This is a genomic window from Salinisphaera sp. SWV1 (assembly GCF_052044155.1).
Lineage (GTDB): Bacteria > Pseudomonadota > Gammaproteobacteria > Nevskiales > Salinisphaeraceae > Salinisphaera.
This window is the reverse complement of the sequence record NZ_JBQDYE010000018.1, coordinates 1-56503: the sequence shown is the minus strand read 5'-3', so window position 1 is coordinate 56503 and position 56503 is coordinate 1. Positions and strand designations below refer to the sequence as shown.

Sequence of the window (56503 nt, the reverse complement as noted above, 5' to 3'; positions counted from 1 at the left end):
CGGCGGTGGGCGTGCATCAGAACCTCACCTTTGGCGTGCATCCAGACCCGATTTCGGGCCAGCACTGTTGGCACCAGGCGGTGCGCGTGCGCCCGGCCGAGCCCGGCGACGTGCCGGGCCAGATCCATGTCGATCTGGAGAAATCCGACGCCGTCTATCGCGAGTGGCTGGCCATGACGCGCCCGGCGGACAAGGTCTCGCCCGACGGCACACGTCGCCCGGGCTGGCTGCTGCGCCCCCTCAAGCCGACCGCCGACGCCTGTCAGCTGCCGGAGCGCACGGCGTGAGCACGAGCGCTTCGGCCGACCTGCTGCGACTGCTGGCCGCTGTGGCCGAGTCGCCGTCGTCACCCCATGACGACTATGCCCGTGCGCTGGGCTTGCCGCCGTTGCCCCATGCCGACGACTGGCGCATCGCGCATACCGGGGCTTTTATCGAGCAATGTCCGCCGTTCGCTTCGACGATTCTGGGCGAGGGCGGCCAGATCGGTGGCGCGGCGGCCGCCCGGGTCGCCGATTTCCGGCGTCTGCTGGGGGCCGCGGTCGACGAGGCGGCGCCGGATGTGTTGTCGACGCTGCTGGCCGACTACGCCGAGCTGGTCGAGCGTGCGACGACCGATGCGCGGGCCGGGCATGCGCGCACCGCGCTGCTCTGGGAGCATCTGCTGTCCTGGACGATGCCGTATCTCGACGCGCTCGGCCGCAGCGCGCCGGCACCTTACGACGGCTGGGCCGGGCTGGCGCGCGAGGTACTGCTTGCAGAGGCCGATGCGGTCGCGCCGCCGACGGTTTTGCCGCTGTCGCTTCGTGCAGCCCCGGCGCCACCCGATCTGGCTGGTGCCGAGTCGGTGGACGCGGCCGTGCGCGCACTGCTGGTGCCCGCCGCCAGCGGCATCGTGCTCTCCAAGGCCGATCTCACCCGTGCCGTGATCGCGCTCGAAGCCGGCCTGATCCAGAACAGCCGCGCCTTCGCCTTGCGCCAGCTCGTGACCCAGGACGCGCCGGCCGCGCTCGATTGGTTGAGCGTCGAAGCGTATCGCCAGGCCGGCGCGCGGGCCGACGAAATCGAAGCGCTCGGCGTGGTGGGCAAATTCTGGTCGGCCCGCGCGCAGTCCACGGCCGCGGCCCTGGCCGATTTGGCCGGCGCGGCGCGTCAAGCGTTCGCCCGGCGTGCATGAGCGCGGGCGTCGCACGCGCCGTGCCCGCCGTGCCCTGTTTTTTGATCCCGACAACCCCGATACTGACGACCGATGAGCGAGCCAAACGAACAATCTTCTAATGCCTGCCCCGAGGAGCACGAGCCGGACTATCGCTTCACCCTGGCCAACGAACGCACGTTTCTGGCCTGGATTCGTACCGCGCTGGCGCTGTTGGCGGGTTCGGTCGCGATCGTGCAACTGGTCCCCGACCTCGGCATACCCGAAGGCCGCCAGGCAATCGCGGCGTTGCTCGCCATCGTCAGCATGGCGGTGGTGGCCGGCAGCGCGCTGCGCTGGCGGGCTTCGCAGCGCGCCATGCGCATCGATGCGCCGCTGCCCTCCACGCTGATGCCCTGGCTGCTGGCGCTGGGCGTGATCGTGGTCGGTTTGATCATCATGCTGTTGGTGCTCATCTACGGCGTGAAAACCGGTGCCTGAGCGTCTGATACCCGGCCGGCCGGGGCTCCAGGCCGAGCGTACCGATCTCGCCTGGGCGCGCACTTCGCTGGCCTTCGCGGTCAACGGTGTATTGCTGTTGTTCCGGCATGACATGTCGGCGCCGTTGTGGTTGCACCTGACCGCGGCGGCTCTGGCGGTCGGCCTGCTCATGTTCGCGCTGTTTACCTCGCGGCAACGGCGCAAGACCCTGGAGCGCCGGCCGCTGCCGGAGCCGCTGGCCGACTGGGTGTCGCTCGGGCTGCTTGCCTGCGGCACGATACTGCTGGCCGTGATTACGCTGGTATTGGTGCTGGCACCGGTGTGGTCGCGTTGGTAGCCGCTCGCTGCGGCAAGTCGCCGCGCGCACGCCGGCGATGTGGGCGCACTGGCCCCCTGGATTGTTACGCTGGCGTCGGTGATCACGCCCTGCCACTGGGTCTCGGCAACGGCTTGAGCGCGGCCGTCGTTGCGCTGGCCGGACGGCTGCTCCTTGGGCGCCGTTTCGGCGGGTGACCGCGGACCGAGTGTTATCATGCGAGGATCGTGCCGGCCGAAACGGGTATCGACGTGCCGCATGATTCGGTTTTAATGAGGGATTCAAATGAAACGGTTTCAATCGTGGGCCGCGCGGCTGAGCGCAGCGGCCATCGTACTGGTGGCGGCCACCGGCATCGTCGCCACTGCCCAGGCGGAAACGGTCAAGTTCGGTGCCGCGCCGTGGCCGGGGGTGACCGTGAAGACCACGGTCGCCCGCCAGCTTCTGGAAGCGATGGGCTACAAGACCAACCTCACCAACGCCAGCTGGACCATCGATCTTCAGGGGGTGGCGCGCGGCGACGTGGATGCCGATCTGGGCATCTGGATGCCCACCCAGAAGTCGACCGTCGAGCCGATGGTGAAGTCCGGCAAGATCAACCTCCTGGTCAAGAATGTGCCGGACGCGAAATATGATCTGGTGGTACCGAGCTACGTCTGGAACGCCGGCGTGCACAGCATCGCCGACCTGAACAAGCATGCCGCCAAGTTCCACCATCGCATCTACGGCATCGAGGCCGGCAACGACGGCAATGAAATCGTCAAGGCCGCGATCAAGAACAACACCTACAACCTGGGCAGCTGGAATCTGCGTCCGTCGTCCACCGCGGTCATGCTGACCGAGGCCGGCCGCAAGATCCGGAAGAAACAGTGGATCGTGTTCCTCGGCTGGAAGCCGCACTGGATGAACATCAAATACGACCTCCACTATCTCAAGGATCCAAAGAAAATCTGGGGCGGCGGTTCGTCGGTCTACACCGCCATCAATCCGGCGTTCGAAAAGAGCAACCCGAATGTCACCCGCTTCCTCAAGCAAATGGTGGTGCCGTCCAAAATCCAGAGTCAGTGGATTTACGAGTATGGCTACAAGCACCAGTCGGCGAAGAAAGTGGCCGACAACTGGATCAAGGGCCATATGGATACGGTCGCCCAGTGGCTGGACGGCGTGAAGACCGCCGACGGCTCGGGCGACGCGCTGGCCGCGGTGAAGAAGAAACTGGGCAGTTGATCGACTGCTAAAGCGCCAGCTTCGCGCTGGCCGGGCCGGAGTCCGCGTGGCGGGCTCCGGCTTTTTTATTGTGTGCGTTGGCGCGCCGAAAACACCGCCGGGCCGGCGATCAGGATGATCAGCACGCGCAGCATGTTGTGTACGGTCACGAAGGCCGGTTCGATGCCGAGTGCCAGGGCGATCAGCGAGATGCCCGACATGCCGCCCGGTGAGAAGGCCAGGAACAGGGCCTCCAGGTCCAGTCCGGTCAGGGCATGCAGGCTGAAGGCGAAGCCGGCGGATATGACGAGCATGGCCAGGGTCGAGGCCAGCGACAACAGCAGTCCCCGCCGGACCTCGGCGAAGCTGGCGCCCGCGAATTGTGCGCCGATGGAACTGCCGAGCACGACTTCGGCGATCAGGATCGGGGCATTGGGTACATGGACGGTGGCCAGGCCGCTGACCTGAACCACGCCCATCGCCATCAACGGCCCGAGCATGATCGCACCCGGCAGCCGCAGCACTTTAGAGGCCGCGGCGCCGATGGCGCCGACCCCGACCAGGATCAACCAGTGGCTGGCCGGCACATCGGCCAGCGCGACATAACGGTTCGCGTGCCCCGGGCCGACGTGGCCCGCCAGCAGATGGAAGCCGAACACCAGCACGAACACCACCAGCACGATCCGAACGGCATGCATGAGGGCGATCACGCGTTCGGCGCCGCCGTAGTCGGCCCCGATCACGGTCATGGCCATGAAGCCGCCCGGCGCGGCCGAGAAATAGGCCGTGGGCGCGTCGTAGCCGCCGACGCGGCGAAAGAACAAATACTGGGCGGTGGTCACCAGCCCGACGTAGAGTGCCACCGCGCACAGCGAGATCGGCCAGCGCGCGAGATTGCCGAGAATGGACGGCTGTAGCGTGGCGCCGATCATCAGCCCGATCACCACCAGCACGACGTTGCGCAGCCACTTGGGGATACGCGCGGTGACGCCGCTCATCACCGTGATCGCGGTGCCGGTGATCGCGCCCAGCAGCCAGGGCATGGGCAGATGGGCGAGCGCGAACACGCCGCCACCGGCGGTGGCGGCTGCCAGGGCCGCGGCCAGGGGTCGCAGCGCAGCGGCCGCGCGCCGGAGATCGGTCATGCGGCGCCTACCGGCTGAACGAGGGCAGCCAGAGCGCGATCTGCGGGAAGACAATCACCAGGGCCAGACCGACCAGCCCCATCAGCGCGTAGGGCAGTGAGCCACGCAGCACGTCGGTGATGGTGTAGTCGTCCGATAGCGACTGGACCACGAACAGGTTCATGCCGACGGGCGGCGTCACCGCGCCGATCTCCATGTTGATCACCAGGATCACGCCGAACCAGATCAGATCGATGTCCAGCGCTTTGAGCGCCGGCAGCAGGATCGGCACGGTGACCAGGATCGCCGCCGAGGCATCCATGAACATGCCGAGCAGCAGATACAACGCATTGATGGCGATCAGAAATTGCCACTGGGCGAGCTGCAGGCTGTCGAGCCAGCTTGCCACGTCCTGCGGCACGCGCAGCAGCGATAAGGTATTGCCGAACACCGAGGCGCCGGCAATCAGCATCAGAATCATCGCGCTGGTCTTGACGCTGTCCAGCGTGGCCAGCCCCAGCAGGCGGGCGCCCAGCGTGCGTTTCACGACGAGGGTCAGGATCAGTGCATAGGCGACGCCGATGGCCGCGGCCTCGGTGGGCGTGGCCAGGCCGGCGTAAATACTGCCCAGCACCACCACGATCATGGCCAGGCTGCCGATCATGCCGAGCGACATCGGCGGCAGGTCGTCCCCGGTATCGGCGGTGGCCGTGCGGGCCGGCGCGCCGGCCGCAGCGCGCGCGCCGCCCGCGGTACGGACCACCGTATAGGCCGCGAACAGCAGTGCCAGCATCAGGCCGGGCAGAATGCCGGCCAGGAACAGTTTGCCGACCGAGGCGCCGGTGACCAGCGAATAGAGAATCAGCGAGATGCTCGGCGGAATCAGGATGCCGAGGCTGCCCGCGACGGCCACCGCGCCGGCGGCCATGCGCTTGTCATAGCCGCGCTGGATCATCTCCGGAATGCTGATCGAGCCGATGGTGGCGGCGGTGGCGGTCGACGAGCCGGAAATGGCCGCGAAAATGGCGCTCGCCAGGATCGCGGCGATGACCAGTCCGCCTGGCAGACGCCGGGTCATGCGTTGGGCGAAGTCGAACAGGTCCCGCCCGGCCTCGCCCTTGAGCATGATCTGGCCCATGAGGATGTACAGCGGGATGGCGATGATCACGAACGAGTTCACGTCCGAGTACGAAATCTGGGCCAGGGCGTTGATGCCGGGATCGACGCCGATCGTGAGCATGTAGCCGAGTACGCCGCTGATCAGGAGTGCGATCGCGATCGGCACGCCCAGAATCAGCAGAGCGAACAGGGCCACGAGCATCAGGATGAAATGCATAGTCGGCTACCGAAAAAACACGCGAGGTGGGAAGAGGGTCGGAAGGGCGGCGGGGCGTCCTGTCAGTCGGCGGGCTGGGTCGCTGCGGGTGCGGTGCCGGCCAAAAGCGCGAGCAGCTTGTGAACCTCGGCGGCCAGCCAGCCGGCGCCGCCCACCGGCAACGCCAGTTTGGCAACCCAGACCGGCCACTGGGCGGTGTCCAGCGTCTTCTCGTTGAACATCCAGCTGCTGTGCGCCTGCGTGTAGCCCGAGTAGATAAACACCGCGAGAAAGCCGGCGACCAGCACGAATCGCACCAGGACCAGCACCATCGCCCCGCGCCCCAACAGATGTTCCAGCGAGATGCCGGAGGTGACGTGGGCACCGCGATAGCCGGTGTAGGCGGCGCCGAGGAAGGCGAGCCAGATCAGGGCGAAGGTGTCGAGATCGTAGGTCCAGGAATTGTCGATCGACACGGATCGCAGGGTAATGCCAAGCAGTACCGAGGTGGTCAGCATCAGGGTGATGACCGCGGCGACCGCCCCGGCGGTCTGCCCGAGCCACCCGAATACCCGGGCGGCGCCGGCCAGCACAGGCCGGCGCGCGCTGTCGGATCGCGAGAGAGGGTGACGCTCGCTGGTCATGGCCTGATCCGGTTACTGACTGACGGGGGCGTCGACGTCGTGCAGAATCTTCTTGCCCTCGGCGCCCGCATCCTTGAGATAGTTCTTGCGTGCCTGGGCTTCGGTGGCCTGCTGCCAGGTCTTGAGCTGGGCGTCGGTCGGACGATAGACATCATTGCCGTTCTTCTTCATCCGCGCGATGTCGTCCTTGAACTCTTTTTCGATCGCGGCGACCGCATCGTTTTCGGTGCTGGCCACGGCCTTCTTGATCGTTGCGCGCTGGCCCGGCTTCAGACTCATCCACCACTGGCGGTTGACCTGCACCGGGTAGACCAGCGGCGCATAGTGAATGGCCGTGACGTACTTGCCGACTTCATACCACTTGCGCGACACGATCGAGGACAAGCCGGATACGCCGCCGTCCAGCGTGCCGCGTTGCATGGCGGTATAGACCTCGCTGGAGTCCATCGCAACGGGGGTGGCGCCTTCGGATTTCAGGAACTGGGCCGAGAGCTTGCCCTCGGAGCGCAGCTTCAGGCCCTTGAGGTCGGAGGGCACCTTGATCGGGTGCTTGTTGTTGATATAGCTCAGCGCATAGCCGTAGAAACTCCAACCGATCACCTGGGTACCGAAACGGTTGAGTTGCTTGTTCACATCCTGCCCGAGCGGGCCGTGCAGTTTCTTCAGCAGGTTGGAGGCATCGTCGACCAGGAACGGGATGGTATCCCACTGCAGGGATGGTGCCTGGTTGGACCACCAGTGCATGCCGCTGATAACCATGTTGGCGGTGTTGTTCGCTACGCCCTGGCCGATGTTGGATTCCTTGAGCAGCGAGCCGGAGGGGAAGGTCTGCACGGCGATCTTGCCGTGGCTCATCGACTCGATCTTGTTCGCAATCTCCTGGCCCTGGTCGGCCACGGCCGTATTGGGCGGCATGTACCAGGCCATGCGGATAGTCAGGTCCGCAGCACTGGCGCTCTGGGCGCCCAGGAAGGCGAACGTCGCGACCAGCGCGCCGCCCACCCACTTGAAACCAACGCTTTGATTCTTTTGGGAATATCTCATACTCGTCTCACCCTGTTTCATGACCCCAAAGCGGCCGGCCCGCCGCATTCGTACATCAATGTATACACAGGAATGCGTACGGTGATAGACGACTAATGTTGTAGATCGCGGGCTACCGCGACCACACCGGCGCCTATTCGAAGGCCGCGCCGGTTTCGTCGGCGTTGAACATCTTAGCGCGCATCAGCTTCAGGCGTGCACGCTGGGCGTTGCGGATATGGGCCCGCGCGGCCGTTTCGGCGGCTGTTTCATCGCGGGCTTTCAAGGCCGCGATAATCGCTTCGTGTTCGTCGTGGGCGCTGTCGTAGCGCCCGACTACCCGCAGCGAGGTACCCCCGAGCAGTGCCATGGCATCGCGCAGGTCGAGCAGGGCATGTTCGAGAAACCGGTTATGGGCCGCGCGATAGAGCGAGGCATGAAACACCCGGTTCAGCTCGGCCAGCCGGTGCGGATCGTCCGCGAACGGCGGTTCGGAAGAGACCAGCTCGGCCAGTTCCTCGACTTCGGCGGCCGAGGCATGGCGGGCCGCGAAGCCGGCCGCCGAGCCTTCCAGAATTTCGCGCAGGTCGTACAGCTCCATGGTCTGCTGGTGATCCAGCGACGAAATCACCGCACCCTGATGCGGCACGATCGAGATCAGCCCCTTGCTCTCCAGCCGCCGGATGGCCTCGCGGGCGGGGGTACGACTGATGCCGAAGCGCTCGGCGATCTCGACCTCGCGCACGCGCGTGCCGGGTGCCAGCGAGCCGGACCGGATCGCTTCCTTGAGCTGCCGGTAGGCGGCTTCGCCGCGGGATACGTTATTGGCCATTTCTCCTCGTTGATCTCGCGCTCGCCGATGCGTTTTTCAGCGAGCTTATCGTATTGGATGGACCCGATCAGCCGCGCGCCGCGGCCCGCTGCTCGTGAGCGTGGCGCACCAGCGCGGCCACGCGGTGCAGGCCGTGCACGAACTTGCCGTAGGGCAGGCTGACGAACAGTGCGGCGACAATGCCCAGATGAAGGGTCAACGCCAGGCCCATCAAGGGTGTGGCACGCAGAATCAGCACGGCCAGTCCGGAGGCGCTGGTCGCCAGCAGCATGACGATGAACACCAGCCCGATGTCGGCCGGGCGCGATTTGCCCCGGGCCGATGCCGGCCGGCCGGTCAACAGCCCGATCGGGCCGGCGATCAGCCCGATACCGCCGAGCACGCCGAGGATGACCACCGGGTGCCAGACCGGGTAGGGCGCCTCATAGCCCAGGTAGTGACAGACCGTGGCCAGGCTGGTCGAGGCCAGGCACAGCACGAAGCCGTAAGCCGTGGCGTGGTGGCACCAGCGCCGATGATCGCTCGGCCGGCCCGACACGCCGGTACAACCCGGACCGCCGCCGTGCAGATAACGTAGCGTGGCCGTGTCGTGGATCGCCTGTCGGATCGAGCCCGCTGCCAGCGGTTCGCCGCCGTGGGTGGCCCGCCAGAAGCGGCGCACGCTCAGCGCCATGGCGAGAATCGCATAGCCGAGCAACGTGCCGAAGATCGCCACCAGTATGCCGTGCGGGATCAGGCGGTAGAAGGCGCCGTTGCCGGTATGGGTGGCGAACATCGCGCCCGCGGTATGCCAGCCGATCACGCCGGCGATGAATGCCGCCACGAAGGTCACGGCGGCGAGCCCGATCCAGAACGCATTGCGTGTGAACAGACCGGAGAACGCCGCGGGCCAGACATAACGCGGGTAGGAATTCTCGCGTAGATCGGCCATGGCCTGCGGCACGTTGATGCCGAACTCGTGCGGCGGTGCGTACTGGCAGGCGTCATAACAGGCGCCGCAGTTGTGGCAGAGATTCGACAGATAATCGACATCGGTTCCGTCGAAGGCACGCCGCAGTTCCATCGCCGGGAAGACCGCGCACAGCCCTTCGCAATAACGACAGGCGTTGCAGATCGACATCTGGCGCGCAACCTCGTCCTGATCCATGCGGGTCAGTTCGGCCAGATTGAAATCGGAAACATTGACGTCAGACATGGCTCGCGGCTCCTTCGCCGGCCAGACGGCCGAATACGCTGCCGATGGTCATGCCGATGCCGGCCAGATACCCCTGGCCGAGCACATTGCCGGCCATGATTTCGCCGGCGGCATAGAGGTTGTCAGCCGGCCGGCCGTCGGCCATCTGCATGCGCGCGCCGCGATCGACCTTCACGCCGAGATAGGTGAAGGTGATACCGCAACGCAGGGTGTAGGCATAGTAAGGCGGGGTATCGATCGGCCGCGCCCAGTGCGATTTCGGCGGCTCGATGCCTTCGGTATGACATGCGTCGTAGGCTGTGTGGTCGAAATGCCCGACCCGGCAGGCGGCGTTGAATTCATCGATCGACGCCCGGGTTGCCGCCGGGTCGAGGCCGATCCTTGCGGCCAGTTCCTCGATCGTGTCGGCTTTTGCCGGCGTGAACACCGACGGCATGAACAACTTGATCGACTTGGCATCGATGAACACATGCCCGACCTGTTCGGGCTGGCCCGCCACCAGCCGGCCCCAGATCGCATAGCGCTTGGGCCAGAAATCCTCGCCTTCGTCGTAGAAACGTTGTGCCTCGGCATTGAGCACGATGCCGAAGGGCACGCAGTCCAGACGGGTGACGATGCCGCCGTCGAACTTCGGCGCCCGTCCGTCGATGGCCACGGCGTGCCCCTGGGTGGCGTCGCCGACCTGAGCCACGCCGTTCTCGAGTAGCAGCCGCAGCAGTTCGCCACGGTTGTAGGGCGTGCCGCGGATCAGGAAATTGGCGGCGGCCGGCCCCCAGGCTTCGGTCAGCCATTCGAGGTTGGCTTCGAAGCCGCCGGAGGCGGCAACGAAAGCATTCGCCCGGATGGTCTCGCGTCCGCCTTCGTGTTCGACCGTAGCCGATTCGAAACGGCTGCCGGTGATCGCCATGTCCACGACGGTTGTTTCATAGCGCACGACGACGCCCAGCTTCCCGGCCGTGCGATAAAGGGCATTCAACAGGGTCTTGCCGCCCCCCAGAAAGAAGGCGTTGGTACGGCCGAGCGACAGCGTACCGCCCAGCGAGGGCTGATAGCGCACACCTTGTGCGTAGAGAAAATCCCAGAGCTCAACGGATTTCTCGAGCGTCAGGCGGGCGAGTTCGCGATCGGTGTGGCCGGCGGTCACCCGTAGCAGATCCTCCCAGAACTCATCCACCGGATAGGGCCCGGTGAGGATCTCGTTGCCGGCCTCGTGGGCCACGCGCATATTGCGGGTATGCCGGGTGTTGCCACCACGATAGGGCATCGGTGCACGCTCGACCACGAGCACCGAGGCGCCGGCGCGGGCGGCCGTGATCGCCGCGCACAGCGCGGCGTTGCCGCCGCCGGCGATCAGAACATCATAGGCCGCATGATCGCTGCTCATCGAATCGGGCACCCGCCGTGATTACGTCTTTGTCATAATTTATACGGTTGTATACATAAAAATACAAATGAAATATGCGCGCCGCGACCGTGCCGGGGCGGTGATCGCGGCCAGCGGTGAACAGCCGAGTGGGACAGGCCCTAGATACAGCCCGGAATCAGGCCGTGGGCTTCCTTGACCAGGATGGCGACCAGCTCGCCGGCCGGCAGGGGACGGGCGAGGCCGGCGGCCTGGCCGGCCCATAACGACATGAACTCGGGCCGGTGCTGGGCCGCCGCGGCCCCCCGGATGTCCTGGGTCCAGGCATTCTGTTCGGGGTAATCCGGCAATGGGTCGACGTGGTGCATGAAGGCTTCGGTGAAGCGATTGCGCAGCCCGCGGGCCGGCTTGCCGGAAAACGCGGCCGTGAGCGTGGTCGCGGTATCGGCGGCGCCGGGCAGGGCGTTCTTGTGCTCGGGTTTGGCGCCCGATTCGTCGGTGGCGAGAAAGGCGGTGCCCATCTGCACCCCGGCCGCACCCAGGCAATGCGCGGCGGCGATGCCGCGTCCGTCCATGATGCCGCCCGAGGCGATCACCGGAAGGCGCACCGCATCCACGATCTGCGGCACGAGCGCGAGCGTGCCCACTGCCGAGCGCTCGAAATCATCGAGAAAGCTGCCGCGATGGCCGCCGGCCTCGAACCCCTGCGCGACGACCGCATCCACGCCAGTGGCTTCGAGATGACGGGCTTCGGCGACCGTGGTGGCGGTGCCGGCCACCCGGCAGCCGGCCGTCTGCAACTGGTCGACCTGGGCGCCCGTCAACGCGCCGAAGGTGGTGCTGACCAGCGCCGGTGCCGCGGCCAGCACGGCCTCGAACTGTGCTTCGAAATCGGGGGCGATGTCGGCGATATCCGACGGCGCTTCGATGTCGAGTTCGCGTCGGAATTCGGCCATATGCGCATTGGCCGCTGCCACCCGTGCCGCATCGCGCGTGCACGGACCCGGCACGAACAGGTTCACGCCGAACGGGCGTTCACTGGCGGCGCGCACCGCGGCGATCATGCGTGCCAGCGCCTCCGGCGCAAGATAGCCGGCGCCGATCGAGCCGAGGGCGCCGGCGTTCGATACCGCGGCGACCAGTGCCGGCGTGGTCGGCCCCCCGGCCATTGGCGCCTGGATCAGGGGGTGGCGAATATTCAGCAGTTCGGCCAGGGCGTGGTTCATGGGGCGTATCCGGTATGGGCGCCCCTTAAGCTGTACCCGTTCAGCCGGCGCCGGGCAATAGCGCCAGCAGCACCACCCCGAAAATGATGCGGTAAATGGCGAACGCGGTAAATCGATGGCTCTGGATATAGGTCAGCAGCCATTTCACCGCCACAAACGCCACAATGGTGGAGACCACGAATCCGATGGCGACCGCGGTCCAGTTCACGTTGCCGACCTGGCCGTGGTGGATACTGTGGAACAACTCATAGCCGCTGGCCGCGAACATGGTCGGGATGCCGACCAGAAACGCGAACTCGGTGGCCGCACTACGGTTGTTGGTGCCGGCCAGCAGGGCAATGAAGATGGTCGCGCCCGAGCGTGAGGTGCCCGGGAACAGGCCGGCGACCATCTGCGCGATGCCGACCAGAATGGCCACGGTCCAGGTGATCTTCGACGACTCGGGCCGCCGGGCGGCGATCTGCTCGGCCGCAATCATCCAGAAGCCGCCGATGATCAGCGCCCAGGCCACGCCATACAGGTGTTTCGGCAGCTGGAAGCCGGCCTTGACCGCGATCAGGCCCAGCACCGCGGTGATCAGAAAGGCCACCGTCAGCTTGGCGAGATAATCGCGCTGCACCGGGTCGCGCCAGTTGGTGAACAAGGCGACGATACGCTGCCGGTAGATCAGACAGACGGCGAGGATGGCGCCGGCCTGAATCACGATGTTGAACAGATCCGAGCGTTGTCCGAGCCAGCGTTCGGCAATCAGCAGATGGCCGGTGCTGGAAATGGGCAGGAACTCGGTGATGCCCTCGATGATGCCGAGCAGCGTGACATTGAACAGGTCGGCCAAGACTTCGCCCTCAAAAAACGCCTAGTTTACCTGAGCGCTCGATCCGGCCGTGCGACCGGGCGTTTATGCCGTGAGCCTGATATCGTCGGCCGCCGTCGTGCCGAGAAAATGCCGGGCATAGCGCGGTGACAGCCGGGCGACATCCAGATGCATGAACACGTCGGCCACGCCGAAGTCGGGGTCATGGCACGGCGGGCCGCCGACGCGCGCGCCGAGCCGGAGATAGGCCTTGATCAGCGGCGGCATCCGCACGGCACGGACCAGCCGGTTGGAGGCGGCCGGCAGCGGGCGCCGCGGCGCCACGCGGTGCGGCGCAGGCACCGGCTGGCGCGCCAGGATGTCGCGGCAGATGGCATGCGCCCGGTCCAGGCCGTCGCGCAGGTCGATGCTGGCACAGCCGATGAGATGATCGTAGTCGTCGGCCCGAATCAGGTCTGCCAGCCCGTTCCACAGCATGGCGATGGCCGCGCCGCCGCGGTGCGCGGAATCGACGCAGGTACGCCCGATCTCGAGAAACCGCCCCGGGCGCGCCAGGAGACGGTCGATATCGAACTCGGTGGCGGAATAGAAGCGCCCGGCGGCGATGGCGGCTTCGTGGGTGAGGATGCGCGTGCTGGCCACGGCGCGGTGGGTGGTGGCCTCGCGCACGATCAGGTGCAGGCAATATTCATCCATGGCATCGGTTTCCAGCCCGGCGGGGCCCGGTTCGATGCGGGCGCCCATTTCCTCCACGAATACGCGGTGACGCAGGGCCAGACTGTCGCGGACGTCCTCTTCGGTCTGGGCGAAACTGTAATAGAAGCCGCGCGGAGCGCGTTCGATACGGGTCGCGATGGACATGCGATGGCCTCCAGAGACCGGATTAACGGCCCCGATTCTCGACCGGGCATGTGATGACTCGATGACCTTGAGATGACCGCGCCGTGAAAGGCCGGACGTCATCGCCGGGTCACGAAGCGCTGCTAAATCTGGGCGAAATCCCGGATATTTCTTCCATGTCGGAACTCACGCTTCTCTGGCGGTTGTGGCTGGCGAAACCGCGCCAGATCGCTACCCTGGCGCCGAGCGGTGCCGCCGTGGCGGCCGCTTTCGTCGACGCCGTCGCGGCGGCCCCCGATGAAGGCACGATTGTCGAACTGGGGGCCGGGACCGGCCCGGTGACATCGGCGATGTTGGCGGCGGGCGTGGATCGACAGCGATTGTGCATCGTCGAGGCGAATGCCGAACTCGCCGCGCATCTGCGCCGGCGTTTCGGTCGCGATCTTGTCGCCCGGGCGGATGCGCGGGCGCTCGACCCGTTGTTCGAGACGCGCCGTATCGACCGCATCGCGGCGGTCATCTCGACGCTGCCCATCCTGCACTTCGGGCGCACCGCCCAGCGTGCCGTGCTGGACGACTGTTTCGCCCGCGCCGCGCCCGGGGCCACTTTCACCCAGATCACCTATCTGCCCGGCTCCCCGGTGCGCCAGCGCCATCTGCGCGCCTGGAATTATCGCGCCGAACGCTATCGCCGCGTTGCCCAGAACTGGCCGCCGGCCACGCTCTGGCAGTATCGGGCCCGGGAAACAAGGCCCTCGGGAGATCGCTATCGAGATGTCTGCCTCGGGCGATTAGACTCGGAATGATCGTCCGCCCGAGGTCCGCCATTTCATGTCCGCACCGGTCGACGTCCGCCGCCGCCGCTATCTCGTTCTCGCCCTGAACCTGGTCACGCTGGCCGCGGCCTTCGCGGCCATGCTGTCCTTGTTGGCCGCCGATGGCCTGACGCTGTCCGAAGGCCTGATCGGTTTCGGTTTCCTGCTGAGCATGCCGTACACGGTACTCGGTTTCTGGAATGCCGTGATCGGGCTGGCCCTGCGCCATCTCCGCCCCGAGCAGGTGCGTGCCATGCCCGGGGTGGCCGCTTTGACCGACGCCGATGCCGAGTTGCCGGCGCTCGCTTGCAGTACGGTGCTGGTGATGACGTTGCGCAACGAGGCCACCGCGCCGGTATTCGAACGCCTGGCGTGCATGCGCGACTCGCTGGCCGCGACCGGCGGCATCGATCGATTCACGTTCGCCGTGCTCAGTGATTCCGACGAGCCCGATATCGTCGCCGCCGAGCGTGCCGCCTTTGCCGCCTTCCGCGACCATTCCGCGCCCGGCGAACCCGCGCCGATCTACCGCCGGCGGATGCACAACCGCGGCTACAAGGCGGGCAATATCGCGGATTTCCTGGCGCAACGCGGGGCGGCCTTCGACTATTTCATCCCGCTCGATGCCGACAGCCTGATGTCGGGCGAGGTCATCGTGCGCCTGGTGGGGGTCATGCAGGCGCGGCCGGAGATCGGCATTCTGCAGAGCCTCGTGGTGGGCATGCCCAGCCACAGTGGTTTCACGCGTGTATTCCAGTTCGGTATGCGCCATGCGATGCGGGCTTTCACCACGGGCGCGGCCTGGTGGACCGCCGACTGTGGGGCTTATTGGGGGCACAACGCAGTGATCCGCGTGGCGCCGTTTCGGTCGCATTGCCGGCTGCCCCGGCTGTCGGGACGCCCGCCGTGGGGCGGCGCAGTGCTCAGCCACGATCAACTCGAGGCGACCTTCATGCGCCGGGCCGGCTACGAGGTGCGCGTGGTGCCGGTCGAGAGCGACAGCTACGAGATCAATCCGCCCACGCTGCTGGATTTCATTCGCCGCGAACTGCGCTGGTGCCAGGGCAACATGCAGTACCTGCGGCTACTCGGCACGCCCGGGCTGCGGCCGGTGAGCCGCTTCCAGCTGCTGCAGGCCATCGGGATGTATATCGCGCCGGCGGCCTGGATCGGCATGATCGCGGCAAGCTGTATCGGCGGCGTGCTCGGCGATCTCAGCCTGGGCGACGTGCGGCTCGGGTTCGGCCTGTTCGTGGGCGTGTTCGTGCTGGCGATCACGCCCAAGATCGCCGGGGTACTCGATGTGCTGTTGTCCGCCCACGACACGGCCCGCTACGGCGGCAGCGTCGTGTTTGCGGCCTCCGTGCTGGTTGAACTGCTGTCATCGGTCCTGATTGCGCCGGTGGTGGCGCTGTCAATCACGCTGTTTCTGATCGGGCTGATGTTCGGCCGCAGCGTGGCCTGGGGCGGACAGAATCGGGATCGCCTGGATATCGCCTGGCGTGACGCCTGGCCGCCGTTGGCGCCACATACGCTGGCCGGGGTCGGGATGGCCGCGGCGCTCTGGGGCGCCGCCGGATTCGGCGCCACGTTATGGGCCGCGCCGATCATCCTCGGCCCGGCCCTCGCGGTGCCGTTGACCGTCTGGAGCGGACGCCGGGCGGTCGGGGCGGGCATGCAGCGCCGCCGGCTGTGTCTCGTTCCCGAGGAAAGAGAACGGCCAGCAGTGCTGGCCACGCGGCCTGCCGATGCGGGGTGACGCGCCGGGTCGCCGGCCGTGGCCGTCAGTGACGCCACTTGGCCCACATCTGCATGAAGGATTCGCGAATGATGTGCGCCGACTCCGGATCGCCCTTGACCATCGACGACATAAAGTGCCTGGCCTGCTCGAAACTGATATGCGGCGGCAGCGGGGCGACCTCCGGGTCGGTATAGGCGTTGATCACCACCGGCCGGTCGGCGGCCAGCGCTTCGCGCCAGACGCCTTCGATCTGGTCGGGCGAGTCGATGCGCAGGCCTTTCAGGCCCAGCAGCTCGGCGTACTGGTCGTAGGCGAAGTCCGGCAGGTCCTGCGAGGTCTCGAACTTGGGATCGCCTTCCATGACCCGCTGTTCCCAGGTCACCTGGTTGAGATCGCGGTTGTTGAGCACCAGCACGATGGCCGTCGGATTCGGCCACTCGGTCCAGTACTTGGCGATCGTGGTCAGCGCCTGGTTGCCGCTCATCTGCATCGCGCCGTCGCCGACCATGGCGATGCCGGGACGGTCCGGATAGGCGAACTTGGCCGCCGCGAGATAGGGCACGCCGTTGCCCATCGACGCCAGCCCGCCGGACACCGATCCGATCATGCCGCGCCGGATCTTGAGATAACGCGCATACCAGTTGGTCGCCGAGCCGACGTCGCAGGTCAGCATGATGTCGCTGGGCATCCGGTTCGACAACTCGGCGAAGATCGCCTGCGGATTGACCGGATCGGCGCTCATCTGCGCCCGTTCGGCCATGGTGCCCCACCAGGCGCGGGTCTTCTCGATGAGCTTGTTCTGCCATTTGCGATCGGTCTTGCGACTGACGCGCTCGGTCAGCGCAGCGGCCGTGGCCTTGGCCTCGCCGTGCAGGTTGACTTCGGTCGGGTAGCGCAGGCCGAGCGCTTCGGCGTCGATATCGATCTGCACCGCGCGCGCCTGATCGTCGGCCGGCAGGAATTCGGCGTAGGGAAAGCGTGTGCCGATCATCAGCAGGGTATCGCAGCCGGCCATCATGTCGGCGCTCGGCTCGGTGCCCAGCAGGCCGATGGCACCGGTAACGCAGTCGACGTCGTCCGGGATCATCGTTTTTGCCAGGATGGCCTTGGCGACGCCCGCGCCGAGCTTGTCCGCCAGGGCCAGTACCTCGTCGACTGCGTCCTTGGTGCCGGCGCCGGCCAGAATCGCCACGCGTTCGCCTTCGTCGAGAATCCTGGCCGCGGCCTCCAGATCGGCTTCGGCGGGGCACGTCACCGGCGGGTTGTAGCCAATGCCGGAAAATGTCGCCCCGTGCGTGGCCGGTGGCTGTGCCATCGGCGCGTCCTGGATATCGGCCGGTACGATCAGCGCGGTGACCGCGCGCCGGCCGATGGCGATGCGCATGGCCTGATCCACCAGGTGTCGCGTCTGGCGTGGATCGCTAACCATGTGGACATAATCACTGGCCACATCCTTGTACAGCGAGATCAGATCGATCTCCTGCTGGTAATCGGTGCCGAGGCTCATGCGCGACTGCTGGCCGACGATCGCCACCGCCGGCACGTGATCCTTCCTGGCGTCGTACAGCCCATTGAGCAGATGGATCGCGCCCGGGCCCGAGGTCGAGATGCACACGCCCGGCGTGCCGGTGAACTTGGCGTGGGCGCTGGCCATGAATGCGGCCAGCTCCTCGTGCCGGGGCTGGATCAGACGCGGTCCGCTTTCGGCGCGGCGCAGACCGGCCATGACCCCGTTGATGCCGTCGCCCGAGTAACCGTAGCAACGGGTCACGCCCCATTCGCGCAGGCGCGCAACGATGAAATCTCCGACGGTTCGAGACATGGCAGGTATCCATATCGAATGGCCATGCCACCGTAGGTACAACAGGCCGGCCACCCAATCCGTGACAATCCCTAGGTGTTCGGTCCCGTTCGCCGATACTGACGTCAATTGGCGACATGCGGGCAAATACGGGGTTCGACCCGGCTCGCCGGCTGCTAGCCTTGAGGCACCACACGCAGGCGGTAATGTGATGGAACCGCTGGTTCATGTCGTCGACGATGACGACGCGGTATGTGATTCGCTTCGTTGTTTGCTCCACTCGATCCAGATTGTGAGTGCCGGGTACTCCACGGGGCGGGCGTTCGTCGCGCGCGAGCGCGACATGCGTCCGGGGTGTGTCCTGCTCGATCTGCGCATACCCGACATGAGCGGGCTGGATATTCAGCGCGCGCTGGCCGACGAGGCCCCGCATCTGCCAGTGATCTTCATGACCGGCTACGGCGACGTCGAGGCCTCGGTATCGGCCATGCGCGAAGGGGCGGCCAATTTCCTCACCAAGCCGGTGAACGGCGAGCTGTTATTGGCCGAAGTGCGCGAGGCGATCGAACGTAGCCGCGAGATCCTGGCCGAGCATCAACACTGCGAGAGCGTGTGCGCCCGGATGGCGTTGCTTACCCCGCGCGAGGCCGACGTGCTGCACGAAGTGGTCGCGGGCTGGTCGAACAAGCATATCGCACGACGCCTCGGCATCAGTCCGAAAACGGTCGAATTGCATCGTGCCAACGTGATGAACAAGATGCGCGCCGGCTCGCTGGCCGAACTGGTCCGCCTGCACCTGACCGCCACCGGCGAGTCGCCGAGTGCAGCCCGCAACCGCGGGCCCGAGCGGCGCCGGTAGTTGTCGGGCGCGCTGTCGCCCGGATCGTTCTTGGGGCGTTCCGGCACGGGGCGAGCACCCTCGGTTGTATCGGCTTCGTCCCAAGGCCGGCCACCATGGCGTTCGGCCAGTGCCCGGCTGACCGACCGCCCCATCCCCATGCCGTCGGGTTTGCCGCTGTCAAAGTCATTGAAAATGGTTGCCAGACGGTCGGACGTGATCGTCCCCGGTGCCGCGGGCGTATTCAAGGGCGGCTTGCCCGGGCGTCCGGCGGGCGGGGCGGCCGGGCCCATGTCCCGGGTCCTTGGTGCCATGCCTTGCCGGGGATTAGGGCCTGCCCTCGAACGCCCACCGGGTTCGTGATTCGCCTGGCGTCGGTGATCTATGTGCTTTCCCGGATCAATTCGCCCCCGCACCTGAGCCACCATGGGCGTTGAAAAAAACCGCGATCAGCGAGGGTATGGATCATGAGCGTGACTTCGACGCGCGTGGTGATTGCCGGCGGTGGCGCCGGCGGCCTCGAACTGGCCATCCGGCTGGCTCGTCAGGGTGGCATCCGGGTATTTCTGGTTGATCAGTCGGACACACATATCTGGAAGCCGCGGTTGCACGAGATGGCGGCGGGTGCCCGACGGAGCATGGTCGACGAGATGGAATATGCCGGTCTTGCGGAGCGCTGGGGTTTCGTGTTCGTGCAGGGCAGCCTGTGCGATGTCGACCCGGAGGCGCGCCGCATCGAACTCGGCGCCATGGACGATGCTCGCGAGCGCAAGGTGGTCGGCGCGCGCGAACTCGCGTACGACGTGCTCGTGCTCGCGCTGGGCGGGGTAACCCCCGATCTGGGTGTCGAGGGCGTGACCGAACATGCCTTCATGCTGGATCGCGCGGAAGACGCCGAGGCGGTATTCAATCGCTTGTCGCTGGCTGCGCTGGCAGCGACCGTTCACGCTCGTGATCCGGTGATGGATGTGCTCATCGTCGGCACCGGGCTGACCGGCGTCGAGCTTGCGGCTTATCTGGCGACCGACGCCCAGCCGGCCGCGGTGGCGCCGCGCGATGCCCGGCCCGGCCTGCGTGTCACGCTGGTCGAGGCCATGGATGAGTTCATGCCGTCGATGGGTGACGCCGAGCGTGCGGCGGTTCGCGAGCGTCTGCAAAAAGCCGGCGTCACGATTCGGACCGGTTGCCAGATCAGCCGGGTAGCGCCCGACCATGTCGAAACCAATGACGGAAGGCGTTTTGACTCGCAACTCACGGTTTGGGCAACGGGGCGTGTCGGCCCGCCCGTGGTCGACGAAATTGCTACGCTGTGCGCCAACGACAAACGTCAGTGGCGGGTGCGCAAGACGCTGCAGAGCTTAACCTCCCGCGATGTCTTCGTGCTTGGCGACTGTGCCGCGGTCGAGGGCTCCGAGGCGCCGCCCACCGCCCAGGCCGCGAGCGAGCAGGCCACGCATCTGGCGCGCGAGTTGCCGCGCTATTGCGCCGGCGAGATGCCGCGTGCGTTCGAGTATCGGCACAAGGGCACGTTGATGTCGCTGGGTGCCGCGGGCGCGGTTGGCCGTCTGCGCAGCGGGTTCGGCCGGGATCTGCAGATCCGGGGCCGGCTGGCGGCGGCGGCTTACCGCGGGCTCGAACGCCAGCACGGAATGGTCGTGCTGGGTGCGGCACGTGGCACCGGACGCCTGCTCGCCGACCTGTTTTCGCTCGATCACGGGCCGCGGGTCAAGGTGCACTGAGCGCGGCACGCCCTGCATCGTCGCCGGCGCTGTCGACGTAACCTCCAACAGAACCTCTCCGGGCTATTGCCATGCTGGATACCGTTCGACAATTTCGGGTCGCGGTGATCGACGACGACGCGGGTTTCGCCATGTCGATGGCCGCGTTGCTCGGCAGCGATGGCTTCGATGTTCGGCTGTTCGACTCGGCCGAGGCATTCATCGATGCCGACGAGACCTCCCGTTTCTGTTGCCTCATGATCGATTGGTTGCTGCCCGGCATGAGCGGCGCGACGCTGTGTCAGCGGCTGGCTGCCTCGGGCCCGCACCCGGCGCTTATTCTCATGAGTGGCACGCAGTTCGCCGACCGTGGCATGCCGCCGAATCTGCCGCCGAATACCGAGTTTGTTCAGAAACCCTTCGATCCGGATTGGTTGCTGGCCGAGCTATGGCATATCTGCGGTCGGGCGCAATAGCCGGTTTGCGTGCTCTGCGCCCGGGCCCGCCGGCAAGCGGGTAGGCATCAGTCGCGAAACAGGCGGTCGAGCTCCCAGGGCAACTCGTCGCGCAGTTGCTTCAAGCGATCCGCGTCGAGCATATGCGCGAGCGTGATGGCGACCGCGTAGGTCAACGAATCCGCCTGTTCCGGCGGCAGCTCGGTCCGGGCGCGGATCTTGTCGAGAAACACCGCAATCTTCATCGGCTCGCCTGTGGTGTCTGGGCGCTGGGCGCCCGAACGCAGGGCGGCACCCGCGTCGTTCGGCAAGCCGGAGGCGATGCGTGCGCCGGTGTCCTCGCTCAGGTGTTCGCCGAGTGCATCGAGCGTGATCAGGGTGCATTGGGCGACGTGCGCCGCGTCCAGTTGCGGGCAGCTGTTGTGCACCGTCGCCGTCAGGTTTTCGGTCTGCATGCGTGAAAGCTCGATCAAGACACGAGGCGCATCAGCATCGGGCAGCCCGGCGCTCGCGAAAATTCGGGTGTTCCCCTATCGATCCTGCCACGTCAGGGTTTGCCCGGACAGACGCGATGGTCTGGCGCCGACCACACTCGGGGCAACGGTTCACCGCGAGCGATGTGTCTCGCTCGCCTGCAATCAGAGGCAGCACCATGTCCCGATTCGATTCCGCCAAACTCGATCTCTTGCCACGTTCGCGCCGCTCGTTGCCCACCGGGACCGAGGCCGCGCTGGGCTTTGCCGCGGGGCTGGCGGTGGCCGGTGGTTTCTGGCTCGGTCGGCGCCTGGGCCGCGCCGTGCCCACCGGCGGCGGGCATCCGCCCAGGCACCAGGCCCTCGATACCGCCGCCGCGCTGGCCCAGCGCAAGATTCCGCTGGAGTCGATGAACACGTATCTCAACGGTTTCCACATGTATGCGGATGACATGGGCCGCCAGGTGGAGGCCAGCCATTTCTGCATGCACTTGGCGCCGGATCTGCATCAGTGCGTGATCTTCGATGCCAACGCGAAGGACGCGAAATTGATCGGCATCGAATACATCATCAGTGTCGAACGTTACGCGCGACTGCCCGATGACGAGAAACGGCTCTGGCACAGCCATCACTACGAGATCAAATCCGGCCAGCTGGTCGCGCCCGGCATTCCCGAGATGGCCGAGCATGCGTACTTCGAGGATCTGGTGACCACCTACGGCAAGACCTTCCATACCTGGCAGGTCGATCGCGACGATTTTCCGTATGGCGTGCCGCAGCTGATGATGGCCTTCACCGAGGATGGCCAGATCGACGCCGAAAAGCTGGCCGCGCGCGATCGCCGGTTGGGTGTGGACTCCGACAAACGTCGCGCGAACCGCGTCGATATCCCCACCCCGCACGTGCAACCGCAGGCCAACTGCTGGCAAAGCGGCCAGAGCGTTCAGACCGCGCTGCATACCTGCGCGTTTCATCGTACCGACGGGCACGGCCCGACCGGATAGCGCGGCCCCGGACCGGCAAGGCATCACGGGCGCAAGCAAAGCGCCATGCTCTGCTCTGCCGTGTGAGCACAGGAACAGGTCATGTGGGATTTTTTCACGGCCAACGCCAAGCCGCTGTCGGTCATCGCCAGTTTCGGCACGATGGTCATCTGGCTGTTCTATGCCCATTTGCTGTATCAGGCGTTCAAGCGTCAGCGCCAGGCTCGGATTCTGATCAACCAGGGGTGGGGCGAACAGATCAATTCAGTGGCGATCGTCAGCAACATGAGTCACGAGCCGGTTTATATCCAGTGTGTCGTGCTCAGCATCAAGCTCGAGGACGGGCGCAAATTCCGGGATTCGGTCACCGACTTCGACGACGCCGAGCCCTGGAATGCCAGGAACGACCCGCGCGAAGTGACCCGTCAGGGGCCGCTGGATACCGGCTGCTACATGAACCTCGGCACGTTTCAGACCCTGTTGCGCCAGTCGGGTCAGCAGCACGATCTGATCAACGGCAACGAAGACCCGGTCAAGCGCATGGGCGTATGCGACTTCAAGCTGACGGTGATCTGCAACTATGGCCCGTCCGGTCAGGCCATCGGCGTACAGCGCACTTTTATCGTCCACGGCGAGAACCGCGACCGCCTGTGTCCCGAGTCGATCTACAGCCGGCGTCTGACCAATCGCCGTGCCCGCCGCAAGATGGAGCGTTGGCTGCGCGAGCAGGTCGAACACGCCGCGGGCGGCGAAGCGCCCCGGCGCGCGCGGTGACTGCCGCCACGGCGTCGCTGGCCCCGCGTGCGGCAGCCGACCGAGCGATCCCCGGGGCGGCCGTTCGGCGACGGCCCGGGCTCGACGCGGCGGCCATCGCCGAGCGCTTGACCGGCTTCGTGCCGGGCGTATAGTCGATAAAAACAATCAGCGGCCATGCCCCACGGCGCCCGGCTGCATGCCACGCGGCTCAGACCGTGGCCAAGGGAGGAGAATATGTCGCAACGGCCCGCTGCAGCAGCAGCCGGGGCAGGTTCAACCGCGCCCGATACGCAACACAAGATGCGGGTGCGGGCGGCGCTGACCGCCGAACTGCCTGATGAAATCGTGCTGCACGCCGAAGAGGATCTGCGTCCGTTCGAATGCGATGGACTGTCGGCCTATCGGCGTCTGCCCATGCTGGCGGTTCTGCCCACGACCATCGAGCAGGTCCAGGCTGTGTTACGCATCTGCCATGCGCACGACACGCCGGTGGTCGCGCGCGGCGCCGGCACCGGGTTGTCCGGTGGGGCGCTGCCGCTGGAATCCGGTGTGCTGTTGTCGCTGGCCAAGTTCAATCGCATTCTGGATATCGACACCGCCAACCGGCGCGCGACCGTCCAGCCCGGTGTACGCAATCTCGCGATATCGCAGGCAGTCGACCATCTCGGTCTGTACTACGCGCCCGACCCCTCGTCGCAGATCGCCTGTTCGATCGGCGGCAACGTGGCCGAGAATTCGGGTGGCGTGCACTGCCTGAAATACGGGCTCACCACGAACAACATCGTGCAGGTCGAAATCGTGACCATCGAAGGCGAGCGGCTGACGCTCGGCAGTCCGGCGCTGGATTCGCCGGGCTATGACCTGCTGGCGCTGATGACGGGCTCGGAAGGCTTGCTCGGCGTCATCGTCGAGGTAGTGGTCAAGCTGCTGCCCAAGCCGGAACTGGCCCAGTGCGCCCTGATCGCCTTCGACGACGTACGCAAGGCCGGCAACGCCGTGGCCGATATCATCAAGGCCGGCATCGTACCGGCCGGTCTGGAAATGCTCGACAATCCGGCGATTCGGGCGACCGAGGAATTCGTGCATGCCGGCTATCCGACCGATGCGGCGGCCATTCTGTTGTGCGAAATCGACGGCACCGAAGGCGAAGTGGCCGACGATATGGCGCGGGTGCGCGACGTGGTGGAGAAAAGCGGCGCCACCGACGTGCGCATCTCGCGCGACGACGTCGAACGCGCGCTGTTCTGGGCCGGGCGCAAGGCCGCCTTCCCGGCCATGGGGCGGATCTCGCCCGATTACTACTGTATGGACGGCACCATCCCGCGGCACGCGCTGGCCGATGTGTTGATGGGCATCGGCGAATTGTCCGAACAATACGGCCAGCGCGTGGCCAATGTCTTTCACGCCGGCGACGGCAACCTGCACCCGCTGATTCTCTACGATGCCAACCAGCCCGGCGAACTGGAGAATACCGAAGCCTTCGGCGGCGCAATATGCCGGCTGTGCCTGGAGCACGGCGGCACCATCACCGGCGAGCACGGCGTGGGCGTGGAGAAGATCGATCAGATGTGTGTGCAGTTTCCCTCGGCCGAGTTGACGCAGTTTCATGCCGTGAAGGCCGCCTTCGACGACAGGCGGCTGCTCAACCCCGACAAGGCGGTCCCGACGCTGCATCGCTGTGCCGAGTTCGGGGCCATGCATGTGCACAACGGCGAATTGCCGCATCCCGAACTGGAACGGTTGTAGCGACCATGGCCGATCTGACTGAAGCATTGGCCGCGCAGGTGGCCGAGGCGCATCACAGCCGCTCGCCGTTGGCCCTCACCGGGGGCGGCAGCAAGCCGTTTCTCGGCGAAGCCCTCGACCGGGATGCCGCTGCGCTCGAACTGGGGGCCCACCGGGGCATCGTCTCCTACGATTGCGGCGAGCTGGTGATCACCGCGCGCGCCGGCACGCCGCTGGCCGAAATCGAGGCGGCGCTGGATGCCGAGGGCCAGCGCCTGGCCTTCGAGCCGCCGCACTACGGCGAAGCGGCCACGCTGGGCGGCACGATCGCCACCGGCGTCTCCGGGCCGAGCCGGCCGTATGCGGGCGCGGCCCGCGACTTCGTGCTCGGCACGCGCATCATCAACGGTCGCGGCGAGGTACTGCGTTTCGGCGGCGAGGTGATGAAGAACGTGGCCGGCTACGATCTGTCGCGGCTCATGGTGGGCGCCTTCGGCACGCTGGGCGTACTGCTGGAAATCAGCCTGAAGGTGCTGCCGGCGCCGCGCTTTACCCGGACTCGTGTGTTCGAATACGACCAGGCCGCCGCGATCGAACGATTCAACACCTGGGGCCTGAAACCCTGGCCGATCACCGGGGCGTACTGGGAAGACGGCCGGGCCTATCTGCGCCTGTCGGGCGCGGAGTCGTCGGTGCGGGCCGCGATGGAAACGCTGGGCGGGGAAACGCTGGCCGAGGACGATACGTTCTGGACCGATGTGCGCGAGCATCGGCGTGGTTTTTTCGCCAACAACCGCTCGCCGCTCTGGCGTCTGTCGGTCGCGCCCGCGACGCCGCCGCTGGATCTCGTGGGCGAGACCGTGATGGACTGGGGCGGCGCCCAGCGCTGGCTGATCTCGGATCGGCCCGCCGAGACGGTACGTGAAGCCGTGGCCGCCCACGGCGGGCATGCGAGCGTTTACCGCGGCGCCATCAGCCCGCGCCAACACCCCATGCCGGCGCCGCTGCTACGGCTGCACAAGCGCTTGAAACAATCGATGGACCCGGCGGGGATTCTCAACCCGGGCCGTTTCTGTCCCGATTTCTAGGTCTTGCCATGCAGACATCGATCATCGACGCCCTGCGCGATACCGAGGACGGCCGCGAGGCCGACCGTATCCTGCGCGCCTGTACCCACTGTGGTTTCTGTACCGCGACCTGCCCGACCTATCAGGTGCTGGGCGACGAGCGCGACGGCCCGCGCGGGCGTATTTACCTGATCAAGCAGGTGCTGGAAGGCGAAACGCCGACCGAAAAGACACAACAGCATCTGGATCGCTGCCTGACCTGTCGGGCCTGCGAGACGACATGCCCCTCCGGGGTCGAGTACGCCAAGCTGGCCGACATCGGCCGCGATCTGGTCGACCAGCAGGTCGAGCGGCCGGCTCGGGAACGCTGGCTGCGCTGGTTGTTGCGTCACGTGGTGGCATATCGGCGGCGCTTCGCCATTGTGCACGCGCTCGGCCAGATCGCGCGGCCTTTTCTGGTCGGCCCGCTTTTACCCCTGCGCCAGAAGCTGCCACCGCAACGGCCGCGCGTCGCCTGGCCGCAGGCCAGCGATACCCGGCGCTTGATGCTCGTTCACGAAGGGTGCGTGCAGCCGGTGGCCACGCCCAACACCAATGCGCATGCCGCGCGCATCCTGGCGCGGCTCGGCATCCGTCTGGTTGCACCGTCCACGGCGGGCTGCTGCGGTGCGTTGTCGCAGCATCTGAGCCATCGCGAGGAAGCCCACGATTTCGCGCGTGCCAATATCGATGCCTGGTGGCCGTACATCGAGCAGGGCGCCGAGGCGATCGTGATCACGGCCAGCGGCTGCGGCGCGTCCATCACCGAATACGGCTACATGCTGCGCAACGATCCGGCCTATGCCGAGAAGGCGGCGCGCGTGTCCGAGCTGGCGCGCGATCTGAGCGATGTGCTGGCCAGCGAGGATCTGTCGGCGCTGGGCGATATCGGCGGCGGCCGGCGGGTGGCTTATCATCCGCCCTGCACGCTGCAGAATGCGCCCGGACTGCACGATCATGTGGCCGAAATCCTCGCCCAGGCGGGTTATCAGCTCACCCATGTCTCGAATGCGCATCTGTGCTGTGGCTCGGCCGGTACATACTCCATCCTTCAGCCGGAAATGGCCAACCGGCTACGCTCGGACAAGCTGCAATCGCTGGATGCCGAGGCCCCGGACGTGATCGTCACCGCCAACGTCGGTTGCCAATTGCATCTGGAAGCCGCCGCCCAGCGCCCGGTACGCCACTGGATCGAACTGCTGGAGCCCGAGGCGCTTGAGTCGACGCGTTCGGTGGCGGCTGCTTGAGTCGGAACGCTGCGTTCTTCGGTTATCCGCAGATTACGCAGATGACACAGATTGAAGAAGGCGGGATTGTTGTCTTGTTGTGATGCATGGATGGCACGCGGTAGCGGCATCCGTGCCAGCGTGGGCAAGCCGCCGTATTTCACTGCTTTAAAAATCTGCGTCATCTGCGAAATCTGTGGATTAATTCTTCCGGCTCGGGTGGCCTACTGAAGTGGCGCCAGGCGGCTCGAGCGCCTGCCCGCGCACGAGGCTGTCCAGGAACGTATCCAGTACGCGATTCGGGCGCCGACCGCTGCGCGTGATGGTGTGGTAGTCGATGCGATAGCTGAATTCACGCGGGCGCACGGCGACCAGCCGGCGGGCGTCGACCCAGCGCTGGGCGTAGTGTTCCGGCAGCAGGCCGATATAGCGGCCGGTGAGTACCAGAAAGGCGATGCCCTCGCGCTCGCTCGCGGTTGCGGTGTGGTTGAGGCGATCGACCACGGCTTGTGCATCGTCCGATAGCGGGTAGGCGGGCAGCACGGCATCGGCTGCCGCGATGTCTTCGGTCGTCGGTACTCGATCCGCGGCCGCCAGCGGGTGCCCGGCGGCGCAATAAAGCAGGGTCTGCTCGGTATAGAGCGGGATATAGTCGAGCGCGGCCAGACGCGACACTGCGGGCGTGACGCCGACGTGCAGCCGGCCGTCCAGCACGGCGGACTCGATGTTGCCCGGCGGCATCATATGGATATTGGTGTGCACGTTCGGCCCGCGATCCTTGAGTTCGGCGAGCGCATCGGTGATCCGCATCTCGGGCAGGGTGACCAGATTGTCGGTGATGCCGATGTTGAGTTCGCCCCGCAGGTCGCGATGCAGGGCGTTCACCTCGTTGCGGAAACTCTGCAGATGCGCGATCAGCCGGCGCGCGGCCTGGTCCATGGCCTCGCCCTCGGCCGTGAGCACGAAACCGGAGCGCCCGCGCTGGCACAGCGTGAAGCCCAGCCGGGTTTCCAGCTCGCCCATGTGGATCGACACCGCCGAACGGCTGATGCCGAGCGCCGCCGCGGCGGGCGTGAACCCCGCGGCGTTGACGACGGCGCGAAATACCCGCAGCAGGCGCAGATCGATGTCGCTGATCTGGCCCAGTCGCTCGATGCCGCGTTCCATATCGGCCTCCGGCTCATGTGTTAATAAATCTATACGCGAATTAAAAAACTTATATATTTAATCACGTATCGTAGAGGCCTAACCTAACGCTATTGTTCGCCACCCGGAGGTCGTCATGGCCGATATTGCGCAATCGCTGGATTTCGATAGCTACTGGATGCCGTTTTCCGGCAATCGTCAGTTCAAGGCGGACCCGCGCCTGATCGTGGCGGCGGACGGCTGCCACTACACCGATGCCGCCGGCCGCCGGATCTTCGACAGCCTGTCCGGGCTGTGGTGTACCAGCTTCGGTCATGGCCGCGACGAGATCGCTTCGGCCATCGCCAAAACGGCGAAGACGCTCGATTATGCGCCGCCGTTCCAGTACGCCCATCCGATGGCGTTCGAACTGGCCGAGCGGGTCAGGAAGATCGTGCCCGACGGCCTCGAACATGTGTTTTTCACCAACTCCGGTTCGGAGTCGGCCGATACCGCGATCAAGATCGCGCGCGCCTACTGGGTCAGGCGTGGTCAGCCGGAAAAGACGCGCCTGATTGGCCGCGAGAAGGGTTATCACGGCGTCAACGTCGGCGGCACCGGCATGGGTGGTATCCCCGGCAACAAGGCGTTTTTCGGCGACATGCTGGCGACCGAACATCTGCCGCATACATTGCTCGAGCGCAATCGCTTCACCCGCGGCGTGCCCGAGTATGGGGCCGAACTGGCGGATACGCTCGAGCAGCGCATTCTCGACCACGGTGCCGAAACCGTGGCCGCGGTCATGGTCGAGCCGATGAGCGGTTCGGCCGGTGTGATCGTGCCGCCGGCCGGCTATCTCAAGCGCCTGCGCGAGATCTGTGATCGCCACGACATCCTGCTGATCTTCGACGAAGTACTCACCGGTTTTGGTCGGCTGGGTGCCACTTTCGGCGCCGAACTGTTCGGCGTGACGCCCGATATCATGACGCTGGCCAAGAATCTGACCAACGCCGCGGTGCCGATGGGGGCGGTGGTCACGAGCGACGCGATCTACGATGCGTTCATGGACGCCGATCTACCGCCGCACGCGGTCGAACTCGCCCACGGCTATACCTATTCCGCGCATCCGCTGGCTTGCGCGGCCGGCCTCGCGGCGATGGATGTGTTCGAGAACGAGCGCATGGCCGAGCGTGCGGCCGAGCTGGCGCCGTATTTCGAGGCGCAGTTGCACGCCTTGCGCGGCGCGCCGCATGTGACCGATATCCGCAATCTCGGCATGGCCGGCGCGCTGGAGATCGAAACCGCCGGCAACGATCCCACGTACCGGCCCTGGGCCATTGCCATGGCCGCCTGGGAGCGCGGCATGTATCTGCGCTTTGGCGGCAATACCGTGCAACTCGGCCCGCCTTTCAGCGCCGAACGCGCGGACATCGATTTCATGTGCGAAGTGCTGGACGCGTCGATTCGCAGCGTTGACTAGGGCCTGTCGATTCGCGGATCGACGCCGATTCATACAGACGATAAAAGCGCTGATCCAGCTGGATCGGTTCATGTTCGACGCCGGGCGTCTTGATTGCGCGCGAACCCTGGAAACCGGAAATCTCGCGCGCCCGACGTGGCTGCCAGGCGCCAGTACGGCACTGAAAAGGAATAACGAATGATGCAAGTGGGTGTACCCAAGGAAATCAAGCCCGCGGAGGCGCGGGTCGGCCTCACGCCGGCCGGCGCGCGCGAACTGATCGGCCATGGCCATCGTGTGTTCATCGAAACCGGCGCCGGTGCGGCGGCCGGTTTTACCGACGATGCCTACACGGCGCAGGGCGCTGAAATCCTCGACTCGGCCGAGGCGGTATTCGAGACCGCCGACATGGTTGTGAAAGTGAAAGAGCCGCAGCCGGTCGAATACCGGCGCCTGCGCGAAAACCAGATCCTGTTCACCTATCTGCATCTGGCGCCGGACGTCGAGCAGACCCGTGGTCTGATGGATGCCGGCTGTATCGCCATCGCCTATGAAACTGTCACCGGCGTGCACGGCGGTTTGCCGTTGCTGTCGCCGATGAGCGAGGTCGCGGGGCGATTGTCGGTGCAGGCGGGCGCGGCCGCGCTGGAAAACGTGGCCGGCGGCGCTGGCGTGCTGCTCGGCGGTGTGCCGGGTGTGCCACCGGCGAAGGTCACCGTGGTCGGCGGCGGCGTGGTGGGCACCAACGCGCTGCGCATGGCCACCGGCTTGGGCGCGGATGTGACCGTACTCGACAAATCCATCGACAGGCTGCGTGAGCTCGACGACGCCTACGGCAACCGCCTGACCACGCTGTATTCCAACACCGACAATCTGGAACGGGCGGTGACCGAGGCCGATCTGGTGATCGGCGCGGTGCTGTTGCCGGGGGCGGCCGCGCCCAAGCTCGTCACTCGTGAGATGATCGCCGGCATGCGTCCCGGCAGTGCCGTGGTGGATGTCGCGATCGACCAGGGCGGTTGCTTCGAGACCAGCCGGCCGACCAGTCATGCCGAGCCGACGTACACCGTGGATGATGTCGTGCATTATTGCGTGACCAATATGCCGGGCTGTGTCGCGCGCACGTCGACCTTCGCGCTCACCAATGCGACGCTGCCCTACGTATTGCAGCTCGCCGACAAGGGCTACAAACAGGCACTGACCGACAATCCGCACCTGGCCGCCGGGCTGAACGTGCATCGCGGCGTGGTCACGCACAAAGCGGTGGCAGCCAACCTCGGCCTTGATTACACGCCGGCCGGCGATGTGCTGACCACGGCCGGCTGATCTATCGTATTGAGGAGAATCTTATGAGCTCGACTGCTTCGAACTACGGCCACTGGATCGACGGCCGTCTCGTCACGGCCGACAGCGGCCGCACCTTGTCCGTCCATAATCCCGCCTCCGGCGCGCGACTCGGTGACCTGCCGCTGGCCGATCAAAGCCAGGTCGAGGTCGCCATCGCCGCGGCCGAAGCCGCGCTGCCCGGCTGGGCCGCGACCACGCCCGTGCGCCGGGCGCGGGTGCTGTTCCGCTTCAAGCAGCTGCTCGACGAACACATCGACGAGCTGGCCGCGCTCATCACGCGCGAACACGGCAAGGTGTTCTCGGATGCGAAGGGCGAAGTGGTGCGTGGCATGGAGGTCGTGGAATATGCCTGCGGCGCGCCGGAACTGCTCAAGGGCGAGCACAGTCTCAATGTCGGCACCGGGGTGGATTCCTTCTCGCTGCGCCAGCCGGTCGGCGTGGTGGCCGGCATCACCCCGTTCAACTTCCCGGCCATGGTGCCGATGTGGATGTTCCCCATCGCGCTGGCCTGTGGCAACACCTTCATCCTGAAGCCGTCGGAAAAAGATCCGGCCACGGCCCTGCGGCTGGCCGAGCTGCTGACCGAGGCCGGCCTGCCGGATGGCGTGTTCAACGTGGTCAACGGCGACAAGGCGGCGGTCGACACCCTGATCGACGATGAACGCGTGGCCGCGCTCAGCTTCGTCGGCTCGACCCCGATCGCCGAATCCATCTATGCCCGCGGGGCGGCCAACGGCAAGCGAGTGCAGGCGCTCGGCGGCGCCAAGAACCACGTCATCGTGCTGCCGGATGCCAACATGGACGCCGTGGTCGACGGCCTGATGGGCGCGGCCTATGGCTCGGCCGGTGAGCGCTGCATGGCGGTGTCGGTGGCCGTGCCGGTGGGCGAGGAAACCGCCGATCGCCTGGTCGCCGCGATCGAAAAACGCCTGGCCTCGCTGACCGTCGGCGACGGCCTGGCCGATCCCGAGCCGCAGATGGGCCCGCTGGTCAGCGCCGAACACCGCGACAAGGTGCGCGGCTATGTCGATCTCGGCGTGGAAGAGGGCGCGAAGCTGGTCGTGGACGGCCGTGGCTTCGCATCGAACGACAACCCGGATGGCTACTATCTCGGCGGCTGCCTGTTCGATCACGTCACGCCCGACATGCGGATCTATAAAGAAGAGATCTTCGGGCCCGTCCTTTCGGTGGTGCGCCAGCAATCGCTGGAGGACGCGATCGCGCTGGTCAATGCGCACGAGTTCGCCAATGGCGTGTGCATCTTCACCAACCACGGCGGCGCGGCGCGCAAGTTCTACGAACAGATTCGCGTCGGCATGGTGGGCGTGAACGTGGCGATCCCGGTGCCGATGGCCTTCCATTCCTTCGGCGGCTGGAAGCGCTCGCGCTTCGGCGTGCTGCATGCCCACGGCCCGGACGGGGTGCGCTTCTACACCCAGCTCAAGACCGTCACCCAGCGCTGGCCGGATGCCCCGGACGACGCTAACGCGTTTGCCATGCCCACGCACTGACGGCGACAGCTGACACGGGCCACAATCGCGCCGCTCGGGAAACCGAGCGGCGCTTTTTTGTGCTCCTATTCGGCGGCTTCGGTCTCCCGGTTCGTTTCCGCCGGCCGGTTGAAGCGCTGCGGCTCGGGCGTGACGAACACGTGTTCGGCCGGCTCGTCTTCTTCCAGCGACATGAGCGAGGCGTTGCCGCCGGCGGCCGTGGTATCGCGCGAAACCGCCCGCTCGGTGGCGAAGCGATGCAGATAGTGCGGCCCGCCGGCCTTCGGTCCGGTGCCGGACAGGCCTTCGCCGCCGAACGGATGCACACCGACCACCGCGCCGATGATGTTGCGATTGACGTAGGCGTTGCCGACCCGCAGGCGCTTGAGCACGCGTTCGACCGTAGTGTCGATCCGGCTGTGGATGCCGAAGGTCAGGCCGTAGCCGAGGCCGTTGATGTCGTCGACCACGCGATCGATTTCGTCGGCCTTGAACCGGATGATGTGCACGATCGGCCCGAACTGTTCCTCGCCGAGTTGTTCGATCGAGTCCAGCTCGTAGATGCGCGGGGCGATATAGGTGCCGTCGGTGTGCGCCTCGTCGAGTTCGCAGCTGTAGTGCGCCTTGAACGTCTGGTCGGCGTATTCGGCATAGGCCGCCAGATTGCGCCGGGCCTCGGCGTCGATCACCGGGGTGACGTCGGTGCCGAGATGCCATGGGTCGCCGACCGAGAGTTCGGCCATGGCACCCGAGAGCATCTCGATCAGCGTATCGGCGATGTCGGACTGCACGTACAGCACGCGCAGGGCCGAGCAGCGCTGGCCGGCGCTCTGGAAGCCGGAGCGGATGATGTCGGCCACGACTTGCTCGATCAGGGCCGAGGAATCCACGATCATCGCGTTCTGGCCGCCGGTTTCGGCGATCAACGGAATGATCGGGCCGTCGCGCTCGGCCAGCGTGCGGTTGATCTTCTTCGCCGTGGCCATGGATCCGGTGAAGGCGACGCCGGCGATGCGCGAATCGGCGACCAGCTTGGCGCCGATGTCGCCCGCCCCGGGCAGGAAGGCCAACACGTCGCCCGGGAAGCCGGCTTCGTGCATCAACTCGACGGCCCGCGCACCGACCAGGCAGGTCTGCTCGGCGGGCTTGGCGATCACTGCGTTGCCGGCCGCCAGCGCCGCCGCCACCTGGCCGGAGAAGATGGCCAGCGGGAAGTTCCACGGGCAGATCGCGACGAACACGCCGCGGCCATACAGGCCATAGGTATTGCGCTCGCCGGTCGGGCCGGGCAGGACGTGATCGGTGGCGAATTCATCCTCGACCTGGACTGCGTAGTAGCGACAGAAATCCACCGCCTCGCGCACTTCGGCCACGCCGTCGGCCACGTTCTTGCCGGCCTCGCGCGTGCAGATCGCGATCAGTTCGCCGATGTGGGCTTCCAGCAGATCGGCATAGCGGCGCAGGCAGGCGGCGCGTTCGGCGGCCGGCGTGTATGACCAGTGCGGGGCGGCCTCGTGCGTTGCCGCCAGCGCGGCTTCCACGTCGTCGTCATCGGCGAGCGCGACGTGGCCCACGACCTGGTCGTTGTGGGCCGGGTTGATCACGGCCTCGGCCTGGTTGTTGGCCAGCGCGTCCGATGCGCGCTTGGGCCGCTTGCCGCCGATCAGCGGGCCGGCCTGCCAGTTTCGGCTAGCGGCTTCGGCCATGGTCTCGGACAGCTGCGTCAGCTGGCGCAGGTCGGACAGATCGATGCCGCGGGCAGTGGGCCGGCGCTCGCCGTAGAGATCCTGCGGCAGCGGGATGCGTGGATGCCGGACCTGATCCTGCTCGCGCACCACGCGAACCGGGTCGGCCACGATATCGGCGATCGGCTCGTTCTCGTCGACCAGGCGATTGACGAATGAACTGTTGGCGCCGTTTTCCAGCAGGCGCCGGACCAGATAAGCCAGCAGATCCTCGTGCGCGCCGACCGGGGCGTAGATGCGACAGCGCGGGCGCTTGTCGTTGGCGGCTTTTTCCACGATCTCGGAGTACAGATCCTCGCCCATGCCGTGCAGGCGCTGGAATTCGAAGTCGCTCCGCTCGCCGACCAGATGCCGGATATAAGCCAGGGTGTGCGCGTTGTGGGTCGCGAACTGGCCGTAGAACACATCGTCGTGCGCGAGGATCCGGCGTGCGCAGGCCATGTAGGAGACATCGGTGTTCGCCTTGCGCGTGAACACCGGGTAGCCGGCCAGGCCGGCTTCCTGGGCACGCTTGATTTCGGTGTCCCAGTAGGCGCCTTTTACCAGCCGCACCATGATGCGGCGACGATGGCGCCGGCCCAGATCGGCCAGCCATTCGATCACGTCCAGCGCGCGCTTCTGGTAGGCCTGGACCGCCAGCCCGAGGCCCTGCCAGTCGCCCAGCTCGTCGTCGGCAGAGGCCAGTTCGAAGATTTCCAGCGACAGATCGAGCCGGTCGGCCTCCTCGGCGTCGATGGTCAGGTTGATGTCGTACTGCGCGGCCAGCCGTGCCAGCTGCTGCAGGCGGGGCAGCAGTTCGTCGATCACGCGATCGCGATGGCCGAGCTCGTAGCGCGCGTGCAGGGCGGACAGTTTCACCGAGACGCCGGGGGCGTCCTCCGGCCCGCGCTCGGCGCTGACCTTGCCGCAGGCCTCGATCGCGTGGTGGTAGTCGTCGAAGTAGCGCTGGGCGTCGGCGTCGGTGCGCGCCGCTTCGCCGAGCATGTCGTAGGAATAGGAGTAGCCGCGCCGTTCCAGCGACTTGGCGTTGCGCAGCGCCTCTTCGATGGAACGCCCCATAACGAACTGATGCCCCATCACGCGCATGGCGCGGCGCACGGCCGAGCGGATGAACGGCTCGCCGGAGCGGCGCACCATACGCCGCATGGTGCTGCGGAAGTTGCGCTCGGGCAGGTCCTCGCGGCGCAGCATGCGGCCGGATATCATCAGCCCCCACGTCGAGGCATTCACGAACCAGGACTTGGATTCGCCCAGATGCGACTCCCAGTTGGAGCCGCCGATCTTGTCCTCGATCAGCTTGTCGACGGTCTCCGAATCCGGGATGCGCAGCAGGGCCTCGGCCAGGCACATGAGCACCACGCCTTCGGCGCTGGACAACTCGTACTCCTGCATGAAGGCATCGATGCCGCCGCCCTCGGTGGCTTTTTCGCGCACCACCTCGACCAGCCTGGCCGCGTCGGATTCGACGGCGCCCGCCGTATCCTCGTCCAGCGCCGCGATCTCCAGCAGCCGCGAAACCTGCTCGGCCTCGTCCACCCGATAAGTGGCGAGCACGTTCTGATAGCTCGGATCGTCATAGACTCTGGGTGCTGACCATTGCATTGCGCGACTCCCGTGGTGAAAATTCCGCTTTGTGCCCATCGGCGACGGTACGCATCGTGGTGACGGCCGGCGCGCGCCTCTCTCGGTTCGAAAGTGGCTCGCCGCCGCGTTGGCCCCGGACGCATAATCCTTCAGCCTAGCGTTCTTGTGGCTGTTCGTGTTGTTCGATTTTGCGCATCAATTGTTCAGTATTACGCGTGCGCGACGTTGAACTCGGCCCCGGATCCGCTCTTATATGAACCAGACTCACGCTCGATTGAACCCGATCCGGCGCGGCCACGGCGAACACCGGCATGCCTTCACTCAGCTGCTGTTCGGGCTGGGCGGCGCCGTTCGCTGCGAGATGGCGAGCGCGGAATTCGAAGTATCGACCGGCCGCATCGGCATCGTGCCCTGCCATGCGCGGCACTTCTTTGCCGGCCGCAGCGAGGACAGCCGGCTCCTGGTGGTCGATCTTTTTCTGGACGACGATACCGTGCAGCAGATCCAGACAATCGAGCCGTGCGCCGGGCTGCATGAGCTGTTCGAGGCGCCGCGCGCGTTCGCCATGCCGGCCGAGCTCCGGTTGCTGATTGCGTGTGCGGCTTCACAACTGGTCCGGGTGCCGAACGGCAGCCGGCTGTTGGCGCATCAGTGGGCCACGATGCTGGCGGTACAGGTCTACCGGTTGCTCGCCGATCGGGCCGCCGGGACGACCGATTCGAAACACGAACGCTTTCAAACGCTGGTGGATGCGCGACTGGCCTCGCCGCCGAGTAACGCCGAATTGCAGCGGCATCTGGGCATGGGCGGTTCGGCGCTCAATCAGTGGTTCCGGCGCCACTATGGCGTGCCGCCGCAACAAGCGGTGCTGGCCCGGCGTCTGAACTGGGCTCGCGATCGACTGTTGCAGTCCGCTCATTCGATTGCACAGATCGCGCACGAGACCGGCTTTGCGGATGCGCCAAGCTTCACGCGGGCGTTCGTGCGCGTGCACGGCACAACGCCAGGTGCGATGCGGCGCCGCCTGGCGAGCGACGGTCCGGTTCGGGGCGGGGTCGTGGCCATCGACCCCAGCACACAACCGCTTATTTCGTATAGAGCCTGAGGTTCTGCACCCGCGCCCGGTAGGCTTCCATACGCTCGCGCTCGGCGGCCACGCAATGCAGCAACACGTTGAGAGCGCTCGTGAGCCCGCCGGTGGATTCCAGGATCAGGCCGATAGATTGGCTTTCGCCAGAACGGCGGCTGGTGACCGATTATTCCGTCGCGATCTGGTCGAGAAGGACCACGGGAATTCGTGCGGATACGATTGCTAGCCGCTTGTCGCCCGTGATAAAGGCGCCGCAATCGGCTTGAACGGCAGTAGCGATGTGAAGCGCGTCGGGTAACTTCAGGCTCGGGTAGTCGGCTCGTAGTTCGGCGGCTAGGTCGGCGATGCGAGGCTCTACAGACGTTACATTGATAGGGCCGGCACCAGTGAGCAAACGTCGGTAGCGGTCTGCGAGTTCGACTTGCCTTTTTCCCAGCGGATGGACGAGCACCTCAGCTCGCGACAAAACGCTCGTGTAGGCTGCGCTCTCGCCTGTAAAAACACGCCGAACGATCAGCGATGCTGAATCTCGCAGCGGGCCGGTATCACCCTCGAATGCGTAGATAAACACATTGCTATCGAGATAGAGCGAGACATCGGGTAACGAGGAGAGCTCGCTCATTCTCGGGGATCGCCACGCTCGGCGCGTAGCTCGTCCATCAGTTCTTCCACGTCAGCCAGTGTGCCAAGGCTGCAGTATCGATCGTCGGATAAAGCGACGTCGAGTTCCTCCAATGTCAGCGGTTGGCCCATCGGCGCCGGCCCATGTTGTATCGACTGCATATCCCCTGCATGAACCGCCTGTTCGATGATGCTGGCCGCCTCTTTATTAAGCGATCGATGATGGCGCCGTGCACGCGCTTTAAGCGCCTCGTGTAGATGCGCTGGTAGATCTTTTACGACGAGCGTGCTCATGGGACATATCCATTTCGCTAGCGTTATGGATGCATTATAGCTTGCCAAGCGTCCTGGCCGGAACTGTTCCGGTGGTGTCTGCTGATAAGGGCGCCAATCTGGGTGCCGCATAGGGCCGAGTGGCCACTGGGGGCATGACTAATGCACCAGAACAGTAGCGTTGAGCGATTCAACTGCTCGGAACATTCGAAAATTCCTCTGTTCCATCCTATGATTCATTTGTTAAGCCGGCATCGCGGGAATGGGCGACATGGCGATTTCGATCGAGGGGGTTGTCAGCGCCAAGCTGGGGCTGGCATCGCATCAGAATGCTGTGCCACTGCTGCAGCAACTGAGCATAACGAATGAAGGCGAGGAGCGGCTCGACGACCTCGTCCTTGAGCCAAGCTTGCCATTCGCTACCGCCAAAACATGACGTATCGACCGGCTTGACCCTGAGTCGAGCATCGCGATCACGGATCGTGATGTAGAGCTTAAGAAATGCTATCTGGCGAATCTGACCGAGAGGTAATCCTCCCATTTTTAGCGCGCTATTTTCCGGGGGGGGGATTACCGTAAGACCGCTTTCCAGCGGCCTGCAGAGGGCAGCGATCGTACGCCTGTTGCACGACGAGTGTACCTATAATGTACCTCTGGGCATTAGGGCGAGCAATGTGGGGCTATAAACTATTGATTTTATGGTGGGCCCGGTCAGATTCGAACTGACGACCAAGGGATTATGAGTCCCCTGCTCTAACCGCTGAGCTACAGGCCCCAAATGAAAGCGCCGGGCGCGTTGCACGCCCGGCGCGGAACTATAGCTTGGCGGCGGCGGGCCCGCCAAGCGTTCGGTGGGCTTACTCGTCGAGGAAGCTCTTGAGGAAGGTCGCTCGCGAGGGGTGGCGCAGTTTGCGCAGGGCCTTGGCTTCGATCTGGCGGATGCGCTCGCGGGTAACATCGAACTGTTTGCCGACCTCCTCGAGGGTGTGGTCGGTGTTCATGTCGATGCCGAAGCGCATGCGCAGGACCTTGGCCTCGCGCGGGGTGAGGCTGGCCAGGGTGTTGTGCGTGGCTTCGCGCAGCGATTCGCCCGAGGCGGAGTCGTCGGGGGCTACGGCGTTGATGTCCTCGATGAAGTCGCCGAGATGCGAATCCTCGTCGTCGCCGATGGGCGTCTCCATGGAGATCGGTTCCTTGGCGATCTTGAGGACCTTGCGCACTTTTTCTTCCGGCATTTCCATGCGCTCGGCCAGCTCGTCGGGCGTGGGCTCGCGGCCCATTTCCTGCAGCATCTGGCGCGAGATGCGGTTGAGCTTGTTGATCGTTTCGATCATGTGCACCGGAATACGGATGGTGCGTGCCTGGTCGGCGATCGAGCGGGTGATGGCCTGCCGGATCCACCAGGTCGCATAGGTCGAGAACTTGTAACCGCGGCGGTATTCGAACTTGTCGACCGCCTTCATCAGGCCGATGTTGCCTTCCTGAATGAGGTCCAGGAACTGCAGGCCGCGATTGGTGTATTTCTTGGCGATGGAAATCACGAGACGCAGGTTGGCCTCGACCATTTCCTTCTTGGCACGGCGGGCCTTGGCCTCGCCAATCGACATCTTGCGGTTGATTTCCTTGATGTGATTGACGTCGAGCGACGATTCGGCCTCGATCTCGCGCACGCGGTTCATGTGGCGCACGAGTTCTTCGCGCCGGCTGGCGATGGTCGAGGAATAACGACGCTTGGCGCGGATCAGCTTTTCCAGCCAGTCTTCGTTGGTGATGTTGTCGGGCAGCTGACGCACGAAGTCGCGCCGCGGCATGCCGGCTTCGGTCACACAGATGCGCAGCATGTCGCGCTCGGCCGAGCGGATATCGATCATGGCGGTGCGCAACTGCAGGGTGAGGTCGTCGGCGGTCTTGGGCACCAGCTTGAAGCGCATGAAGTGCGTGGCCAGAGCCGACAGGGCGGCCTCGGTTTCGGCGTGTTCGCGACCGTTGGCCTCCAGCGAGGCGACGGCGGCGTCGTGCAGGCGACGCAACTCGGCGAACTGGGCCTTGGCTTCCTCCGGGTCCGGGCCATCGTTGGCCGGGGCGGAGCTTTCCTCTTCTTCGTCTTCGCCGGCCGAGTCGGCCGCTTCGGCGTCGTCGTTGCCGCTGTCCACGGGGTCGCCGGTGTCGGGGTCGACGAAGCCGGCCAGCACGTCGGTCAGGCGCTTGTCTTCGGCGGCGACCTGATCCCACAACTCAAGCAGACGTCCGGTGGTGGCCGGGAAATAGGCCAGCGCGAACATCATTTCCGACAGGCCTTCCTCGATCCGCTTGGCGATACGGATTTCGCCTTCGCGGTCGAGCAGTTCCACGGAGCCCATTTCGCGCATGTACATGCGCACCGGGTCGGTAGTCCGGCCGAACTGCGGGTCGAGCGCGGCCAGCGTCGCGGCGGCTTCCTCGGCGTCGTCGTCATCGTCATCGTTGACAGTGTTGCCGGCGATGACCAGATCGTCCTCATCCGGCGCCTGTTCGTGCACCGTGATGCCCATGTCGCTGATCATGTTGACGATATCTTCGATCTGCTCGGGATCGACAATATCGTCCGGCAAGGTATCGTTGACCTCGGCGTAGGTCAGGTAACCTTTCTGTTTGCCGTGGGCGATCAGTAGCCGAAGCTGGGATTTCTTGTCTTTGCTCATGTGACTCGCTGCGTGTTGGGCTCGTGGGGCAAGGCGCACTCGGCGATAACCGACCATTATAGCATCGCTGCCGCGCCGAATCGATTCGATGCGGTGCGTGCGGCCTCAGGGCGGGGTCTGAGATCGACCTTGCAGTTGGCTCAAGACTTCCTTCAACTCCTTTGCGGCCGCTGCATCGAGCGGCCCGCGTTCCTGTTGTGCGACCAGTGCGTTGTAGCGTTGTCGCAGATTCGCGCGGGAGCGGCTCTGTTGCTGCAGCCGCGCGACCACATCGACGAATTCGCCAGCGCGCTGTTCTTCGTCGCCCGGCGGGTTGGCCGCGGCCAGCCGCTGCAGGCGATGGAAAAACCGATGTTCGCGGTGATGTTCAAGCCATTGCGCAACGGATACGTTTGGGTTGCTTGCGAAAAAGTCAATCGCTTCGGCCAAAATTTGCGCGCCGGGATTGTCGTTGTCGCGCAATCCGTCGGTGGTTTCGATGCGCCCGGCCAGGCTCGGGTCGGCCAGTAACAGCATGAAACCGCGGGTCACGGGTGGCAGCTCGGCGCTGTAGGCGTTTTTTTTCGATTCCGTACCGTGCGCGCCGTTGCCGGCGCGCGGGGCCGGCTGATTCGCGGCGTAGAGCTCACGAATGTCATCCGCCGGCAGGCCGGACAGGCGACTGATCTCGGCGACCATTTCGGCGCGAAAGGCGTCCGGTGGCAGGGTGTTGATCGGCGCGCGCGCGCGCTCGACCAGTTGGGCACGGCCATCCGGCGTGGCCAGGTCGAGGCCCTCCCGGAGTTCGCCCAGCAATACCTCCGAGGCCGGTCGGGCGGATTCGATCGCCGCGGCCATGGCCTCGCGGCCGCCTTCGCCGCGCACGAGGCTGTCCGGATCCTCGCCGTCGGGCAGAAACAGAAAACGTACGCGCCGCGCGCCGCGCATCACGGCCAGGCTATATTCCATCGCTTTCCTCGCCGCACGAACGCCGGCGGCATCGCCGTCGAAACAGAAGACCACTTCCTCGGTATGTCGAAACAGCGTGGTTAGATGCGATGCGGTGGTGGCCGTGCCCAGCGTGGCCACCGCGTTGGGGAAGCCGTGCTGGGCGAGGGCGATGACGTCCATATAGCCTTCGACCACGAGCAGGCGGTCGAGCTGGCGCAGGGCCTGGCGCGCTTCGTACAGCCCGTACATGTGGTCGGACTTGTGGAACAGCGGGGTTTCGGGCGAGTTCAGGTATTTGGCGCTGTCGTCGCCGAGCGTGCGTCCGCCGAAGGCGATGGTGCGGCCGCGCGTATCGCGGATCGGAAACATCAGGCGATTGCGAAAGCGGTCGAAGTAACCGCCGGAGTCGCGCTCGATCAAAAGGCCCGCCTGGGCGGCGGCCGCCTTGTTGGGCAGACGGCGTGTGAGGTCGTCCCAGGCGTCGGCGGCAAAGCCGAGGCCGTAGATCTTGGCCATTTCGCCGGATACGCCGCGGTTTTTCAGATAGTCGATTACGCCCGGATTACGGCGCAGTGCCGCCTGATAATGACGATCGGCCTGGCGCATGGCGTCGAGCAACGGCTCGCGCGGCGGCCCGCTGGGCGCCGATGCGGTCGCCTCCTCGGGGATTTCCATGCCGGCGGCATCGGCGAGCACTTCCACCGCGTCGCGAAATTCCAGGCGATCGTACTCCATCAGGAAACTGATCGCCGTACCGTGCGCGCCGCAACCAAAGCAATGATAGAACTGCTTGACGGGCGAGACGGTGAACGAGGGGGTCTTTTCGTCGTGAAACGGGCAGCAGGCGGTGTATTCGCGCCCGGCCTTCTTCAGCGAAACACGCGCGTCGATCAGCGAGACGATATCCGTGCGTTCGAGCAGCTGATCGATGAAGTGCTGGGGGATGCGCGCCATGAAGCCATTCTAAACGACGGATAGGCCGCTGCGCGCAACACGGCGCGGCGGTTCAGGCCAATCGGGTAGCCGGCCCGCAGGGTCCTGCCGGACTCGCGTGAGCCCGGACGGGCAGGCTACTGCAGTTTGGCCTTCAGCCGCTGGCTGACCACCGACATATCGGCCTGACCCGCCAGTTCGCCCTTGAGCTGGCCCATGACCCGGCCCATGTCCTGCATGGATGCCGCGCCGGTATCGGCGATGGCGCGATCGACGGCGGCATCGATTTCCGATTCGGACAACTGGGCGGGCAGGTAGTGTTCGAGCACCGAGATCTCGGCGGCCTCGGCGTCGGCCAGTTCGTCGCGTTTTGCGTCGCGATACTGCGATTCGGCGTCACGGCGCTGCTTGACCATCTTTTCGATCACCGTGAGCACGTCGGCGTCTTCGAGCGTGGTGCCGTTATCGATTTCACGCTGCTTGATCGCGGCGTTGACCATGCGGATGACCGACAGGCGTTCCTTGTCGCGGGCCCGCATGGCCGACTTCATGTCCTCGGACAACTGATCCTTGATGTTCACGTTCGAACTCCCTGACACGAGTGATGAAATACGCACGAGATACCGACACAAAAACAGCGGCCCCGGGGCCGCTGCAATCATCGATTCAAATCGATTGCCGCAATCGATTCGTGAATCGATGCGACGGCCAGAATCAATACTGGCGCGTAAAACGCTGCTGTTCACGCTGTATGCGCTTGGCGTGGCGCTTGACGGCGGCCGCGCGCTTGCGCTTGCGAGTCTGGCAGGGCTTTTCGAAGAACTCGCGACGGCGTACTTCGGTCACGACGCCGGCTTTTTCGCAACTGCGCTTGAAACGACGCAGTGCGACTTCAAACGGCTCGTTCTCTTTGACGCGTACGCTAGGCATTGAGCATCACTCTCCGGGAAATCTGATGTGTAGCTTTCGTGCCGGTGACCGAGTTGGAACGACCGGCTAGAATAGGGCGATGAATAATACGCCCGAGAGCGCCACTTTGCAACGCCCCTTCGCGATCCTTGGCATCGAGAGTTCCTGCGACGAATCCGCCGCCGCCATCTACAGCGATGCCGGTCTGCAGGCCCATGCGCTGCACAGCCAGGTGGCGCTGCATGCCGACTACGGTGGCGTGGTGCCGGAGCTGGCGTCGCGCGATCATATCCGCAAGCTCCTGCCGCTGATCGAGCGCGTTCGTGCGGATGCCGGCCATCCCGAACTCGCCGGTATCGCCTATACGCGCGGGCCGGGTTTGATGGGCGCCTTGCTGGTCGGGGCCTCGGTGGCGGCCGGGCTGGGCATGAGTCTGGGGTTGCCGGTGCTTGGCGTGCATCACATGGAAGGCCATCTGCTGTCGCCGTTGCTGGAAGAGCCGGCGCCCGCATTCCCATACGTTGCCTTGCTGGTGTCGGGCGGGCATACGCTGCTGGTGGCGGTCGAGGGCCTGGGTCGTTACCGACTGCTCGGGCGCAGCGTGGATGATGCGGTCGGCGAGGCCTTCGACAAGAGCGCCAAGATGCTGGGGCTCGGTTATCCCGGCGGACCGGCGCTGGCCGCGCTGGCGGCCGAGGGCGATCCGGCCGCCCACGCTTTCCCGCGTCCTATGCTCAAGCGGCCCGGGCTGGATTTTTCTTTTTCCGGGCTCAAGACGGCGGTGATGCTGGCGGTCAAGGCGGCCGAGGCCTCGCGCCCGGCCTACGCCGACATCGCCGCCAGTTTTCAGCAGGCGGTGGTCGATACGCTGGTCGCGAAATGCGCGCGCGCCATCCAGCAGACGGGCATGCGGCGGCTGGTCGTCGCCGGCGGCGTCGGGGCCAACGCCGCGCTGCGTGCCGGGCTGGGTGAACGCGCGGCCGGCGACGGCTTCGCGCTGTATTTCCCGCGCCAGGCGTTCTGTACCGACAATGCCGCCATGATCGCGCTGACCGGCTATCTGCGCCGTGGCGAGTTCCGGCCCGGCATCGCGCCGGCCGCGGCGGTGGCCCGCTGGCCACTGGAGGATCTGGCGCCGCCGCGCGCATCAGCCGCGCCGCGGGTCGCAACAGACACCGTACGCGTCGGCTCAGTGTAATTGCGCGGGGTTTGGTTTTGATAAGCTGCGCCTCGCCGCAACGGGCTGGGAGCATGCGTGGATACGATCTTCATCGATCAGTTGGCCATCGATACCGTCATCGGGTTGTACGACTGGGAGCGCCGGATCCGGCAACGGGTGATCGTCGACCTGGAGATGGATTTCGACATTCGCCAGGCCGCGGCCAGCGACGACGTGGACAAGACGCTCGACTACAAGGCCGTCGCCAAACGCGTGATCGCCTTTGTCGAGGCGAGCGAGTTCGATCTGGTCGAAACGCTGTCGGAGGGCATCGCGGCGGTCATCCTCGACGAGTTCCCGGTCACGCGGGTTACGCTGCGCCTGGATAAGCCGCATGCGCTGCGCGGCGCGCAGGGGGTAGGCATCCGGATCACGCGGGAGCGCGGTCGATGACGGAAGTCGTGGTCGGTGTCGGCTCCAATATCGAGCCCCGGCGGCATGTGTGTGCTGCGCTCGGACGGCTGGCCGAGCGCTTCGGCAGGCTTGATGTGTCCCCGGTCTATAGTTGCCCGGCGGTTGGTTTTTCGGGCGCCGATTTCGTCAATCTCGTGGTGGCGTTCGACACCGGCGAGCCAATCGAAGCAGTCCAGGCCGGTCTGCGCGCGATCGAGGCCGAGGGCGGACGCGATCTTGCCGCGCGCGATGGTTCGCGAACGCTGGATCTCGATATGCTGCTGTTTGGCGACACCGTGTTCGACAACGGCGATATTCGGGTGCCTCGGGCCGATATTCTCGATTACGCCTTCGTCCTGCGCCCGCTCGCCGAGATGCGCCCGCAGGCCCGGCATCCAATCGATGGCCGAAGCTATCGCGAACTCTGGGCGACCTTCGATCGGCCGGACCAGCCATTGACCGAGATCACGCTCGACGCGCTGCGTGCGCAGTAGGATTCGTCAAAGATATTCGCGGGCCGAGAGGCCGGCCCGCTTGCGCGACGCGCGTCCTGGCCGGGCGGTTTGCGGACGTCGCGGCGCGTTTTGCCTCGTGCCAGACCATCGTCCGGCACAACACGGGAACCGACATGCCTCGGGCTTGACCCGTCGTAGTGGTTGCCGGCCCGGTGAGCGGCCGTGATCGGGGTTATCGTCCCAATCGCCGTCCGCCGTCCACCGCGATCACGGCCCCGGTCTGGTAGTCGTTGTCCAGTACGGCGCGCACCGCGCGATAGATGTCTTCCGGCGCGCCGGTGCGACCGAGCGGTGTGCTGTCGAGCACCTGGGTGCGCTGCTCCGTATCGGCCCAGTCCTCGAAGGTGATCGGCCCGGGCTGGATGACATTGACCTTCACCGCCGGCGCCAGCCGCTTGGCAAAGGCGATCGCCAGATTCTGCAGACCCGCCTTGGTGGCGCAGTAAATATCGTACTGCGGCGCCGGGTTGTCGGCATAGATATCGGTGATGTGCACGATGTCGCCGGCGCCCTCGGCCGCCCGAATACGATCGGCCAGCCGGGTGTTGAGCAGATAGGGCGCGCGCATGTGTACCTCGAAGAACGCCTGGAACTGTGCGGACGCCGCCTCGGCATCGTCGTCAGTCGGCGAGAACGCCGAGGCGTTGTGGATGAGGGCGCGAATACGCGATGCACGCCCGGCGATCGCGTCCGCCACGGCCAGAATCGAATCGGTGTCGGCGAAATCGCCCTGAATCGCGAGCGCGCCGCGATCGGCCAGACCCGCGATGGCCTGCGTGGGGGTTCGATATTGCGCGATCACGGCGAAACCGTCGTCGAGGAACCGATGCGCCAGGTGGGTGCCCACGTTGCGATTGGCCCCGGTGACGACGACCGGGGCCGTTTCGACGGCGGATTGCGGGTCGGTCATGGTTGCGCTCCGGCGTCGGTCGGGGCAGTGGTGAGTGCGGTCGCGATCGCGCGGATGCGTTCCTGGCGCAGAACCCGGCCGATCTCCGGGCCCTTCAGGCCGCGTTCGGCCAGCGCCGCGCCATCGATGTCCACGGCCGCCGCCCGCGCGGCCTGGATCCGCCCGGCCTGCGGGTAGGCGCGATCCTCATAACCGAGCCGGCCGCGCACGTCCGCGGCGCATACCGCGATCAGATCCTCGAGTCGTTCGGGCCGGCGAAAGGCATCCATGGCTTCGAGCAGTTTGAGGACCGTGCCCGGCCTGAGTTCGTCGATGCGGTGCAAGTGCGTGTGCCAGCGCGTGATCAGGCGCGCGGTTTCACGCAGGCGCTTGGGTACGCCGAGGCGCGCGCTGGCGGCGTCGGTGGGCGCGACGCCGCGTTCCTCGTGGCCGCGATGGCCCGGCAGCAGCCCGGCCGGTGTGGCTGCCTTGCCGAAGTCGTGACAGATCGCGGCATAACGCGCCGCCAGGCTGGCTTCGGCCCGGGCGCATTGGGCGAGTACCAGCAGCGTATGCACACCGCTGTCGATCTCGGGGTGGTATTGCACCGGTTGCGGCACGCCGAACAGTGCATCCAGTTCCGGCAGTACGACGGCCAGGGCGCCGGTCGCGCGCAGCAGGTGGAAGAAAAGCTGGGGTTCGGCGCTCATCAGGGCGCGCTCCATCTCGGCCCAGACCCGCTCGGGCACCAGATGATCGATTTCGCCGGCAGCAACCATTTCGCGTGCCAGCGTCATGGTTTCCTCGGCCACGGTGAAGCCCAGCGGCGCGAAGCGGGCGTAGTAGCGCGCCAGCCGTAACAGCCGCACCGGGTCCTCGGCAAAGGCGTCGGAGACATGCCGAAGCACGCGCGCATCGAGGTCGGCATGGCCGCCGTAGGGGTCGATCAGCGTGCCGTCGTCGGCGCGCGCCATGGCGTTGATGGTCAGATCGCGCCGGGCGAGGTCGGCCTCCAGCGTGACGTCGGCGCCGGTGTGGAAAACGAAACCGTGATAGCCGCGCCCGGACTTGCGCTCGGTGCGCGCCAGCGCGTGTTCCTCGTGCGTATCCGGGTGCAGGAAAACCGGAAAATCGCGCCCGACCGGCGTATAGCCGGCTGCGGTCATCTCTTCCGGCGTAGCGCCCACCACGACCCAGTCGCGATCGGAGATCGCCAGCCCCAGAAATGCGTCGCGTACGGCGCCGCCGACCAGATAGCGCTGCATCAGAAGGTCGTCTGGGTGTCGTCGGGATAGCTCGGTTTCACATCGTCGATGCGTTTGTCGAGCGGGACGACGGATTCGGACAGACGATGCTGGAACACGGTCATGTGCGACATGGCGCGCTGTACGTAATGCCGGGTTTCCGTGTACGGGATATTCGCGATCCAGATATCGGCCGGCATATCGGCGTCGGGCAACCAATGCACGATCTTGCCCGGGCCGGCGTTGTAGCTGGCCGTGGCCAGGGCGATGTTGCCCGACCAGTCGGCCAGCATGTCATGCAGATAGCGCGCGCCGAGGCTGATGTTGGTGGACGGGTCGTTGAGGTCGTGCGTCGACGGCGCGGCCCGGCCCATGGCCCGGGCGAGGTGGTCGGCCGTGCCGGGCATGAGCTGCATCAGGCCGTGCGCGCCGACCGGGGAACGCACGGTCGGCTGAAACAGCGATTCGGTGCGCATGATGGCGAATACATAGGCCGGGTCCAGCCCGTTGTTGTGCGCGGCGCGGCGCACATCGGCCGCGAACGGCGTCGGATAGCGGATATCCAGATCGTCCCAGTAGCCGGCCTTGGCCAGGGTGGTGATGGCCCGGGCGTACCACTGCCACTGATAGGCAAGCTTCGCGGCCTGGGCCAGCTCGGCCGAATCCAGGTTCGCGATCAGGTGCCGCCATTCCAGATAGGCATCGTGGGTCATGCCGAGCTCGTGCAGCTCGTGGGCACGCGCGAGCGCCGGGTGGGCCTCGACGCGGGCCAGCGCCGCCGCGTTGTCCGGCACGGGCTGTGCGTTGAAGCTGTAGCCGTGCCCGATCGCATCGGCGGCGAGATAGCCGTGATAGGAGCGATGGGCCGCCAGGCGCTTGTAGATCGCGCGGGCCTGCTGTTTCCGGCCCGTTTTCGCCAGCGCGCGCGCTTTCCAGTATTGCCATTGTTCGTCGCTGGCGGCCTCGGCCGGCAGGCTGTTGATGGCATCGAGCACCAGTGGCCAGCGCTGCTGATAGACCGCCGCGCGAATCTCCCAGCCCAGCGCGTGTTCGTCGCCGGCCATGCGGGCATGATCGATACGCGCGAACCACAGCAGCGCCTCGGGACGATGATCCTCGGCATACAACAGCGCGACATAGCGCCGCATCCGGTAGCGCCGGGTGTCGTTGAGCCCGAGCCGGGCGACCAGCGGCTTGATCAGGCCGGCGGCGCGGTCGAGGTCGCGCAGGGCCAGTCGCTTGAACGCGTAGACTGCGATGTCCGGGTCGAGATCGGCCGGGGCGTCAGTCAGATGCGACGGTGTTTCGGCGACATCGAGCCAGCGATCGATGGTCGGGGTATCGGCGGTCGGCATTTGCCGCGAAAGATAGCGCGCCAGGCCGTATTGATCGTTCAGGATTGCCGCGTGGGCGCGTTGGCGGATCACCGCGGCGGTCAGCCGGCCGGTATGCTTGAGCCAGGCGAAGACCGGGTCACAGGCCGAGGGTTGGCTCTGGCCGACGGTATACAGGTCGATCGCTTTGCCGGCGGGTGAGCGCCCCAGCTCGATGGCCGCGTGTACTGCCCGGCACTGCGCGCTGGTGCCGTCGGAAGCGCGCGTTTCGTCGATTACCCGCTGCCACCGGTCACGATTGGCGAGGTTGGCGATCCAGGCATGACGCAGCCGCTGCGATGGCGGCAGGTCGGGATGGGCGGCAATGAAGTGCGCGATGCGCGAATCCAGCCCCTGGCCCGGGTTGATGCTCAGCTCGGCCCGGAGCTGGGTGGCTTCAAGATAATCGTAGAGTGGATAGTCGCGCAGATCCGCGACTTCGGCCGATTTCTGGTCCAGGTTGCCGTGACGCGCGGCAGACAGGGCGTCGAGGAATTCGCTGCGCGTGGCGTTGCTGCTGGCGGCGTGGGCGAGCCCGGCACAAGCGAGGCCGGCGGCGATCAAGAGCGCGCGCATGGCGGATCGGAGTCGGCGGATGATCGGGCGAGTGTACCGTATCCGCTGTTGGCGTCGGGGCCCTAGGAGGCGTCCAGGATGGCTTCGTCGGCGTTGCTGGCGACGGCGTCCGGCAACAGCGTGACCCCGGCGGGGTCGCATTGCATCACGGCCGCGCGCAGGGCCGTGATCGCCTTGGGCCGCGGGAAGCTTCGGCGCCAGGCGATGGCGATCTGGCGCTGCGGGGGCTCGCCGGCGAACGGCCGGGTCTCGAGCAGACGCGACTCGGCGGCCAGATTGGGGATCGACGAGCACGGCAGGACCGTCACCCCGAGGCCGCTGGCGACCATATGTCGAATGGTTTCCAGGCTGGAGCCGGAGCGGGCTCGATTGGCGTCCTCGGATTCGCGACATTCGGCGCACAGCGCCAGCACCTGGTCGCGGAAGCAATGGCCCGGCCCGAGCAGCAAGAGGTTGTCGCGCGCCAGCTCATTGGGCTCGATGGCATCGCGTTCGGTCCAGGGATGATTCTGTGGCATGACCACCACGAACGATTCATCGTAGATGGGCCAGGTCGCCACGCCCGGCACCTCATACGGCATTGCCACGATGACCGCGTCGAGCTCATTGTTACGCAGCTGCTGGGTGAGGTTGCCGGTGAGATTCTCCTCGATGATCAGCGGCATCTCGGGCGTGCTCTCGCGCAGGCGCGGGATCAGGTGCGGTAGCAAATAGGGGCCGACGGTATAGATCACGCCGAGCCTGAGTGGGCCCTTGAGCTCGTCGCGGCCCTGTTCGGCCACCGCTTCCAGCGCGCTGACCTCGCCCATCACGCGATAGGCCTGTTCGATGATGCGCCGGCCGATCGGCGTGACTCGGGCCTCGCCGCGGTTGCGCTCGAACACGGTCACGCCGAGTTCGCCCTCCAGCTTCTTGACCGCAACCGACAGCGTCGGCTGACTCACGAACGCGCGCTTGGCCGCACGACCGAAGTGGCGCTCCTTGTCGAGCGCGATCAGATAACGCAGTTCGGTGAGTGTGATATGCATCGTCTATCAAGCTTATAGTCTATTCCGCCGCCAGCCAATCACGCGGCACCAGAAAACGTTCGGTGAGGGCCGCCTCGGGCGAGTCGGGCTCGGGTTTGAAGCCGTACTGCCAGGCCGCCAGCGGCGGCATCGACATGAGGATCGATTCGGTGCGCCCGCGCGACTGCAGGCCGAACAGCGTGCCCCGGTCGTAGAGCAGGTTGAACTCGACATAGCGCCCGCGCCGGTACAACTGGAACGCGCGCTCGCGCTCGCCCCAGTCGTGATGCCGTCGTTTTTCCACGATCGGCGCATAGGCTTCGATGAAGCCATCGCCTACCGACTGTACGAAGGCCAGCGCGTCGGCGAAGCTCAATTCGTTGAAGTCGTCGAAGAATAGCCCGCCGATACCGCGGGTTTCGTTGCGGTGCGGCAGATAAAAGTATTCGTCGCACCAGTGCTTGAAGCGCGGATACAGATCCTTGCCAAACGGTGCGCAGGCGGCGTGCGCGGCACGGTGCCAGGCCACGGCGTCGTCGGTGAACGGATAGTAGGGGGTCAGGTCGAAGCCGCCGCCGAACCACCAGACCGGATCCTCGCCCGCCTTTTCGGCCACGAACAGGCGCACGTTGGCGTGTGACGTCGGGACATAGGGGTTGCGCGGGTGGATGACCAGCGACACGCCGGTGGCAATGAACGAGCGCCCGGCCAGCTCGGGCCGCCGCGCCGACGCCGAGGCCGGCAGCGCACCGCCCAGCACGCGCGAGAAATTCACGCCGGCGCGTTCGAATACCTCGCCGTCGGCCAGGACGCGGGTATCGCCGCCGCCGCCCTCGGCGCGGGTCCAGGTGTCGGCATGAAAACGCGCGCTGGGTTCGAAGGCGGCCAGACGTTCGACGATGCGGTTCTGCAGGTCGCGGAAATAGGCGGTCGCGGCATCGGGGTCGGCGACGTCGCGCGCAGGATTGGATTCAGCCACGGATGGTCTCGTTGGTACTGGCGTTGCGGATGGTACTGGCCCGGCCGGGCGTGTCGGCGCGTCCGCCCAGCACCATGTCGATCCGGTCGCCAAAGCACGCCCGGGCGCGCCATGGCGAGTCCACCGGCGGTCGGCCGGAAACATTGGCGCTGGTGGAGACGATCGGACCGCCGAATTCGCCACACAGGGCGCGTGTCAGCGCGTGGGCCGTCTCGCGCAGGGCGATCGTGGGCTGGCCGCCGGTCAGCCACTGCGGTGCACCGGCCCGCGCGGGCAACAGCCAGGTGGTCGGCCCGGGCCAGGATTCGACGGCGCGTTGCCAGGCGGCGCCGGCATCGGGGGCGACCAGCGGCGCAAGCTGGGCCGAGTCGGCGGCGACCACGATCAGTCCGCGCGCGACGTCGCGCTGCTTGGCGGCGATGACGCGCCACACCGCATCCGCATCGAAGGCGTCGGCGGCCAGGCCCCAGACGCCTTCGGTGGCGTGCGCGACGATGCCGCCCTCGGCCAGTGTGCGCGCCGCCCGGCGCAGTCGATGCGGCGATACATGCATACCGTTCATGTCGGGTCCCCCGGAAACGAGACCGGGTCACCGGGGCCACGGCCCCGGGCGGCGACCCGGAAAACGGCCTCGAATTGTACGCTGGATCAGCGGCCTGTGGGCTGCACCGGCGCTGAATCCGGTCAGCTGGAAGCCGGCCCGCTGGATGACTTGCCGCGGCTCGAACTGGTCTTGCCTGTCTTGGTCTTGGCCGCGCTCTTGCGGGGCGATGCGCTTTTCGACGAGGCTGCTTTTTTGGCGGCCGTCTTGCCGTTGCCCGTCTTGCTGTTCGAGGTCTTGGCCTTCGATGCCGTCGTCTGGCCGGTCTTGGCGCTACTCGAGGCCTTCTTGCTGGCGCTCGTCTTCGCGTTCTTGCGGCCGCGTTTCTTCTTTTCCGGCGCCTTGGCGATGATCTCCCGGCACTGCTCGAGCGTCAGCGATTCGGGCTCCATGTCCTTCGGCACGCTGGCGTTTTTCTTGCCGTCGGTGATGTAGGGGCCGAACGGGCCATGCTGGACCTTGATGCCCTCGGCCTCGAAGTGCTTGATCAGCTTCTTGGCGTCGGCCTCCTTCTTGGCGGCGATCACCTCCAGCGCGCGCTCTTTCGAGATCGTGTAGGGGTCGTCTTCCTTGAGCGAGGCGAATTTCTTGCCGTAGCGCACATAGGGGCCGAAGCGGCCGATATTGGCCTGGATGTCTTCGCCCTCGGGGGTTTGGCCGAGGTCGCGCGGCAGGTTGAACAGATACAGCGCCTCGTCGAGCGTGATCTTGTCCATGTCCTGGCCCTTGCGCAGGCCGGCGAACTTGGGTTTGTCCTCGTCGTCCTTGGTGCCGATCTGCACGAACGGGCCGTAGCGGCCGATGCGCACGATCACCGGCTTGCCGGTCTTGGGGTCGGTGCCGAGTTCGCGGGCCTGGGCGACCTCCTCGCGCGACAGATCCTGCTTGGCCTCGATCTGGTCGGAGAAGCGTTCCCAGAACTCGGCCAGCAGCGGGCGCCATTCCTGTTCGCCGCGGGAGACCGCGTCCAGCCGATCCTCGAGATTGGCGGTGAACTCGTAGTCGACGTAACGGGTGAAGTGATCGGTCAGGAACTTGTTGACGATCTTGCCCAGCGGCGTCGGCATGAAGGCCTTGCCGTCCATTTCCACGTATTCGCGATCCTGCAGTGTGGAGATGATCGCGGCATAGGTGGACGGCCGGCCGATGTCGTATTCCTCGAGCGTCTTGACCAGCGCGGCTTCGGTGAAGCGCGGCGGCGGCTCGGTGAAATGCTGGGTCGGCACGATTTCCTGCAGGGCGATCGTTTCGCCTTCTTCCAGCGCGGGCAGGCGCTTGTCGTTGTCGTCCTCGGCCTTGTCGCCGTCGTCGCGGCCCTCCTTGTACACCGACAGGAAGCCGGCCTCGCGCAGCGTGCGTCCGCTGGCGCGAAACAGATGCCGGTTGCCGGCGTCCGCGGCCAGATCGGCCGAGACCGTGTCGAACAGCGCATGCACCATCTGGCTGGCCACGGTGCGCTGCCAGACCAGTTCGTACAGCCGGAACTGGTCGGAGGTCAGGTATTGCTTGATCTCGCTCGGGATGCGCGCGCTCGCGGTCGGGCGGATGGCCTCGTGGGCCTCCTGCGCGTTCTTCGACTTGGTCTTGAAGGTGCGCGGCGAATCCGGGAGATTCTTGTCGCCGTACCGATCACCGATGGTCTGGCGGATTTCGCTCACCGCCTCGGCGGCGAGACTCACCGAGTCGGTCCGCATGTAGGTGATCAGGCCGGTTTCTTCGCCGTCGCCGAGCTTGACGCCTTCGTACAGGCCCTGGGCGGTGCGCATGGTGCGCCGGGCGTTGAAGCCGAGCTTGCGCGCGGCTTCCTGTTGCAGCGTGGAGGTGGTGAACGGCGGCGACGGATTGCGCCGGCGCTGTTTCTTTTCGACCCGGGCGACGCGCAGTTTGCCCTTGGCCGCGGCCACCAGTTTTTCGTAGGCGGCGTCCGCGCCGCCCTGGTCGTTGATCGTGAACTGCTCGATCTTTTCGCCGTCGAGCTGGGCCAGCCGCGCGGAGAAGGGGATGTCGTCCTTCTCGGCCTTGGCCTCGATGCGCCAGTATTCCTCGGGCACGAAGGCCTCGATCTCGGCGTCGCGCTCGCAGATCAGCCGCAACGCCGGGCTCTGCACGCGGCCGGCCGACAGGCCGCGCTGAACCTTGCGCCAGAGCAGCGGCGAGAGGTTGAAGCCCACCAGATAGTCGAGCGCCCGGCGCGCCTGCTGGGCGTTGACCAGATCGTTCGAGATCGAGCGCGGGTGCTCGACCGCGTGGGCCACGGCGCGCTTGGTGATCTCGTGAAAGACCACCCGCGCCACATGCTTGTTTTCCAGCAGGCCGCGATCCTTGAGCAACTCCAGCAGATGCCAGGCAATCGCCTCGCCTTCGCGGTCCGGGTCAGTCGCGAGCAGCAGCGTGTCGGACTGCTTCAGCGACTTCGCGATCTTGTCGACCTGTTTGGCGTTGCGGTCGATGATGTCGTAGTGCATCGCGAAGTCGTTGTCGGTATCGACCGCGCCTTCCTTCGGGATCAGGTCGCGCACGTGGCCGTACGAAGCCAGGACCTGATAGTCCTTGCCCAGATATTTCTCGATGGTCCGGGCCTTGGCCGGGGACTCCACGATGACGAGATTTCGGCTCATCGACTCACACTTGAAAGGGGATGGATAAGACGGCAACAACACCGCGTGGCGAACCCTAGCACAGCCTTTGAAGCACGCGCGATGCGCCAGCGTCAAGATACGTCGGCCGGGCGAGGCGGATCGAGCGCGTGGTTTTCAAGCCGTCGAGGCGGCCGCAAACAGCCTGTCGACGTCGAACTTCGACAGCCGCCGGCCGGCGCGCCCCATGCGGACAGCGTTAAAAGACCCTAATGACTCGCGCCCGGGGCCTCGGCGTGAAGCATGGCTTCCATCCGTGCCTGCGCGGTCTCGTGGCCGTCGGCGGAGGACAGCACCATCATCACGACCCACTTCACCTGCTCGAGCTCGGCGCCTTCGTACTCATCGTCGACCAGCGCCATCAGCCGGTCGATGGCCAACTCGCGGTTGGCCGCCGAGAGCACGCCGGCGCGCTCCAGCCGCACGATGTAACCGCGGCACTCGGCATCGAGCACGTATAGTTCCGGCCCGGCATAGATACGGATGCTGTCGTTCGAAGGCGGCGTGATCGGCGCCCGGCCTTCGGGCTGGGCAGCGCGCAACCAGTCGAAGGCGTCGTCGATCTCGTCGGGGAAAAACCCTGCGTCGCCGAGATCCCGGCGGACGTCGCCGGTCGCGCCGACGTCCGTCAACGAAAAGTTCTCGAACAGATACAGCAGGACGTCCAGGACATTTTCGTTCATGCCGCCAACTTTACCATGATCATTGCAACGGGCGGGCCGATGACGCGCGTGACGACTCAGCCCGAACGAACGTAGGCGCCGCCGGCCACGGCCTGTATGCGTCCTTCGAGCTCCAGTATCAGCAGTGTCGAGGATACGGCGTCCGCGGGCCAGCCGGTGCGCGCCACCAGATCATCGACGCGCACCGGATCGTGGCCGACGGCCGCGAGCAGTTCGGCGGTATTGTCGTTTCCGTCGGCCTCCGGCGCTTCGGGATTCTGCGTGCTGGCGCGCGGCGCCGGGCCCCGGCGATAGCCGCCGATCGAACCGGCGATCTCCTCCAGGATGTGGTCGGTCGTTTCGACCAGCTTGGCGCCTTCGCGAATCAGTTGATGACAGCCGCGCGCCAGCGGATTGTGAATCGAACCGGGCAGGGCGAAGACCTCGCGGTTGGCCGCACTGGCCATGCGCGCGGTGATCAGCGAGCCGGAGGCGCGCGCCGCCTCGACCACCAGCGTGGCGGTGCACAAACCGGCGATCACGCGATTGCGCCGCGGGAAATTGCCACGCAGCGGCTGGGTGCCGAGGCCGAACTCCGACAACAGCAGGCCGCGTTCGGCGATGCGTTCGGCCAGCGCCTTGTTGGCCGCCGGATACACCCGGTCCAGCCCCGTGCCGGTGATGGCGATGGTGTAGCCATCGGCAGCCAGCGCGCCTTCGTGCGCGGCGGCATCGATGCCGCGGGCCAGGCCGGAGACCACCACCAGTCCGGCCGCTGCCAGCGCGCGCCCGAATTCATGTGCGGCGTCGCGCCCGGCGTGGCTCGGATTGCGGCTGCCGACGATGGCGATGGCCGGATAATCCAGCAGATCGAGATCGCCCAGCGCGTACAGCCACGGTGGTGGCGGATCGAGTTCGGCAAGCGCCGGTGGATATGCCGGATGGTCGAGTGTGAGGAAATGGTGTCCGTCCTCGGCCAGCCAGGCCTCGGTTCTCGCCATCACATCGCCGGGCGGGTCGGCCAGCGCCCGGCGCGCTGGCGCCGGCAGCC

52 protein-coding genes and 1 tRNA gene (1 of these 53 cut by a window edge) are annotated in these 56503 nt (G+C 65.9%); 23 read left to right on the top strand and 30 right to left on the bottom strand.

The features are described from left to right. The 5 genes from ACS8YF_RS10465 to ACS8YF_RS10445 form a co-directional block, all read left to right on the top strand. Positions 1-287, top strand: partial view of a molybdopterin dinucleotide binding domain-containing protein gene (locus ACS8YF_RS10465; RefSeq protein WP_440850163.1) — the 3' end only. 2638 nt of this gene lie to the left of the window's left edge; 287 of the gene's 2925 nt are visible here — the last part of the coding sequence; its start codon lies beyond the left edge, outside the window; the stop codon is at positions 285-287. Further along, positions 284-1177, top strand: a complete 894-nt coding sequence (locus ACS8YF_RS10460; protein WP_440850162.1) for a hypothetical protein — start codon at positions 284-286, stop codon at positions 1175-1177. The genes ACS8YF_RS10465 and ACS8YF_RS10460 overlap by 4 nt, the downstream gene beginning before the upstream one ends. Before the next feature lie 72 nt (positions 1178-1249). After that, entirely contained in the window at positions 1250-1636 is a 387-nt protein-coding gene (locus tag ACS8YF_RS10455) for a YidH family protein (protein WP_440850161.1), read from the top strand. Next, positions 1629-1973, top strand: coding sequence for a DUF202 domain-containing protein (locus tag ACS8YF_RS10450; protein WP_440850160.1), 345 nt, complete (start codon positions 1629-1631; stop codon positions 1971-1973). The genes ACS8YF_RS10455 and ACS8YF_RS10450 overlap by 8 nt, the downstream gene beginning before the upstream one ends. Before the next feature lie 264 nt (positions 1974-2237). Beyond that, positions 2238-3179 carry an ABC transporter substrate-binding protein gene (locus tag ACS8YF_RS10445; RefSeq protein ID WP_440850159.1) on the top strand — a complete coding sequence of 314 codons (942 nt, stop codon included), beginning with the start codon at positions 2238-2240 and terminating at the stop codon, positions 3177-3179. 65 nt (positions 3180-3244) lie between these two features. On the opposite strand, the gene ACS8YF_RS10440 is transcribed toward ACS8YF_RS10445, so the two are convergent. From ACS8YF_RS10440 to ACS8YF_RS10395, 10 genes are all read right to left on the bottom strand, one after another. Next, a complete protein-coding gene (locus ACS8YF_RS10440) occupies positions 3245-4303 on the bottom strand; it encodes an AbrB family transcriptional regulator (protein ID WP_440850158.1) in 1059 nt (352 codons plus the stop codon). Positions 4304-4310: 7 nt separating this feature from the next. Then, positions 4311-5618: a TRAP transporter large permease gene (locus tag ACS8YF_RS10435; protein ID WP_440850157.1), complete on the bottom strand. Its 1308-nt coding sequence runs from the start codon at positions 5616-5618 to the stop codon at positions 4311-4313. A 62-nt stretch (positions 5619-5680) separates the two neighbouring features. Next, positions 5681-6241: a TRAP transporter small permease gene (locus ACS8YF_RS10430; RefSeq protein ID WP_440850156.1), complete on the bottom strand. Its 561-nt coding sequence runs from the start codon at positions 6239-6241 to the stop codon at positions 5681-5683. Positions 6242-6253: 12 nt separating this feature from the next. After that, positions 6254-7285, bottom strand: coding sequence for a TRAP transporter substrate-binding protein (locus tag ACS8YF_RS10425; protein ID WP_440850155.1), 1032 nt, complete (start codon positions 7283-7285; stop codon positions 6254-6256). Between the two features lie 133 nt (positions 7286-7418). Continuing rightward, a complete protein-coding gene (locus ACS8YF_RS10420; protein WP_440850154.1) occupies positions 7419-8096 on the bottom strand; it encodes a GntR family transcriptional regulator in 678 nt (225 codons plus the stop codon). 67 nt (positions 8097-8163) lie between these two features. Next, positions 8164-9291, bottom strand: coding sequence for a tricarballylate utilization 4Fe-4S protein TcuB (tcuB, locus tag ACS8YF_RS10415; RefSeq protein ID WP_440850153.1), 1128 nt, complete (start codon positions 9289-9291; stop codon positions 8164-8166). After that, positions 9284-10675, bottom strand: a complete 1392-nt coding sequence (tcuA, locus tag ACS8YF_RS10410) for an FAD-dependent tricarballylate dehydrogenase TcuA (RefSeq protein ID WP_440850152.1) — start codon at positions 10673-10675, stop codon at positions 9284-9286. Before tcuA ends, tcuB begins: the two co-directional genes overlap by 8 nt. 140 nt (positions 10676-10815) lie before the next feature. Then, positions 10816-11880 carry an NAD(P)H-dependent flavin oxidoreductase gene (locus tag ACS8YF_RS10405; RefSeq protein WP_440850151.1) on the bottom strand — a complete coding sequence of 355 codons (1065 nt, stop codon included), beginning with the start codon at positions 11878-11880 and terminating at the stop codon, positions 10816-10818. 40 nt (positions 11881-11920) lie between these two features. Further along, positions 11921-12715, bottom strand: a complete 795-nt coding sequence (locus tag ACS8YF_RS10400; RefSeq protein WP_440850150.1) for an undecaprenyl-diphosphate phosphatase — start codon at positions 12713-12715, stop codon at positions 11921-11923. A gap of 63 nt (positions 12716-12778) precedes the next feature. Continuing rightward, on the bottom strand, positions 12779-13555 hold the full coding sequence (locus tag ACS8YF_RS10395) for a GNAT family N-acetyltransferase (protein WP_440850149.1): 777 nt from the start codon (positions 13553-13555) through the stop codon (positions 12779-12781). A gap of 155 nt (positions 13556-13710) precedes the next feature. On the opposite strand from ACS8YF_RS10395, the gene ACS8YF_RS10390 reads away from it, so the two are divergent. Further along, positions 13711-14340 carry a class I SAM-dependent methyltransferase gene (locus ACS8YF_RS10390; RefSeq protein ID WP_440850148.1) on the top strand — a complete coding sequence of 210 codons (630 nt, stop codon included), beginning with the start codon at positions 13711-13713 and terminating at the stop codon, positions 14338-14340. Between the two features lie 25 nt (positions 14341-14365). Then, complete coding sequence (gene mdoH / locus ACS8YF_RS10385) at positions 14366-16108, top strand: glucans biosynthesis glucosyltransferase MdoH (RefSeq protein WP_440850147.1); 1743 nt, start codon at positions 14366-14368, stop codon at positions 16106-16108. 25 nt (positions 16109-16133) lie between these two features. Here mdoH and ACS8YF_RS10380 read toward each other — a convergent pair whose 3' ends face one another. After that, positions 16134-17912: a thiamine pyrophosphate-requiring protein gene (locus tag ACS8YF_RS10380; protein ID WP_440850146.1), complete on the bottom strand. Its 1779-nt coding sequence runs from the start codon at positions 17910-17912 to the stop codon at positions 16134-16136. 190 nt (positions 17913-18102) lie between these two features. Here ACS8YF_RS10380 and ACS8YF_RS10375 point away from each other — a divergent pair, with 190 nt between their 5' ends. From ACS8YF_RS10375 to ACS8YF_RS10365, 3 genes are all read left to right on the top strand, one after another. Next, positions 18103-18750, top strand: a complete 648-nt coding sequence (locus tag ACS8YF_RS10375) for a response regulator transcription factor (RefSeq protein WP_440850145.1) — start codon at positions 18103-18105, stop codon at positions 18748-18750. A 446-nt stretch (positions 18751-19196) separates the two neighbouring features. Continuing rightward, on the top strand, positions 19197-20468 hold the full coding sequence (locus ACS8YF_RS10370; RefSeq protein WP_440850144.1) for an NAD(P)/FAD-dependent oxidoreductase: 1272 nt from the start codon (positions 19197-19199) through the stop codon (positions 20466-20468). 71 nt (positions 20469-20539) lie between these two features. Beyond that, positions 20540-20923, top strand: coding sequence for a response regulator transcription factor (locus ACS8YF_RS10365; protein ID WP_440850143.1), 384 nt, complete (start codon positions 20540-20542; stop codon positions 20921-20923). Between the two features lie 47 nt (positions 20924-20970). Here the strand turns inward: ACS8YF_RS10365 and ACS8YF_RS10360 are convergent, their stop codons facing one another. Further along, positions 20971-21357 (bottom strand): DUF2267 domain-containing protein, encoded by a 387-nt coding sequence (locus tag ACS8YF_RS10360; RefSeq protein ID WP_440850142.1) that lies wholly within the window; start codon positions 21355-21357, stop codon positions 20971-20973. Positions 21358-21554: 197 nt separating this feature from the next. Between ACS8YF_RS10360 and ACS8YF_RS10355 the strand changes: the two genes are divergently transcribed. From ACS8YF_RS10355 to glcF, 5 genes are all read left to right on the top strand, one after another. After that, positions 21555-22379, top strand: coding sequence for an OBAP family protein (locus ACS8YF_RS10355; RefSeq protein WP_440850141.1), 825 nt, complete (start codon positions 21555-21557; stop codon positions 22377-22379). Positions 22380-22460: 81 nt separating this feature from the next. Then, positions 22461-23132, top strand: a complete 672-nt coding sequence (locus ACS8YF_RS10350) for a hypothetical protein (protein WP_440850140.1) — start codon at positions 22461-22463, stop codon at positions 23130-23132. A gap of 282 nt (positions 23133-23414) precedes the next feature. Then, positions 23415-24860, top strand: a complete 1446-nt coding sequence (locus ACS8YF_RS10345; protein ID WP_440850182.1) for an FAD-linked oxidase C-terminal domain-containing protein — start codon at positions 23415-23417, stop codon at positions 24858-24860. A 5-nt stretch (positions 24861-24865) separates the two neighbouring features. Further along, positions 24866-25927, top strand: a complete 1062-nt coding sequence (gene glcE, locus ACS8YF_RS10340) for a glycolate oxidase subunit GlcE (RefSeq protein WP_440850139.1) — start codon at positions 24866-24868, stop codon at positions 25925-25927. 8 nt (positions 25928-25935) lie between these two features. Next, positions 25936-27192 carry a glycolate oxidase subunit GlcF gene (gene glcF / locus ACS8YF_RS10335; protein WP_440850138.1) on the top strand — a complete coding sequence of 419 codons (1257 nt, stop codon included), beginning with the start codon at positions 25936-25938 and terminating at the stop codon, positions 27190-27192. A 180-nt stretch (positions 27193-27372) separates the two neighbouring features. On the opposite strand, the gene ACS8YF_RS10330 is transcribed toward glcF, so the two are convergent. Next, on the bottom strand, positions 27373-28338 hold the full coding sequence (locus ACS8YF_RS10330) for a LysR family transcriptional regulator (protein ID WP_440850137.1): 966 nt from the start codon (positions 28336-28338) through the stop codon (positions 27373-27375). Between the two features lie 115 nt (positions 28339-28453). Here ACS8YF_RS10330 and ACS8YF_RS10325 point away from each other — a divergent pair, with 115 nt between their 5' ends. From ACS8YF_RS10325 to ACS8YF_RS10315, 3 genes are all read left to right on the top strand, one after another. Then, positions 28454-29776, top strand: coding sequence for an aminotransferase class III-fold pyridoxal phosphate-dependent enzyme (locus tag ACS8YF_RS10325; protein WP_440850136.1), 1323 nt, complete (start codon positions 28454-28456; stop codon positions 29774-29776). A gap of 180 nt (positions 29777-29956) precedes the next feature. Next, a complete protein-coding gene (ald, locus tag ACS8YF_RS10320; protein ID WP_440850181.1) occupies positions 29957-31081 on the top strand; it encodes an alanine dehydrogenase in 1125 nt (374 codons plus the stop codon). A gap of 23 nt (positions 31082-31104) precedes the next feature. Continuing rightward, positions 31105-32613 carry a CoA-acylating methylmalonate-semialdehyde dehydrogenase gene (locus ACS8YF_RS10315; protein WP_440850135.1) on the top strand — a complete coding sequence of 503 codons (1509 nt, stop codon included), beginning with the start codon at positions 31105-31107 and terminating at the stop codon, positions 32611-32613. 65 nt (positions 32614-32678) lie between these two features. Here the strand turns inward: ACS8YF_RS10315 and putA are convergent, their stop codons facing one another. Beyond that, positions 32679-35939, bottom strand: a complete 3261-nt coding sequence (gene putA / locus ACS8YF_RS10310; RefSeq protein WP_440850134.1) for a bifunctional proline dehydrogenase/L-glutamate gamma-semialdehyde dehydrogenase PutA — start codon at positions 35937-35939, stop codon at positions 32679-32681. Positions 35940-36174: 235 nt separating this feature from the next. Between putA and ACS8YF_RS10305 the strand changes: the two genes are divergently transcribed. Continuing rightward, positions 36175-37026: a helix-turn-helix domain-containing protein gene (locus ACS8YF_RS10305; RefSeq protein ID WP_440850133.1), complete on the top strand. Its 852-nt coding sequence runs from the start codon at positions 36175-36177 to the stop codon at positions 37024-37026. A 151-nt stretch (positions 37027-37177) separates the two neighbouring features. Here the strand turns inward: ACS8YF_RS10305 and ACS8YF_RS10300 are convergent, their stop codons facing one another. Together ACS8YF_RS10300 and ACS8YF_RS10295 are read right to left on the bottom strand one after the other, a co-directional pair. Next, the gene (locus ACS8YF_RS10300) at positions 37178-37633 is read right to left on the bottom strand and encodes a type II toxin-antitoxin system VapC family toxin (protein WP_440850132.1); all 456 of its coding nucleotides are present in this window, start codon (positions 37631-37633) and stop codon (positions 37178-37180) included. Further along, positions 37630-37926: a FitA-like ribbon-helix-helix domain-containing protein gene (locus ACS8YF_RS10295; RefSeq protein ID WP_440850131.1), complete on the bottom strand. Its 297-nt coding sequence runs from the start codon at positions 37924-37926 to the stop codon at positions 37630-37632. The genes ACS8YF_RS10300 and ACS8YF_RS10295 overlap by 4 nt, the downstream gene beginning before the upstream one ends. Before the next feature lie 250 nt (positions 37927-38176). Between ACS8YF_RS10295 and ACS8YF_RS10290 the strand changes: the two genes are divergently transcribed. After that, positions 38177-38341: a hypothetical protein gene (locus tag ACS8YF_RS10290; protein ID WP_440850130.1), complete on the top strand. Its 165-nt coding sequence runs from the start codon at positions 38177-38179 to the stop codon at positions 38339-38341. 263 nt (positions 38342-38604) lie between these two features. Here ACS8YF_RS10290 and ACS8YF_RS10285 read toward each other — a convergent pair. The 5 genes from ACS8YF_RS10285 to rpsU form a co-directional block, all read right to left on the bottom strand. Continuing rightward, positions 38605-38680, bottom strand: a tRNA-Ile gene (locus ACS8YF_RS10285). Between the two features lie 82 nt (positions 38681-38762). After that, complete coding sequence (gene rpoD, locus ACS8YF_RS10280) at positions 38763-40643, bottom strand: RNA polymerase sigma factor RpoD (RefSeq protein ID WP_440850129.1); 1881 nt, start codon at positions 40641-40643, stop codon at positions 38763-38765. Between the two features lie 48 nt (positions 40644-40691). Beyond that, the gene (gene dnaG / locus ACS8YF_RS10275) at positions 40692-42470 is read right to left on the bottom strand and encodes a DNA primase (RefSeq protein ID WP_440850128.1); all 1779 of its coding nucleotides are present in this window, start codon (positions 42468-42470) and stop codon (positions 40692-40694) included. Between the two features lie 116 nt (positions 42471-42586). Further along, positions 42587-43030, bottom strand: a complete 444-nt coding sequence (locus tag ACS8YF_RS10270) for a GatB/YqeY domain-containing protein (RefSeq protein ID WP_440850127.1) — start codon at positions 43028-43030, stop codon at positions 42587-42589. A gap of 133 nt (positions 43031-43163) precedes the next feature. After that, entirely contained in the window at positions 43164-43379 is a 216-nt protein-coding gene (gene rpsU, locus ACS8YF_RS10265; protein ID WP_109992449.1) for a 30S ribosomal protein S21, read from the bottom strand. A gap of 79 nt (positions 43380-43458) precedes the next feature. Here rpsU and tsaD point away from each other — a divergent pair, with 79 nt between their 5' ends. Genes tsaD through folK form a run of 3 tightly spaced genes read left to right on the top strand, consistent with a single transcriptional unit; the run spans position 43459 to position 45464 of the window. Then, positions 43459-44556 carry a tRNA (adenosine(37)-N6)-threonylcarbamoyltransferase complex transferase subunit TsaD gene (gene tsaD, locus ACS8YF_RS10260; RefSeq protein ID WP_440850126.1) on the top strand — a complete coding sequence of 366 codons (1098 nt, stop codon included), beginning with the start codon at positions 43459-43461 and terminating at the stop codon, positions 44554-44556. A 57-nt stretch (positions 44557-44613) separates the two neighbouring features. Then, entirely contained in the window at positions 44614-44970 is a 357-nt protein-coding gene (folB, locus tag ACS8YF_RS10255; RefSeq protein ID WP_440850125.1) for a dihydroneopterin aldolase, read from the top strand. Beyond that, complete coding sequence (folK, locus tag ACS8YF_RS10250) at positions 44967-45464, top strand: 2-amino-4-hydroxy-6-hydroxymethyldihydropteridine diphosphokinase (RefSeq protein WP_440850124.1); 498 nt, start codon at positions 44967-44969, stop codon at positions 45462-45464. Before folB ends, folK begins: the two co-directional genes overlap by 4 nt. Before the next feature lie 193 nt (positions 45465-45657). Here folK and ACS8YF_RS10245 read toward each other — a convergent pair whose 3' ends face one another. From ACS8YF_RS10245 to dprA, 9 genes are all read right to left on the bottom strand, one after another. Beyond that, complete coding sequence (locus tag ACS8YF_RS10245; protein WP_440850123.1) at positions 45658-46395, bottom strand: SDR family oxidoreductase; 738 nt, start codon at positions 46393-46395, stop codon at positions 45658-45660. After that, positions 46392-47639: a multifunctional CCA addition/repair protein gene (locus ACS8YF_RS10240; protein ID WP_440850122.1), complete on the bottom strand. Its 1248-nt coding sequence runs from the start codon at positions 47637-47639 to the stop codon at positions 46392-46394. The genes ACS8YF_RS10245 and ACS8YF_RS10240 overlap by 4 nt, the downstream gene beginning before the upstream one ends. Continuing rightward, positions 47639-49567 (bottom strand): transglycosylase SLT domain-containing protein, encoded by a 1929-nt coding sequence (locus ACS8YF_RS10235; protein ID WP_440850121.1) that lies wholly within the window; start codon positions 49565-49567, stop codon positions 47639-47641. Before ACS8YF_RS10235 ends, ACS8YF_RS10240 begins: the two co-directional genes overlap by 1 nt. A 62-nt stretch (positions 49568-49629) precedes the next feature. Further along, complete coding sequence (locus tag ACS8YF_RS10230) at positions 49630-50589, bottom strand: hydrogen peroxide-inducible genes activator (protein ID WP_109995234.1); 960 nt, start codon at positions 50587-50589, stop codon at positions 49630-49632. A 25-nt stretch (positions 50590-50614) separates the two neighbouring features. After that, positions 50615-51553, bottom strand: coding sequence for an oxygen-dependent coproporphyrinogen oxidase (gene hemF / locus ACS8YF_RS10225; RefSeq protein WP_440850120.1), 939 nt, complete (start codon positions 51551-51553; stop codon positions 50615-50617). Next, the gene (locus tag ACS8YF_RS10220) at positions 51546-52115 is read right to left on the bottom strand and encodes an L-threonylcarbamoyladenylate synthase (protein WP_440850119.1); all 570 of its coding nucleotides are present in this window, start codon (positions 52113-52115) and stop codon (positions 51546-51548) included. The genes hemF and ACS8YF_RS10220 overlap by 8 nt, the downstream gene beginning before the upstream one ends. Before the next feature lie 122 nt (positions 52116-52237). Further along, positions 52238-54772: a DNA topoisomerase I gene (locus ACS8YF_RS10215; RefSeq protein WP_440850118.1), complete on the bottom strand. Its 2535-nt coding sequence runs from the start codon at positions 54770-54772 to the stop codon at positions 52238-52240. Positions 54773-54999: 227 nt separating this feature from the next. Further along, a complete protein-coding gene (locus ACS8YF_RS10210) occupies positions 55000-55473 on the bottom strand; it encodes a DUF494 family protein (RefSeq protein ID WP_440850117.1) in 474 nt (157 codons plus the stop codon). A gap of 56 nt (positions 55474-55529) precedes the next feature. Next, positions 55530-56503, bottom strand: a 974-nt coding sequence (gene dprA, locus ACS8YF_RS10205; protein ID WP_440850116.1) for a DNA-processing protein DprA, incomplete at its 5' end; no start/stop codon positions are given.

What these genes read in the sequence shown, in the direction of transcription:
- ACS8YF_RS10325 (WP_440850136.1), top strand. Translation starts at nt 28,454, where the DNA reads ATGGCCGATATTGCGCAATCGCTGGATTTCGATAGCTACTGGATGCCG.
- ACS8YF_RS10380 (WP_440850146.1), bottom strand. Translation starts at nt 17,912, where the DNA reads ATGTCTCGAACCGTCGGAGATTTCATCGTTGCGCGCCTGCGCGAATGG.
- rpoD (WP_440850129.1), bottom strand. Translation starts at nt 40,643, where the DNA reads ATGGTCGGTTATCGCCGAGTGCGCCTTGCCCCACGAGCCCAACACGCA.
- ACS8YF_RS10290 (WP_440850130.1), top strand. Translation starts at nt 38,177, where the DNA reads ATGGCGATTTCGATCGAGGGGGTTGTCAGCGCCAAGCTGGGGCTGGCA.
- ACS8YF_RS10440 (WP_440850158.1), bottom strand. Translation starts at nt 4,303, where the DNA reads ATGACCGATCTCCGGCGCGCGGCCGCTGCGCTGCGACCCCTGGCCGCG.
- ACS8YF_RS10345 (WP_440850182.1), top strand. Translation starts at nt 23,415, where the DNA reads ATGCGGGTGCGGGCGGCGCTGACCGCCGAACTGCCTGATGAAATCGTG.
- ACS8YF_RS10235 (WP_440850121.1), bottom strand. Translation starts at nt 49,567, where the DNA reads ATGCGCGCGCTCTTGATCGCCGCCGGCCTCGCTTGTGCCGGGCTCGCC.
- ACS8YF_RS10355 (WP_440850141.1), top strand. Translation starts at nt 21,555, where the DNA reads ATGTCCCGATTCGATTCCGCCAAACTCGATCTCTTGCCACGTTCGCGC.
- ACS8YF_RS10370 (WP_440850144.1), top strand. Translation starts at nt 19,197, where the DNA reads ATGAGCGTGACTTCGACGCGCGTGGTGATTGCCGGCGGTGGCGCCGGC.
- tsaD (WP_440850126.1), top strand. Translation starts at nt 43,459, where the DNA reads ATGAATAATACGCCCGAGAGCGCCACTTTGCAACGCCCCTTCGCGATC.
- rpsU (WP_109992449.1), bottom strand. Translation starts at nt 43,379, where the DNA reads ATGCCTAGCGTACGCGTCAAAGAGAACGAGCCGTTTGAAGTCGCACTG.
- mdoH (WP_440850147.1), top strand. Translation starts at nt 14,366, where the DNA reads ATGTCCGCACCGGTCGACGTCCGCCGCCGCCGCTATCTCGTTCTCGCC.
- glcF (WP_440850138.1), top strand. Translation starts at nt 25,936, where the DNA reads ATGCAGACATCGATCATCGACGCCCTGCGCGATACCGAGGACGGCCGC.
- ACS8YF_RS10375 (WP_440850145.1), top strand. Translation starts at nt 18,103, where the DNA reads ATGGAACCGCTGGTTCATGTCGTCGACGATGACGACGCGGTATGTGAT.
- tcuB (WP_440850153.1), bottom strand. Translation starts at nt 9,291, where the DNA reads ATGTCTGACGTCAATGTTTCCGATTTCAATCTGGCCGAACTGACCCGC.
- ACS8YF_RS10300 (WP_440850132.1), bottom strand. Translation starts at nt 37,633, where the DNA reads ATGAGCGAGCTCTCCTCGTTACCCGATGTCTCGCTCTATCTCGATAGC.
- ACS8YF_RS10430 (WP_440850156.1), bottom strand. Translation starts at nt 6,241, where the DNA reads ATGACCAGCGAGCGTCACCCTCTCTCGCGATCCGACAGCGCGCGCCGG.
- ACS8YF_RS10350 (WP_440850140.1), top strand. Translation starts at nt 22,461, where the DNA reads ATGTGGGATTTTTTCACGGCCAACGCCAAGCCGCTGTCGGTCATCGCC.
- ACS8YF_RS10240 (WP_440850122.1), bottom strand. Translation starts at nt 47,639, where the DNA reads ATGCAGCGCTATCTGGTCGGCGGCGCCGTACGCGACGCATTTCTGGGG.
- ACS8YF_RS10295 (WP_440850131.1), bottom strand. Translation starts at nt 37,926, where the DNA reads ATGAGCACGCTCGTCGTAAAAGATCTACCAGCGCATCTACACGAGGCG.
- tcuA (WP_440850152.1), bottom strand. Translation starts at nt 10,675, where the DNA reads ATGAGCAGCGATCATGCGGCCTATGATGTTCTGATCGCCGGCGGCGGC.
- ald (WP_440850181.1), top strand. Translation starts at nt 29,957, where the DNA reads ATGCAAGTGGGTGTACCCAAGGAAATCAAGCCCGCGGAGGCGCGGGTC.
- ACS8YF_RS10360 (WP_440850142.1), bottom strand. Translation starts at nt 21,357, where the DNA reads ATGCAGACCGAAAACCTGACGGCGACGGTGCACAACAGCTGCCCGCAA.
- glcE (WP_440850139.1), top strand. Translation starts at nt 24,866, where the DNA reads ATGGCCGATCTGACTGAAGCATTGGCCGCGCAGGTGGCCGAGGCGCAT.
- ACS8YF_RS10445 (WP_440850159.1), top strand. Translation starts at nt 2,238, where the DNA reads ATGAAACGGTTTCAATCGTGGGCCGCGCGGCTGAGCGCAGCGGCCATC.
- ACS8YF_RS10420 (WP_440850154.1), bottom strand. Translation starts at nt 8,096, where the DNA reads ATGGCCAATAACGTATCCCGCGGCGAAGCCGCCTACCGGCAGCTCAAG.
- ACS8YF_RS10390 (WP_440850148.1), top strand. Translation starts at nt 13,711, where the DNA reads ATGTCGGAACTCACGCTTCTCTGGCGGTTGTGGCTGGCGAAACCGCGC.
- ACS8YF_RS10215 (WP_440850118.1), bottom strand. Translation starts at nt 54,772, where the DNA reads ATGAGCCGAAATCTCGTCATCGTGGAGTCCCCGGCCAAGGCCCGGACC.
- ACS8YF_RS10365 (WP_440850143.1), top strand. Translation starts at nt 20,540, where the DNA reads ATGCTGGATACCGTTCGACAATTTCGGGTCGCGGTGATCGACGACGAC.
- ACS8YF_RS10305 (WP_440850133.1), top strand. Translation starts at nt 36,175, where the DNA reads ATGAACCAGACTCACGCTCGATTGAACCCGATCCGGCGCGGCCACGGC.
- dnaG (WP_440850128.1), bottom strand. Translation starts at nt 42,470, where the DNA reads ATGGCGCGCATCCCCCAGCACTTCATCGATCAGCTGCTCGAACGCACG.
- putA (WP_440850134.1), bottom strand. Translation starts at nt 35,939, where the DNA reads ATGCAATGGTCAGCACCCAGAGTCTATGACGATCCGAGCTATCAGAAC.
- ACS8YF_RS10245 (WP_440850123.1), bottom strand. Translation starts at nt 46,395, where the DNA reads ATGACCGACCCGCAATCCGCCGTCGAAACGGCCCCGGTCGTCGTCACC.
- ACS8YF_RS10220 (WP_440850119.1), bottom strand. Translation starts at nt 52,115, where the DNA reads ATGAACGGTATGCATGTATCGCCGCATCGACTGCGCCGGGCGGCGCGC.
- ACS8YF_RS10315 (WP_440850135.1), top strand. Translation starts at nt 31,105, where the DNA reads ATGAGCTCGACTGCTTCGAACTACGGCCACTGGATCGACGGCCGTCTC.
- ACS8YF_RS10435 (WP_440850157.1), bottom strand. Translation starts at nt 5,618, where the DNA reads ATGCATTTCATCCTGATGCTCGTGGCCCTGTTCGCTCTGCTGATTCTG.
- folK (WP_440850124.1), top strand. Translation starts at nt 44,967, where the DNA reads ATGACGGAAGTCGTGGTCGGTGTCGGCTCCAATATCGAGCCCCGGCGG.
- ACS8YF_RS10210 (WP_440850117.1), bottom strand. Translation starts at nt 55,473, where the DNA reads ATGAACGAAAATGTCCTGGACGTCCTGCTGTATCTGTTCGAGAACTTT.
- ACS8YF_RS10425 (WP_440850155.1), bottom strand. Translation starts at nt 7,285, where the DNA reads ATGAGATATTCCCAAAAGAATCAAAGCGTTGGTTTCAAGTGGGTGGGC.
- ACS8YF_RS10405 (WP_440850151.1), bottom strand. Translation starts at nt 11,880, where the DNA reads ATGAACCACGCCCTGGCCGAACTGCTGAATATTCGCCACCCCCTGATC.
- ACS8YF_RS10395 (WP_440850149.1), bottom strand. Translation starts at nt 13,555, where the DNA reads ATGTCCATCGCGACCCGTATCGAACGCGCTCCGCGCGGCTTCTATTAC.
- ACS8YF_RS10455 (WP_440850161.1), top strand. Translation starts at nt 1,250, where the DNA reads ATGAGCGAGCCAAACGAACAATCTTCTAATGCCTGCCCCGAGGAGCAC.
- ACS8YF_RS10330 (WP_440850137.1), bottom strand. Translation starts at nt 28,338, where the DNA reads ATGGAACGCGGCATCGAGCGACTGGGCCAGATCAGCGACATCGATCTG.